At 72.7% G+C, this 54,929-nt stretch carries 54 protein-coding genes and 1 tRNA gene (1 of these 55 running past the window's edge); 25 read left to right on the plus strand and 30 right to left on the minus strand.

Going from position 1 to position 54,929, the window contains the following annotated elements:
- The first annotated feature begins 349 nt into the window (after positions 1-349).
- Both EDF32_RS13875 and EDF32_RS13880 read left to right on the plus strand, forming a co-directional pair.
- The gene (locus EDF32_RS13875; RefSeq protein WP_123309159.1) at positions 350-1,612 is read left to right on the plus strand and encodes an acyl-CoA dehydrogenase family protein; all 1,263 of its coding nucleotides are present in this window, start codon (positions 350-352) and stop codon (positions 1,610-1,612) included.
- Between the two features lie 88 nt (positions 1,613-1,700).
- Positions 1,701-2,927, plus strand: a complete 1,227-nt coding sequence (locus tag EDF32_RS13880) for an acetyl-CoA C-acyltransferase (protein WP_123309160.1) — start codon at positions 1,701-1,703, stop codon at positions 2,925-2,927.
- A gap of 171 nt (positions 2,928-3,098) precedes the next feature.
- On the opposite strand, the gene EDF32_RS13885 is transcribed toward EDF32_RS13880, so the two are convergent.
- The gene (locus EDF32_RS13885) at positions 3,099-4,430 is read right to left on the minus strand and encodes a uracil-xanthine permease family protein (protein ID WP_123309161.1); all 1,332 of its coding nucleotides are present in this window, start codon (positions 4,428-4,430) and stop codon (positions 3,099-3,101) included.
- Positions 4,431-4,494: 64 nt separating this feature from the next.
- Entirely contained in the window at positions 4,495-5,778 is a 1,284-nt protein-coding gene (locus EDF32_RS13890) for an Nramp family divalent metal transporter (protein WP_123309251.1), read from the minus strand.
- Positions 5,779-6,011: 233 nt separating this feature from the next.
- Between EDF32_RS13890 and EDF32_RS14490 the strand changes: the two genes are divergently transcribed.
- The gene (locus EDF32_RS14490; protein WP_148061613.1) at positions 6,012-6,263 is read left to right on the plus strand and encodes a hypothetical protein; all 252 of its coding nucleotides are present in this window, start codon (positions 6,012-6,014) and stop codon (positions 6,261-6,263) included.
- A 58-nt stretch (positions 6,264-6,321) separates the two neighbouring features.
- Here EDF32_RS14490 and EDF32_RS13900 read toward each other — a convergent pair whose 3' ends face one another.
- Entirely contained in the window at positions 6,322-6,795 is a 474-nt protein-coding gene (locus EDF32_RS13900; RefSeq protein WP_123309163.1) for an NUDIX domain-containing protein, read from the minus strand.
- A 39-nt stretch (positions 6,796-6,834) separates the two neighbouring features.
- Entirely contained in the window at positions 6,835-8,112 is a 1,278-nt protein-coding gene (locus EDF32_RS13905; protein ID WP_233565936.1) for an APC family permease, read from the minus strand.
- Positions 8,113-8,399: 287 nt separating this feature from the next.
- On the opposite strand from EDF32_RS13905, the gene EDF32_RS13910 reads away from it, so the two are divergent.
- Together EDF32_RS13910 and EDF32_RS13915 are read left to right on the plus strand one after the other, a co-directional pair.
- Positions 8,400-9,074 (plus strand): DUF433 domain-containing protein, encoded by a 675-nt coding sequence (locus tag EDF32_RS13910; RefSeq protein ID WP_158614108.1) that lies wholly within the window; start codon positions 8,400-8,402, stop codon positions 9,072-9,074.
- 4 nt (positions 9,075-9,078) lie between these two features.
- A complete protein-coding gene (locus tag EDF32_RS13915; RefSeq protein WP_123309166.1) occupies positions 9,079-9,501 on the plus strand; it encodes a hypothetical protein in 423 nt (140 codons plus the stop codon).
- Between the two features lie 117 nt (positions 9,502-9,618).
- On the opposite strand, the gene EDF32_RS13920 is transcribed toward EDF32_RS13915, so the two are convergent.
- The gene (locus EDF32_RS13920; RefSeq protein WP_123309167.1) at positions 9,619-10,053 is read right to left on the minus strand and encodes a VOC family protein; all 435 of its coding nucleotides are present in this window, start codon (positions 10,051-10,053) and stop codon (positions 9,619-9,621) included.
- A gap of 144 nt (positions 10,054-10,197) precedes the next feature.
- Here EDF32_RS13920 and EDF32_RS14630 point away from each other — a divergent pair, with 144 nt between their 5' ends.
- The 3 genes from EDF32_RS14630 (at position 10,198) to EDF32_RS13935 (ending at position 11,421) form a co-directional block, all read left to right on the plus strand.
- Positions 10,198-10,425, plus strand: coding sequence for a hypothetical protein (locus tag EDF32_RS14630; RefSeq protein ID WP_123309168.1), 228 nt, complete (start codon positions 10,198-10,200; stop codon positions 10,423-10,425).
- Positions 10,426-10,694: 269 nt separating this feature from the next.
- Complete coding sequence (locus EDF32_RS13930) at positions 10,695-11,117, plus strand: hypothetical protein (RefSeq protein WP_148061614.1); 423 nt, start codon at positions 10,695-10,697, stop codon at positions 11,115-11,117.
- 4 nt (positions 11,118-11,121) lie between these two features.
- Positions 11,122-11,421: a hypothetical protein gene (locus EDF32_RS13935; RefSeq protein WP_123309170.1), complete on the plus strand. Its 300-nt coding sequence runs from the start codon at positions 11,122-11,124 to the stop codon at positions 11,419-11,421.
- 111 nt (positions 11,422-11,532) lie between these two features.
- Here EDF32_RS13935 and EDF32_RS13940 read toward each other — a convergent pair whose 3' ends face one another.
- Positions 11,533-12,063, minus strand: coding sequence for a GNAT family N-acetyltransferase (locus EDF32_RS13940; RefSeq protein ID WP_123309171.1), 531 nt, complete (start codon positions 12,061-12,063; stop codon positions 11,533-11,535).
- Between the two features lie 1,277 nt (positions 12,064-13,340).
- Here EDF32_RS13940 and EDF32_RS14495 point away from each other — a divergent pair.
- The gene (locus EDF32_RS14495; protein WP_148061615.1) at positions 13,341-14,426 is read left to right on the plus strand and encodes a hypothetical protein; all 1,086 of its coding nucleotides are present in this window, start codon (positions 13,341-13,343) and stop codon (positions 14,424-14,426) included.
- A 253-nt stretch (positions 14,427-14,679) separates the two neighbouring features.
- Here the strand turns inward: EDF32_RS14495 and EDF32_RS14500 are convergent, their stop codons facing one another.
- From EDF32_RS14500 to EDF32_RS13960, 4 genes are all read right to left on the minus strand, one after another.
- Positions 14,680-15,633: a hypothetical protein gene (locus tag EDF32_RS14500; protein ID WP_148061616.1), complete on the minus strand. Its 954-nt coding sequence runs from the start codon at positions 15,631-15,633 to the stop codon at positions 14,680-14,682.
- A 98-nt stretch (positions 15,634-15,731) separates the two neighbouring features.
- Complete coding sequence (locus EDF32_RS13950) at positions 15,732-16,457, minus strand: hypothetical protein (protein WP_148061617.1); 726 nt, start codon at positions 16,455-16,457, stop codon at positions 15,732-15,734.
- 23 nt (positions 16,458-16,480) lie between these two features.
- Positions 16,481-18,448, minus strand: a complete 1,968-nt coding sequence (locus EDF32_RS13955) for an AAA family ATPase (RefSeq protein ID WP_158614109.1) — start codon at positions 18,446-18,448, stop codon at positions 16,481-16,483.
- A 367-nt stretch (positions 18,449-18,815) separates the two neighbouring features.
- Positions 18,816-18,902 (minus strand) — tRNA-Ser (locus EDF32_RS13960).
- An 82-nt stretch (positions 18,903-18,984) separates the two neighbouring features.
- Here EDF32_RS13960 and EDF32_RS13965 point away from each other — a divergent pair.
- Positions 18,985-19,869, plus strand: coding sequence for an NAD-dependent protein deacetylase (locus tag EDF32_RS13965; protein WP_370449998.1), 885 nt, complete (start codon positions 18,985-18,987; stop codon positions 19,867-19,869).
- Between the two features lie 141 nt (positions 19,870-20,010).
- Here EDF32_RS13965 and EDF32_RS13970 read toward each other — a convergent pair whose 3' ends face one another.
- From EDF32_RS13970 to EDF32_RS13980, 3 genes are all read right to left on the minus strand, one after another.
- Complete coding sequence (locus EDF32_RS13970; protein ID WP_199734948.1) at positions 20,011-20,844, minus strand: S-methyl-5'-thioadenosine phosphorylase; 834 nt, start codon at positions 20,842-20,844, stop codon at positions 20,011-20,013.
- 28 nt (positions 20,845-20,872) lie between these two features.
- Positions 20,873-21,151, minus strand: coding sequence for a hypothetical protein (locus EDF32_RS13975; RefSeq protein ID WP_123309175.1), 279 nt, complete (start codon positions 21,149-21,151; stop codon positions 20,873-20,875).
- A gap of 115 nt (positions 21,152-21,266) precedes the next feature.
- Complete coding sequence (locus EDF32_RS13980; protein WP_123309176.1) at positions 21,267-22,256, minus strand: transglutaminase-like domain-containing protein; 990 nt, start codon at positions 22,254-22,256, stop codon at positions 21,267-21,269.
- 133 nt (positions 22,257-22,389) lie between these two features.
- Here EDF32_RS13980 and EDF32_RS13985 point away from each other — a divergent pair, with 133 nt between their 5' ends.
- On the plus strand, positions 22,390-23,445 hold the full coding sequence (locus EDF32_RS13985; RefSeq protein ID WP_123309254.1) for an NAD(P)-dependent oxidoreductase: 1,056 nt from the start codon (positions 22,390-22,392) through the stop codon (positions 23,443-23,445).
- A gap of 176 nt (positions 23,446-23,621) precedes the next feature.
- Here the strand turns inward: EDF32_RS13985 and EDF32_RS13990 are convergent, their stop codons facing one another.
- Both EDF32_RS13990 and EDF32_RS13995 read right to left on the minus strand, forming a co-directional pair.
- Entirely contained in the window at positions 23,622-24,821 is a 1,200-nt protein-coding gene (locus tag EDF32_RS13990) for a HAMP domain-containing sensor histidine kinase (protein WP_123309177.1), read from the minus strand.
- Positions 24,818-25,582 (minus strand): response regulator transcription factor, encoded by a 765-nt coding sequence (locus tag EDF32_RS13995; protein WP_123309178.1) that lies wholly within the window; start codon positions 25,580-25,582, stop codon positions 24,818-24,820. Before EDF32_RS13995 ends, EDF32_RS13990 begins: the two co-directional genes overlap by 4 nt.
- Before the next feature lie 95 nt (positions 25,583-25,677).
- On the opposite strand from EDF32_RS13995, the gene EDF32_RS14000 reads away from it, so the two are divergent.
- From EDF32_RS14000 to EDF32_RS14010, 3 genes are read left to right on the plus strand one after another with little or no spacing between them, the layout of a single operon-like run.
- Positions 25,678-26,421, plus strand: coding sequence for a glycosyltransferase family 2 protein (locus EDF32_RS14000; RefSeq protein WP_370450000.1), 744 nt, complete (start codon positions 25,678-25,680; stop codon positions 26,419-26,421).
- Positions 26,418-27,119 (plus strand): DUF2064 domain-containing protein, encoded by a 702-nt coding sequence (locus EDF32_RS14005; RefSeq protein ID WP_123309179.1) that lies wholly within the window; start codon positions 26,418-26,420, stop codon positions 27,117-27,119. Before EDF32_RS14000 ends, EDF32_RS14005 begins: the two co-directional genes overlap by 4 nt.
- Complete coding sequence (locus EDF32_RS14010; RefSeq protein WP_233565938.1) at positions 27,116-27,847, plus strand: bifunctional 2-polyprenyl-6-hydroxyphenol methylase/3-demethylubiquinol 3-O-methyltransferase UbiG; 732 nt, start codon at positions 27,116-27,118, stop codon at positions 27,845-27,847. The genes EDF32_RS14005 and EDF32_RS14010 overlap by 4 nt, the downstream gene beginning before the upstream one ends.
- A gap of 18 nt (positions 27,848-27,865) precedes the next feature.
- On the opposite strand, the gene EDF32_RS14015 is transcribed toward EDF32_RS14010, so the two are convergent.
- The 5 genes from EDF32_RS14015 to EDF32_RS14035 all read right to left on the minus strand — a co-directional run bounded on the left by EDF32_RS14015 (position 27,866) and on the right by EDF32_RS14035 (position 32,707).
- The gene (locus tag EDF32_RS14015) at positions 27,866-28,858 is read right to left on the minus strand and encodes a TIGR03557 family F420-dependent LLM class oxidoreductase (RefSeq protein WP_123309180.1); all 993 of its coding nucleotides are present in this window, start codon (positions 28,856-28,858) and stop codon (positions 27,866-27,868) included.
- 66 nt (positions 28,859-28,924) lie between these two features.
- Positions 28,925-29,407, minus strand: coding sequence for a hypothetical protein (locus tag EDF32_RS14020; protein ID WP_123309181.1), 483 nt, complete (start codon positions 29,405-29,407; stop codon positions 28,925-28,927).
- The gene (locus EDF32_RS14025) at positions 29,404-30,747 is read right to left on the minus strand and encodes a molybdopterin-dependent oxidoreductase (protein ID WP_123309182.1); all 1,344 of its coding nucleotides are present in this window, start codon (positions 30,745-30,747) and stop codon (positions 29,404-29,406) included. The genes EDF32_RS14020 and EDF32_RS14025 overlap by 4 nt, the downstream gene beginning before the upstream one ends.
- Positions 30,748-30,848: 101 nt before the next feature.
- Positions 30,849-32,279: a hypothetical protein gene (locus tag EDF32_RS14030; protein ID WP_123309183.1), complete on the minus strand. Its 1,431-nt coding sequence runs from the start codon at positions 32,277-32,279 to the stop codon at positions 30,849-30,851.
- Positions 32,276-32,707 (minus strand): nucleoside deaminase, encoded by a 432-nt coding sequence (locus tag EDF32_RS14035; RefSeq protein WP_123309257.1) that lies wholly within the window; start codon positions 32,705-32,707, stop codon positions 32,276-32,278. Before EDF32_RS14035 ends, EDF32_RS14030 begins: the two co-directional genes overlap by 4 nt.
- A 220-nt stretch (positions 32,708-32,927) precedes the next feature.
- Here EDF32_RS14035 and upp point away from each other — a divergent pair, with 220 nt between their 5' ends.
- The 4 genes from upp to EDF32_RS14055 all read left to right on the plus strand — a co-directional run bounded on the left by upp (position 32,928) and on the right by EDF32_RS14055 (position 36,185).
- Positions 32,928-33,563 carry a uracil phosphoribosyltransferase gene (gene upp, locus EDF32_RS14040; protein ID WP_123309184.1) on the plus strand — a complete coding sequence of 212 codons (636 nt, stop codon included), beginning with the start codon at positions 32,928-32,930 and terminating at the stop codon, positions 33,561-33,563.
- Positions 33,564-33,800: 237 nt separating this feature from the next.
- Positions 33,801-34,286 (plus strand): winged helix-turn-helix domain-containing protein, encoded by a 486-nt coding sequence (locus tag EDF32_RS14045; protein WP_123309185.1) that lies wholly within the window; start codon positions 33,801-33,803, stop codon positions 34,284-34,286.
- Between the two features lie 124 nt (positions 34,287-34,410).
- Complete coding sequence (locus EDF32_RS14050) at positions 34,411-35,091, plus strand: SDR family oxidoreductase (RefSeq protein ID WP_123309186.1); 681 nt, start codon at positions 34,411-34,413, stop codon at positions 35,089-35,091.
- Positions 35,088-36,185, plus strand: a complete 1,098-nt coding sequence (locus tag EDF32_RS14055; protein WP_123309187.1) for a glutathione S-transferase family protein — start codon at positions 35,088-35,090, stop codon at positions 36,183-36,185. Before EDF32_RS14050 ends, EDF32_RS14055 begins: the two co-directional genes overlap by 4 nt.
- A gap of 31 nt (positions 36,186-36,216) precedes the next feature.
- On the opposite strand, the gene EDF32_RS14060 is transcribed toward EDF32_RS14055, so the two are convergent.
- A complete protein-coding gene (locus tag EDF32_RS14060) occupies positions 36,217-41,034 on the minus strand; it encodes a sigma-70 family RNA polymerase sigma factor (RefSeq protein WP_123309188.1) in 4,818 nt (1,605 codons plus the stop codon).
- 248 nt (positions 41,035-41,282) lie between these two features.
- Between EDF32_RS14060 and EDF32_RS14065 the strand changes: the two genes are divergently transcribed.
- A complete protein-coding gene (locus EDF32_RS14065; RefSeq protein ID WP_123309189.1) occupies positions 41,283-42,050 on the plus strand; it encodes a hypothetical protein in 768 nt (255 codons plus the stop codon).
- A 158-nt stretch (positions 42,051-42,208) separates the two neighbouring features.
- On the opposite strand, the gene EDF32_RS14070 is transcribed toward EDF32_RS14065, so the two are convergent.
- From EDF32_RS14070 to EDF32_RS14095, 6 genes are all read right to left on the minus strand, one after another.
- The gene (locus tag EDF32_RS14070) at positions 42,209-42,517 is read right to left on the minus strand and encodes a DUF1540 domain-containing protein (RefSeq protein ID WP_123309190.1); all 309 of its coding nucleotides are present in this window, start codon (positions 42,515-42,517) and stop codon (positions 42,209-42,211) included.
- Between the two features lie 133 nt (positions 42,518-42,650).
- Complete coding sequence (locus tag EDF32_RS14075) at positions 42,651-43,073, minus strand: heat shock protein transcriptional repressor HspR (protein ID WP_123309191.1); 423 nt, start codon at positions 43,071-43,073, stop codon at positions 42,651-42,653.
- A 42-nt stretch (positions 43,074-43,115) separates the two neighbouring features.
- A complete protein-coding gene (locus EDF32_RS14080; protein WP_123309192.1) occupies positions 43,116-44,132 on the minus strand; it encodes a DnaJ C-terminal domain-containing protein in 1,017 nt (338 codons plus the stop codon).
- 140 nt (positions 44,133-44,272) lie between these two features.
- A complete protein-coding gene (gene grpE / locus EDF32_RS14085; RefSeq protein ID WP_123309193.1) occupies positions 44,273-44,947 on the minus strand; it encodes a nucleotide exchange factor GrpE in 675 nt (224 codons plus the stop codon).
- Positions 44,944-46,818 (minus strand): molecular chaperone DnaK, encoded by a 1,875-nt coding sequence (gene dnaK, locus EDF32_RS14090; protein ID WP_123309194.1) that lies wholly within the window; start codon positions 46,816-46,818, stop codon positions 44,944-44,946. The genes grpE and dnaK overlap by 4 nt, the downstream gene beginning before the upstream one ends.
- Before the next feature lie 228 nt (positions 46,819-47,046).
- The gene (locus EDF32_RS14095; RefSeq protein ID WP_123309195.1) at positions 47,047-47,454 is read right to left on the minus strand and encodes a cupin domain-containing protein; all 408 of its coding nucleotides are present in this window, start codon (positions 47,452-47,454) and stop codon (positions 47,047-47,049) included.
- A gap of 61 nt (positions 47,455-47,515) precedes the next feature.
- On the opposite strand from EDF32_RS14095, the gene EDF32_RS14100 reads away from it, so the two are divergent.
- Positions 47,516-48,004, plus strand: coding sequence for a MarR family winged helix-turn-helix transcriptional regulator (locus EDF32_RS14100; RefSeq protein WP_199734949.1), 489 nt, complete (start codon positions 47,516-47,518; stop codon positions 48,002-48,004).
- Between the two features lie 31 nt (positions 48,005-48,035).
- On the opposite strand, the gene EDF32_RS15025 is transcribed toward EDF32_RS14100, so the two are convergent.
- The gene (locus tag EDF32_RS15025; protein ID WP_123309196.1) at positions 48,036-48,971 is read right to left on the minus strand and encodes a cold-shock protein; all 936 of its coding nucleotides are present in this window, start codon (positions 48,969-48,971) and stop codon (positions 48,036-48,038) included.
- Between the two features lie 178 nt (positions 48,972-49,149).
- Between EDF32_RS15025 and EDF32_RS14110 the strand changes: the two genes are divergently transcribed.
- Both EDF32_RS14110 and EDF32_RS14115 read left to right on the plus strand, forming a co-directional pair.
- Positions 49,150-49,719: an RNA polymerase sigma factor gene (locus tag EDF32_RS14110; protein ID WP_123309197.1), complete on the plus strand. Its 570-nt coding sequence runs from the start codon at positions 49,150-49,152 to the stop codon at positions 49,717-49,719.
- Positions 49,716-50,705: a CU044_5270 family protein gene (locus tag EDF32_RS14115; RefSeq protein ID WP_123309198.1), complete on the plus strand. Its 990-nt coding sequence runs from the start codon at positions 49,716-49,718 to the stop codon at positions 50,703-50,705. The genes EDF32_RS14110 and EDF32_RS14115 overlap by 4 nt, the downstream gene beginning before the upstream one ends.
- Positions 50,706-50,717: 12 nt before the next feature.
- Here EDF32_RS14115 and EDF32_RS14120 read toward each other — a convergent pair whose 3' ends face one another.
- Entirely contained in the window at positions 50,718-51,569 is an 852-nt protein-coding gene (locus EDF32_RS14120; protein ID WP_123309199.1) for a phytanoyl-CoA dioxygenase family protein, read from the minus strand.
- A gap of 65 nt (positions 51,570-51,634) precedes the next feature.
- Entirely contained in the window at positions 51,635-52,909 is a 1,275-nt protein-coding gene (locus EDF32_RS14125) for an amidohydrolase (RefSeq protein WP_123309200.1), read from the minus strand.
- Between the two features lie 89 nt (positions 52,910-52,998).
- Between EDF32_RS14125 and EDF32_RS14130 the strand changes: the two genes are divergently transcribed.
- The 3 genes from EDF32_RS14130 to EDF32_RS14140 form a co-directional block, all read left to right on the plus strand.
- A complete protein-coding gene (locus EDF32_RS14130; RefSeq protein WP_123309259.1) occupies positions 52,999-53,841 on the plus strand; it encodes an alpha/beta fold hydrolase in 843 nt (280 codons plus the stop codon).
- 114 nt (positions 53,842-53,955) lie between these two features.
- Positions 53,956-54,390 carry a VOC family protein gene (locus tag EDF32_RS14135; protein WP_123309201.1) on the plus strand — a complete coding sequence of 145 codons (435 nt, stop codon included), beginning with the start codon at positions 53,956-53,958 and terminating at the stop codon, positions 54,388-54,390.
- A gap of 5 nt (positions 54,391-54,395) precedes the next feature.
- Positions 54,396-54,929: the 5' portion of a helix-turn-helix domain-containing protein gene (locus EDF32_RS14140; RefSeq protein WP_123309202.1), read on the plus strand. 108 nt of this gene lie beyond the right edge of the window; the window shows 534 of its 642 coding nt (coding positions 1-534); it begins with the start codon at positions 54,396-54,398; its stop codon lies beyond the right edge, outside the window.

A 54,929-nucleotide genomic window follows, 5' to 3' on the forward strand; every position in this document is an offset into this window, starting at 1 on the left:
CGCTCGCGGTCGATGCACCCCGGAGCCACCCATGTCGACGCTCGCCCCCCCCCCCCCCCCCCACAACCCCCCCCCCCCCCCCCCACCCCCCCCCCCCCGGGCCCCCCCCCCCCCCCCCCCCCCCCCCCCCCCCCCCCCCCCCCCCCCCCCCCCCCCTTCTTTTCTCGCCCCCCCCGTTTTTTGTTTTTGTGGGGGCCCCCCCCCCACTTCTCGGCGGAAGGACGAGGGGCGCAGAGTCTCACCGACGAGAGACGCAGTATCTTGACGTGAGACTGGATGTCGCGGACGATGGAGGGACACGAAACCGTCACTGTCGACACGATCGGCACCCCGCGATCGGGAGAACCTCATGGCCACCGACACCTCGCACGCCACCGCCGCGGCACCCGCCCCGGACACCGACCCCACCGAGCAGCAGCGGCTGACCGAGCCCGACTACGCGCTGGGCACCCCCCTCGACGTCGACTACGCGGGCGCCTTCCACGCCGCGACGGACGCCGACCGGGCGCTGGCCGCACGCATCCGCACCTTCGTCCAGGACGAGGTCCTGCCCGTCATCGACGGCTACTGGGAGCGCGCCGAGGTCCCCTACCCGCTGGTCGCGCGCATGGGCGAGCTCGACTTCCTGCGCGACTCGGTCGACGTCGACGGCCACGAGCAGATCAGCCCGCTGGGCGCGGGCCTCGCCGCGATGGAGATGTCGCGCGGCGACGGCTCGATCGCCACGATCTGCGGCGTCCAGGGCGGCCTCGCCCTGCGCTCGATCCAGATGCTCGGCTCCGAGGAGCAGAAGGCCACCTGGTCCGAGGCGATCGCCCGCGGCGAGAAGCTCGCGGCGTTCGGCCTCACCGAGCCCACGCACGGCTCCGACTCCGTCTCGCTCGAGACGCGGGCGCGCACCGTCGACGGCGGGTTCGTCATCAACGGCGCCAAGAAGTGGATCGGCGCGGGCGCGAACAGCGACGTCACCGTCCTGTGGGCCCGCGGCGACGACGGCCAGGTGCACGGCTACCTCGTCCCGCAGGACTCCCCCGGCTACGACGCGACAGTCATCGAGGGCAAGATCTCGCTGCGCGCGATCCACCAGGCGCACATCACGCTGACCGACGTCTTCGTCCCCACCGAGAACATGCTGCCCGGCGGCCGCTCGTTCAAGGACACCGGCCGCGTGCTCGCGGCGACCCGCCTCGGGGTGGCGTGGTCCGCCGTCGGGCACGCGATCGCCTGCTACGAGTCCGCCGTGAGCTACGCGAAGACCCGCACGCAGTTCGGCCGGCCGCTCGCCCAGAGCCAGATGATCCAGGAGCGGCTCACCTCGATGCTGAGCACGCTCACCCAGATGCAGCTCCTCGCGGTGCGCATGACGGAGCGGGACGCGGCGGGCGAGCTCACGGGCCCGCAGGCGTCGCTGACCAAGTACACGTGCACCCGCGGCGCCCGCCAGATCGCCTCCGTCGCCCGCGACATGCTCGGCGGCAACGGCATCCTCCTGCAGAACCGCGTCGCGCGGCACTTCGCCGACATCGAGGCGCTGCACACCTACGAGGGCACGGAGAGCGTCCAGGCCCTCATCGTCGGCCGCGACATCACGGGCGTCTCCGCCTTCGTCTAGACCCACCGTGCCCGACGACGTCCCTCGCCTCGCGGGACGTCGTCGGGCCCGCACCCCGTACGTCCCGCGACGACCGGAAGGCCCCGACATGCCCAGCGCCGACACCTCTCCCATCCCCCGCGCCACCGACCCGGACGCGAACGTCCCCGTCCTGCTGCACGGCGCCCGCACCCCGTTCACGAGGTTCCGCGGCGCGCTCGCGTCGCTGAGCGCGACCGAGCTCGGCTCGCACGCGGTGCGCGGGGCGCTCGCGGCGGCGGGCGTCGACGCGGCTGACGTCGACACGGTGATCGTCGGTCAGGTCATCCAGGCCGGGGCCAAGCAGGGCCCCGCGCGCCAGACGTCGATCGGCGCGGGCATCGGCTGGGACGTCCCGACGGTCACCGTGAACAAGCTCTGCCTCTCGGGGCTGACCGCGATCATCGACGCCGCGCGCCTGGTGCGCACGGGCGAGGCGCAGGTCGTGGTCGCGGCCGGCCAGGAGTCGATGACGAACGCGCCGCACCTGGTGCTCGGCTCGCGCGCCGGGTACGCGTTCGGCGACGTGACGATGGCCGACTCGCTGACCTACGACGGCCTGCGCGACCCGTTCGACGGCCAGCTCATGGGCGAGGCGACCGACCGTGGCTGCGCGTCGCGCGACATCGGCCGCGAGGAGCAGGACGCGTTCGCGGCGCGCTCGCACCAGCGGGCCGCGGCGGCGCGCGAGGAGGGCCGGCTCGCCGACGAGATCGCCCCGGTCACGCTGCCGCAGCGGCGCGGCGAGCCCGTCGTGGTCGCGGACGACGAGGGCATCCGCCCCGGCACGACGGCCGAGACGCTGGCCGGGCTGCGCCCCGCGTTCGTCGAGGGCGGGACCATCACCGCCGGGTCGTCGTCACCGCTGTCCGACGGCGCGGCCGCGGTCGTCGTGGCCAGCAAGGCCTGGGCGCGCGAGCGCGGGCTGACGTGGCTCGCCGAGATCGGCGCCGCCGGGCAGACCGCCGGGCCGGACAGCTCGCTGCACAGCCAGCCGGCGCGCGCTGTGGCGCAGGCCATCGAGCGCGAGGGCGTCAAGGCCGACGAGCTCGACCTCGTCGAGATCAACGAGGCCTTCGCGGCGGTCGCGATCCAGTCGGTGCAGGACCTCGGCATCTCCCCCGACGTCGTCAACACCGACGGCGGCGCGATCGCGCTGGGGCACCCGGTCGGCGCGTCGGGCGCCCGGATCGCGCTGCACCTGGCGCTCGCGCTGCGGCGTCGCGGCGGTGGCGTCGGCGTGGCCGCGCTGTGCGGGGGCGGCGGCCAGGGCGACGCGCTGATCCTGCGCGCCTGAGCCCGGCGCGGGCCGGTCGGGCCGCCGCCCGGCGCCGAGTTCGATGCGGGCGCCGAGTTCGATGCGGGCGCGCGAGTTCGATGGCGGCGGGGTCGAACTCGCGCCGCCGCATCGACCTCGCGGCGTCCGAGACCGATGCAGGCCCGGTCGGCCGCACCTGAGCGGCCGGCGCTAGGCCGACGCCGACCCGGCCGCCGAGCCCTCCGGCTCCCGCGCGTCGGGCACCGAGGCCGGGCTCGCCGGCTCGACGCCGGTCCCGCGCCACCGGGCGACCGCCCGCATGCCGTGGAAGATCACGAGCGCGGCGGCCGTGCCGAGGGCGATGCCCTCGAACACGAGGTCGCCGACCTGGAAGGTGAAGTTCGCGATCCCGATCACGAGCGGCACGGCCGCGGTCGTGAGGTTCACCGGGTTGGAGAAGTCGACGCGGCTCTGCACCCAGATGCGCGCGCCGAGGACGCCGATCATCCCGTAGAGCATGGTCGCGGCCCCGCCGAGCACCCCGACGGGGATCGTGGCGATCAGCGCGCCGAACTTGGGGCACAGCGCCAGCACGAGGGCCGTGGCGCCCGCGACCCAGTAGGCCGCCGTGGAGTAGACGCGGGTGGCGGCCATGACGCCGATGTTCTCCGCGTACGTCGTCGTCCCGGAACCGCCGCCGACGCCCGCCAGGGTGGTCGCGACGCCGTCGGCGAGGATGGCGCGGCCGACGTACGGGTCGAGGTCGCGGCCCGTCATCGCGGCGACCGACTTCACGTGGCCGACGTTCTCGGCGATCAGGACGAGCACGACGGGGACGAAGAGGCCGATGACCGAGACGTCGAACCGGGGCGTGACGAACTCCGGCAGGCCGACCCAGGAGGCGTCGCTCACCACGGCAAAGTCGACCTCGCCGCGCAGCACGGCGACCGCGTAGCCGACGAGCACGCCCACGAGGATCGACAGCCGGCCGAGGATCCCCCTGAACAGCACCGTCGCGAGGATGATCGCCGCGAGCGTCACCGTCGCGGTGACGGGCGCGCCCTCGAAGTTCGTCCACGCGGCGGGCGCCAGGTTCAGCCCGATGAGCGCGACGATCGTGCCGGTGACGATCGGCGGCATGAGCAGGTCGATCCACCGGGACCCGGCCACGTGCACGACGACGCCGATCGCCGCCAGGACGAGGCCCGTGACGAGGATCCCGCCGACGGCGACCCCCTGGCCGCCCGACGCCGTCGCGGCACCGATCGGCGCGATGAACGCGAAGCTCGAGCCGAGGTAGCTGGGCAGCCGGTTGCGGGTGATCAGCAGGAAGCCGATCGTGCCGATCGCCGAGAAGAAGAGCGTCGTCGCCGGCGAGAACCCCGTCAGGAGCGGGACGAGGAACGTCGAGCCGAACATCGCGACCACGTGCTGCATGCCGATGCCGACGGTGCGCGGCCAGGTCAGCCGCTCGTCGGGCGCCACGACCGCGCCGGGCGCGAGCGTCCGGCCGTCACCGTGCAGGGTCCATCCCCGAGCCATCGCCGGTCCCCTCAGTCCTGGCCGCGCAGGGTCGCGGGCGACCCGAGCGTAGCGGCGCCCACCGTCACGATCCAGCGATCGTCAGCCAGAGCAGCGCGGCGTTCAGCGCCACGATCGCGCCGGCGACGCACCAGGCCGCCACCTGCGTCGTCGTGCCGTTGCGATCGACGCCCATCAGGGCGCGGTCGCTGGTCAGGCGGACCAGCGGCACCAGCGCGAACGGGATGCCGAAGCTCAGCACCACCTGGCTGATCACCAGCAGCCAGGTGGGCGAGATGCCGGTGGCGAGGAGCACGACGGCCGGGATCAGCGTGACCGCGCGGCGCACCAGCAGCGGGACCCGCACGCGCAGCAGCCCGGCCATGATCTCGGACGCCGCGTAGGCGCCGACGGACGTCGACGCGAGCCCCGAGGCCAGCAGCCCGACGGCGAACAGCACGCCGATCGCCGGCCCGAGCGCCGCCTCGATCGCGGCGTGGGCGCCCTCGATCGTGTCGGTGCCGCCGGCGCCCTGGAGCGTCGAGGCCGCGAGCAGCAGCATCGCGACGTTCACCCCGCCCGCGACGACGAGGGCGAGGACGACGTCCCACCGGGTCGCGCGCAGCACGCGCCGGCGGGTGGCGTGCGTCAGGCGCCCGTGCCGGTCGCGGGCGAGCGAGGAGTGCAGGTAGATCGCGTGCGGCATGACGGTCGCGCCGAGCATCGAGGCGGCCAGCAGCACGGACCCGGTGCCCTCGAACCGGGGTACGAGGCCCTCGAGGACGCCGGCCGGGTCGGGCGGCGCGAACAGCAGGCCCGCGCAGAAGCCGACCGCGAGGATCGCGAGCATCGAGGTGATGACGGTCTCGAAGGTGCGCTGCCCGCGCGTCTGCTGGACGGCGAGGATGAGCATCGAGACGCCGCCCGTGACCAGCCCGCCGACCACCAGCGGCACGCCGAACAGCAGGTTCAGGGCGATGGCGCCGCCGATCACCTCGGCGAGGTCGGTGGCCGCCGCGACCACCTCCGCCTGGGCCCAGAACGCGAGCCGCGAGCGGCGCCCGAGGCGCTCGCCCAGCAGCTCGGGCAGCGACCGGCCGGTCGCGAGGCCGAGCTTCGCGGACAGGTACTGCACGAGCACGGCCATGGCGTTCGCGGCCACGAGCACCCACACGAGCAGGTAGCCGTACTCCGCCCCCGCGGTGAGGTTCGCGGCGACGTTGCCGGGGTCCACGTAGGCGACGGCCGCGACGAACGCCGGGCCCAGCAGGCGCCACAGCCCGGGCCGACGGCGTCCGGGGTGGCCCTCGACCTGCGGCGCCGCTCGGTCAGGCGCCACACCGTCCGGTGTCGCGCCGCCCGGTGCCATGGGCCGCTCCGGGCCCGTGCGGACCGCCGCGTCGTCCGCCATCCCACCGTCCGATCAAAGTTCGGATACCCGAACTTTGAGTGTGCGGCATCGCGCCGTGCCAGGCAACGCTGGGTCGCGAGCGGACCGCCTCCGTACCCGACGACGTGCGGGTCGCCCCGCCCGCGCGCACCCTCGACGTACGCGGCAGGGCCGGTGCGCCGGCCGTCGTCGTCCACCGAGAGGAGCCGGACATGACCGAACCGTCCGCGGCGCAGGAGCCGCACGACACTCCCGACAGCACGGAGCCCGCGTCGCCGGGCGACCCGGGGTCGCCCGAGCCCGACGCGCCGACCACCCCGGCCTCGCCGGGCGACCCGGGTGCGCCCGGGCCGACGACGCCGTCCACCTCGCCCGCGTCGCCCGGAGACCCCGGGGCTCCTCCGGCTGCGCCCACCGAGCCGCCGGCGCGGCCGTCGTCGCCCGGGCCGTCGGACCCGACGTAGCAAGGTTTTCAAGCGGGCCGGGGCGGGGCGGGCCACCTCCCTGCCCCGGCCCGGCTCGCTAGCTCTCGAGCGCGGCCGCGAGGCGGTCGAGCAGCTCGGCCTGGGCGGCGACGACGAGCGCGCGCGCCTCGGCGAGCGGCAGCCACGCGACGCGGTCGACCTCGGGAAACTCCTGGAGGCGCCCCGAGCGCGGCGGCCAGGGCATCGCGAACGTGCCGGGCGTGAAGCCCGCGAGGTCGAGGTCCGCGCGCCGGGCCCAGGCGAGGACCGCCTTGCCGCCGCGCTGACGCACGGCGCCGAGGTCGACGTCGGGCACGCCCTCCGGCGCGGGCGGCGCCTCGATGCCGAGCTCCTCGCCGAACTCGCGCAGCGCGGCGTCGAACGGCTTCTCCCCCGGCTCGAGAAGACCCTTCGGGACCGTCCACGCCCCCACCTCCTTGCGGGCCCAGAGCGGCCCGCCCATGTGCGCGACGAGGACCTCGAGGCCGCCGTCGTGCTCGCGGTACAGCAGGAGGCCGGCGCTCGTCACCATGGGACGAGCCTGCAGGACCGGGTTCCGGGCTGCACCCGGTCAGACGCCCTGAGAGCGCCTGCTGCGCACGAGCATGATGACCAACCCCACGACGAGCCACACGGCGGCGACCTCCAGGGCGAGGTGGCTGGCCAGGACGAGCACGGCGACGACGATGGCCAGGCCGACGACGGGGACGACCGTGTGCAGCACGCGTCGGTCGGTGCGCCGGCCGACCACGTAGTAGCCGATCACGGCGACGTGCAGCAGCACGAACGCGGTCAGGGCGCCGACCGTGACCATCGAGGACAGCAGGTCGAGCCCGTCGGGCCTGACCGCGGCGGCGACGGAGATCAGGAGCGTCGCGACCGCCGAGACGAGGATCGCGGGGCGCGGGACGCCGGTGCGGCGGCTCACGGACCCGAGCCGGGCCGGCAGCTGGCCGTCGCGCGCCATCCCGTACATGAGGCGGCTCACCGCGGCCTGCGCGACGAGCGCGGAGAGCACGGGACCGATCGCCCGAGCCGTGGTGACGGTCGTGCCGAGCCACGACCCGATCGAGTCGCTGATCATCGTGTAGAAGATCGTGCCCTGGTCGTCGGGGTGCGCGGCCAGCTCCGTCGGGGTCGTCGTCGTCAGGAGCGCCCCCAGGTACGTTTGGAGGACGAAGAGGGCCCCGGCGAGGACGAGGCAGAAGATCAGGGCCCGCCCGATCTGCCGCGGGGAGCCGGTGCTCTCCTCGGCGAACGTGGCGATCGCGTCGAAGCCCAGGAAGGCGAGCGCGGCCACCGAGACGGCGCCGATCGTGCCGGCAAGAGTGAACCCGTCGACCCCGGTCAGCGGGGACAGCCACGGCCTGGCCGGGCCGTCGTGCACCAGAACGACGACCGCGCCGACGCAGAAGACCGCGAGCACCACGATCTCCACCGTCAGGGCGACGAAACCCACGGTCGCCGCGAGCTTGACGCCCCCCAGGTTCAGCCCGGTGATGAGGAGCACCGCTGCCGTCGTGAACGCCCAGACCGGCACCGCGGGAAACAGGGCGTGACTGGCGATGCCGGAGAACAGTGCGGCCAGGCTCGGGATGAACAGGTAGTCGAGACCGATCATCCACCCGGCCATGAAGCCCGGCCCCCTTCCCAGCCCCGCGGTCGCGTAGGCGGAGACCGACCCCGCCTTCGGGACCGCGACGGACATGCGCGCGTACGACCATGCGGTGAACGACATCGCCACGGTCGCGATGAGGAAGACGAGGGCGACCGCGCCGTTGCTGCGGGCGTCCAGCACGCCGAAGGTGCCCATCGGAGCGGTCGGGCCGATGAACAGCAGGCCGTACACGATGAGGTGCCGCAGGGACAGGCTCCGGTGGAGCTTCCCCTGGGGTGCGCCGGAGGCGGGAACGTCCTTCGTCGGGCGGGGCTCGGTAGACGCTGGACTCAGCTCCTCGGCGGCTCGTGACGGGAGTGCTGCGACGCCGTAACTGACTACGGCGTCGTCGCGAAGGACATGGTCGCGACGAGACCGAAATCGACGCCAAAGTGCAGGGTACGTCCCGAGCTGGACGCCGCCAGATGTCTCGGCGAGGGCTCCATCAACGTGCTCGAGCTGGTCGCTACGCTAGGGCCATGGCCGCCCAAGAGCTAGACATGCGCAGGCTGCCGCTGTACAGCGTCACGCAGGCTGCGCACATCGTCGTCACGCCGCCGAGCACGCTGCGAAACTGGGCTCGTGGCTCGGTCTCTAAGAACATCGACGGCGAACAGCGCGTCGTGGACGCCCTGATCACGACGACGGGTACCGGCAGGGGCCCTGTGATCCCGTTCGTCGGCCTGGGCGAAGCCTACGTACTTGCCGCATTTCGCGCCGCGGGTGTTCCCATGCAGCGCATCAGGCCCGCACTCGCGCGCTTGGACAAGGAGTTCGGGCTGCATCAGGCGCTCGCCAGCGAACGCCTGATGACCGACGGCGCTGAAGTCCTGTACCAGTACAGCGTCGAAGACACCCCGGAGCTCGGCGAGCTCGTGGTCGTCCGTAACGGGCAGGGTGTGTTCAACGAGGTCGTCAAGCGTTACCTGAAGACGATCACATACCGGGACGGCTTCATCGCCTCGATCGTGCTACCGCAGTTCGGGCCCCGGATCGTCGTCAGCCCGACACGGAACTTCGGCCAGCCGACCCACTCTGCGACAGGCGTACCGATCCGCGCTGTCCAGGACCGCCTCTCGGCCGGCGAGCCCGCGGACGACCTCGCTGCCGACTACGGCATCCCTGTCGACGACGTGGTCGCCCTCGCGGCATGACCTGATGGCAGGAGACTCGGCAGCGCGCTTCTTCGTCGACCGCGGGATGGGCGCTCGCCTCGTCCCTGACGGCCTGCGCGCCGCCGGGTGGCAGCTCACGACGATGACGGAGCGATACGGCATCAAGGTCTCCGAGGGACTCGCTGATGTCGACTGGATCCGCGAGGCGAGCGAACGCGGGGAGGCAATCCTGACGAAGGACGCCCGGATCGCTCGGGTTCCCGTCGAGGCCGCCGTCGTCGTGAACTGCGACGCCAAGGTGTTCGCGATGACGAGCAGTCGGATCACCGGCCCAGAGATGCTCGCCCGACTCCTGCACAACCAGATGGCCATCCATCGCTGGGCTCAGCGGACGCCACCACCCTTCGTTGCCGGCGTCGACGCGAGTCGGATCGCGCGCCTCAAGCTCGCAAGACTCGAGGTCTGACTCCGTCAAGCGTGGCCGTAGCCATCGCGCAGCGACGCCGTAGGCGTCCTTGATGCGGACAGGAGCCGGCCGGATGCTCGGCGGTCGGTGCAGGGCCGGACTGCGAGGCGGTGCAGGTCAGGCGAGACAGAACTCGTTACCTTCGATGTCCTGCATCACGATGCAGGACTCGTTCTCCTCGTCGGCGTACAGGGTGTAGGCGTGGGTCGCGCCCAGTGATTCCAGCCGTGCGCACTCGGCCTCGAGCGTGGCAAGGCGCTCGTCTCCCACGAGCCCGGTGCCGACACGAATGTCGAGGTGGACCCGGTTCTTGACGACCTTGCCTTCGGGCACTCGCGGGAAGTACAGGCGCGGCCCAGCGCCCGCGGGGTCGACGCAGGCGCACCACGAGCCCTGCTCTTCGGGTGGCAAGGTGCGCCGGTACGCCTCCCACGTGGCGAACTCCTCCGACGGTGAGGGAATGACATATCCCAGCGCCTCGCACCAGAACCGAGCGACACGCTCGGGCTGGGCGCAGTCGAAGGTGACTTGGTACTGCTTGACCGATGACATGGCACACAACTTACTGGCAAATGAGGGGTAAAGACTTCGGCCGAGAGCTGGAAGGCGCCATACCGATTGCGGGGCACAAGAGGCCGGCGCAGCTCCGGGTCAAGGGTGGCCGCAGGCCATTGCGCAGCGGCGCCGTAGGCGCCCTTGACGCGGGTCGCAGACGGCCGGACGCTCGGTGCTCGGCCTGGATGGACGAACTCTCGCGTCTCGATCGCCTGCCGCGACAACGCCGGACACATCGACGGCGGCGGAACCACGTACCCGAACGCCATCCCGGCCGGCGGTCAGTACCTGGTGTCAGACGCCTACCTCATCACGGCGGACGACGCGACGACGTGCGAGGCGTACGTGCAGCTCGCACCCGCCATATAGGCGACGACAGCGCGCGAGGTCCGCGTACACGTCGATCGTCGGGTCAGCGGCGCCGAGGACGCCCGCACGAACGTGGTTGGCTACTTGCATGCCTGTTCGCGGAACCCGTGCGTTCGGTTCTCGGTGACGCGTTGCGTGTGCCCGGAGAGGGTCCCCGGGCCGCTCATCGTGCGAGTATTCGGATTCACTGCGGTGGACGGGAACCGGTCATGGACGTGAAGCAGGGACGGTGGTCCGCCGTGGGGACGGGCGCCGTCATCGTCGCCGTCATGGCCGGAACGTGGTTGATGTGCGAGAACGACCGCACATGGCGCGACACCTTTCGCCTCGAAGACCTCGCCTACGCGCGCGACCGGATCGACGACTTCGAGACGTATCGCCCGGACGGAGTCTTCGAGTCCGGTACCGCCTGGGTCGCCCTCGTCGTAGCGTTCGTCGCCATGACGCTCGCGGCAGTCGCCGGTGTCTGCGCGGGCCGATGGCGTCGCACGTCCACGGCGATCAGTACCGCGTGCCTCATGATCCTCGTCGCCACGGGGGCTGTGCTGCCTTTCGGTCCGTTCATCCTGCTGATGTGCGCACTCCCCGCCACCCTCGCGGTGCGCAGCTTGTCCCGGTCGCCGAAGGAGCGCAGCGGCGCGGACGCCGGGTACGGCGCCTCTAACTGCGACGAGCCGTCGGTGCAAGACTGACGACGTGACCGCCGATGACCTCGCATCCGAGGCGACCGCCGATGCTGTTCAGCCCAACCCGAGCGAGTACCTGCCTGCGGGAGATGTCCTTGGCAGTCTGAAGCTGCTCCCGCTTCCGGAGGGCACGAGCCCGAGCGGCGTGCTGGCCTTCGTCAAGCTCGACGAGCCTGACGGCAGCGTCGGCTGGTCGGTGCGCGTCACCGAAGGTATGAACGACGAGGAGAACCTGGGACTGCTCGCTGGCTATGTCGAGCACTTGAAGCAGGTAGCGGCCGCGTCCTGGGACGACTCCGACCCGACGTGACCTGACTACTGGGCAGCTTGTCCCCCCAGCTCGATCTTGCGCGTGGGGATCGCAGCGCGAAGAGCAGTCGCCACCTGGAGCTAGGCGGGCGCGGGTCGTCAGGATCGAGCCTTATGCGTTCACCGGTCCAGAATCGTAGGGATAAAGCTCCATTCCCATCACTGTCCGGATCCCGCGCGATCCCGTGGTGTCGTCGTCGACGTGTCGCATGCCGATCTTCTCCGCGATGCGGCGCGACGCCACGTTGCCGGGGTGGATGATCGCGACGAGCTCCGACGCTCCGAGAACGTCCCGCGCGAAATCGCGGCAGGCTCTGGCTGCTTCGGTGGCGTAGCGCTGCCCCTGGCGGTCACGGCGGACGTGATAGCCGACCTCAAGCCTGGTCGAATCGTTGACCCGCTGCCAGGTCAGTCCGCAGTCACCGACGAACTCGCCGTCGTGGGTCTCGATCACCCAGAGACCATGACCGTGCTGCGTGTAGTTTCGCTGGTTCCAGTCGATCCAGGCCAGTGCCTCTTGCCTGGTCCTCGGCGCGGGGTAGAAGGCCATAACCTGAGCATCACCGAGCAGGGCAGTCATCGCATCGAGGTCGTCGCGGGTCATCTCACGGAAGCGGAGTCGGGATGTCGGGGCGGGAACCACTTCGGCACGCTACTGCACCCGCCGACGTCGCCAGGGACGCAAAACGGAGTGAAAGCGGAAGGCCAGGAACGACAAAGGGCCCCGCATCCGCACGATCGCGCGGTTCGGGGCCCTTCGTCGACGGCGGTAGCGGTGGGCTTGAATCGCGCAGCTTGATCGGGCTGGGCTGAACCACACAAACATGCCGCTGACCTGCACCGTCGCCAGGGTCAAGTTCGGACCTGGTTGCGCCCACTGGTCCTCAATCACACGTCAAAACGGAGTGAATCTGGCGACTGCTGGACTCCCTGACGCAGCCGCACCACAGGCTCGAGGCGGGCGGTTGTTAGGCGGCGAACTTCCCCAACCAACTACGGGCGCCATCCGCCGTGACCGCCCGCGACGTACGGACCGCTGCCGTTCAAGGCCGTGGAGGACGACGACGTCCAGACTGACAAGCAGCGCTGGCGCCAACTCGCTACCAGCGGACAGCTCGGAAACTGACTAGGCGGGAGCCCGTTCGCACCCGCAGTGCGAGGGCTCCACACGGCTCCGGCCCGGCTCGAACGGGCAGCCACCCTCACTAAGCTGCGGGCAGGACGCGACAGTACCGCCTTTGAGCGCGCCTTGGGCGGAGTACCGCCGAGAATAGCCGTGCGGGGTTCCACCGGCAAGGCCACTCGAGCAGAAGTGCGGGATGCCCTCTCAGCGCATGGGCGCGCTCCACGGAGGGCGGGGCCGCGCCGCGGAGCCGCGCTCTTGAGTCAGTATGGAAATTCCTCACGACTCCGGGGGACCCGCGCGAGATACGGCTACGCATGCATGTCGAGGACACGGAGCCACGGGGACTGGGCGAGATGTGAGATCCTACGACCTGCAACGGATCAGGTGGGAGAAGCGTGCCGACGAATCGCACACACGAAAAGCGCGAGAGGTCTAGGCGGTGGCTGGGACAGCCACAGCAACAGCAGCCGACTCAGGCAGTCCAACCGTCCTTCGATTCCCACTCTAGCCTCGAGTCGTCAAGTCAAGAGCCTGCGGAGGCGCAGAACGAATCGACCGCTGTCGGCAGACACTGGGCTCAGGTCTCATCGAGCTGGCGGACCCACCATTCTCCGCAGTACGCGTCGATGGTGGTGCCAACTGGGAATTCCGATGCACCGATACACCGGTGGTTTCACCTAAAGGAAGCCTACAGCAAGGACCTTCTCCCAAGCCTTCTAGCATTGCTACCGAATATTGTTACAAATGACCGCAGTTTGACTATCGTTGACCCATTTTCAGGAGTCGGAACGACGATGGTCTCAGCAATTGAGCAACTCCGCAGCGGTAAAATCTCGCGCCTGCGAGGCTACGGCCTCGAGGTTAACCCATTTCTCCAATTTGTGACGGCCACGAAGACCAGTTCGGCCCTGAACGGTGCGGCGCCGGCGATCACCACGCTAGCGTCATTGGTTGCGTGCGCGCAGAAGACGCGAGTCGCTCCGGAGGAGCTGCCCTCCCTGTCCACCTTCGGGAATGAACGGTTTTTCCCTAGAGAGCATGTCGAGCAACTTGTCGCCCTCCGACGGGCAATCGACGAAGCGGATATCGGAGACGCAGACCGCAACTGGGCGAGGCTGGCCCTGGCAATGACCGTAGAGCCTGCAAGTCGGCTTAGGAGGGACGGGCGGACTCTCCGATACGAGGACCGAGCCCCATTGGCACCATACGAGGTATTCGTGCGCGCACTAGAACGGATCGCCGAAGACGTGCCGGAACTCGCACTACCCTCCGGAGACGTGCAGATCCGACATGGCTCTGCCCTGAACCCTGGATGGGGCGTCGAGCCAGGCGCCGCAGACCTCGTACTCTTCAGTCCGCCCTATCCCAACAATATCGACTACACCGAGGTGTACAAGACAGAACTGTGGGCGCTCGGTTTTGTGGCGAATCAAGACGAGTTCCGTGAGCAGCGACAGAGAACCCTTCGCAGCCATCCTAGTGTGAAATTTCGCCGGGAGCTCAAGTATCCGAATGATGCGCGCGGTGGTGACGTCACCAAACTGATCGACCCAGTAATCGGAGAGATCCCGTCGGATTCCCGCTACGCGAAATCGCTCGAACGGATGATTGAGGGCTACGCGGACGACATGCTGACGGTGTTTGATGCGGCATACAAGGCACTTCGTCAGGGCGGATTCTGTGTCTACATCGTCGGGAATAGCGTGCACGGAACGTCCGAGGCACCCGTAATGATTGCCTCTGACGTCATGCTCGCGCGCCTCGGAGAGATCGCGGGATTCACCGTTGAGAGTATCAACATCGCGAGGACGTTACCTCGTCGACGAATCGACAGCGCGTTTGTACGAGAAAGTTTAGTCGTGCTGCGCAAGGAAGCCTAGAGGACGCCCCCTAGGCACAGGCCAGGCTCGTGCGCCAGTGTGCCGCGACCAGCAAACCTCGGCCCTCGAGCCTCAACTTCCACGGTCCGTCCTGACCCGGGCGGTCCCCTCCGTCCTGACGCAGCTCGTCGACCAGACGAGAGGCCGTGCGCGATGATGCACCTGCGAACGGCTCGATCCAGGAAATGTCCGGCGCCGAGATCACACCCACACAGGCACTATGCCACCGGAACCAAGACATGCGGGACGCCCTCTAGACGAAGACAGGCTCCATAAAGCACCGGAATGGCCGACCCATGTCCGCACGTTCAATGATCTCAGGTGGATATGATGGATCGCTCTGTGCGTAGTACAGCCCGTCGTCTCTGCTGATTGATGACTGACCCGGAGCTAGATTGCGCCGCCTTGCGTCGAAGACAAACAGGTACCCCATGACCGGGATATCGGACGTCGTCGAGTCTCTTAGGTCAAGATACTCGGCGAGTTGCCGCATACCCTCCACTGCTCGCGATTGCGAATACTTCGTCTTAAAGTGCGATTCGTCTCTTTGCCCCGAGGCGCCTAGCCACTTGATTTCGACGATTGCCGCGCGCCTATCACTCCACCACGTCACTTCGAGATCGACGGGCTTCGTTTCACTCTGATTCTGCTCTGGTCGTACAGTCGCGTCAGATAGCGCGTAGATCAGGGCCAGGTGGAGCGATCTCCTCATGAGGTGCTCGGGCTTCTCGCCGAGCGAAATTCGAGCATCGTCCCCCCACATTGCGGCCAGGTGCCCGCACTGTTCGGGGATGCGGTTCTGTCGAACGTATTGCTCAAGCGCGCTCTCGAGAGAGGAAAACGTTGGCGTAGCCATGCCGCAATCCCAAGGACTGTCGTTTACAACCCAGCTCACGCCATCGATCACTATCTCCTCGACTTGCCGATGAACATAGCGATAGATCAGGTGCGGCCCGTTGTACGACACGTCGGTCCGCATGGAGTTCCAAACGCGATATGTGGTCGGCCCCGAGCGAGCGACCGTCATTTGAGCAACCGCTGGCCCTCCGAGGTCGGCGAGGTTGTAGTGTGTAGCACCTCCCTCTTGTAGCGGCTCATTGTCATCGTCGATTGGTGCAAGGACAGCGAGACCTGAGGTGAGCATCTCGAAAGGCACGTGCTTGAGCACTTCCCGCGCGGTAGCGACCAACCTGACCAGCGCGTCCATCCCAGGTACTCCGAAACGATCGTGCGCCGCAGCCTCGTAACGCCTGTTGCTCAGTCTCATGAAAGCGGATACGAGATCCTCGGAATTCGCAGATATCATTATGGCTCCTCGCCCTCGGAGGCGACGTCTAGCGCGCGCTGTGCGCGATCCTGGAGAAATTGCACGTAAAGCGACGCGGGAACCAGAAGCTCCTCATGTTCGGGACCGAGAACCTCGAGGAGTGCGTGAAACTCCTCATATAGCCGATCAGCGGATGCCCGTGTGAGGAGCATCCTTGAACTGTCGAGTACCAAAGCTTGCGAGAGCTGTGGTTCAAAAGCAAGAGAGTTCACGACGGCAGATAGCGAGGTGAACAATGCGGTCGCGCCGGAAGCGTAAAGGAACTGCGTCCGACTGCCAAATGCGTGCAAGTCGCTAAGGAACCCTAGTTCCTCCGCGCCGGAGCGAGTAATCCGAAAACCGCTCGCATCCTGGTGTTGTGTGGGTGCGCGCAACGCCAGATGGCCCGACGCTATGAGCTCATCCAGCGCCGAATCAATTGCCGGACTATACGGCAGAGTTGGCGGGACCGCACTGAACGCGTAGCCCCATTCCGTCGCGGGCCGCCCCTTAAACACGGACATCAAGCATGCCAAATAGGCGAAACTGTGGAACTCCATGCGTCCGGCCGGACGTTGCTCGCCCAAGAGTCGAGCGAGGTGTAGCACATCGAAAATTGCCCCTGGCTGCCAATCCTGAAGCGATTGCCACGCGGAGTCCTCGATTCCGCTATCGACATAGGCAGTATCTGAGTCCAAATCTTCGCCGACGTTGAACAGGGTCATCTCGTCGCGATCTGGGTCCTCAGTCACTGCACGCCCGCCGTTTTGGGGCCTTGGTCCAGCGCGCTCTCGATCGCTGAGAAGGCATCGTTGAAGAGCCCCTCTTCTTCAGTCTGGACGTCCGTGAGCGTGGTCCATTCGGTCATTCGCACGAACTCCATTCGCTCCCGACCACAGCGCTCTGCCATTCGCCGCAACAACTGCGACGTGTTGACGTTCGCAGTCATGACGAGCTGGTCGCCGTCTGCGGTGAAGGACGCAAACATCTCGCCCGCTTTGGCCTCATACGCGATGTCAAGCGCACCTTCGGGCGTGTCGACTAGCAAGCAGGCAGGTCCTTCTCCGATCGTCATATGCTGAGCCAGGCTCATGCGAAGAGCAATATCGAGAAAGAACCGCTGACTCTCGGAGAGTTGTTCAGCGCGTCTGCGGTGAGTGCTGTTTACCGACAAAGCGAGGTGCGCCATCCCGTTCACGCCCGACCCCGCGTCCAGGGTCACCTGTAGCGGCAGGCCGATGAATTCCTCTGCAAGGCGACGGAACCGCGGCACAAATTCGGCTTCTGCAGCGTTCCACGCGGACTTAAGAGCGGCCTGAATCGGCTCGTAGGCGGCAATGGCTTCCGCTCGACGTTGGAGGTGCTCCTCCTTTCGCCCTAATAGAACGTCAACGGAACCTTCTAGTTGCCGGGCGCGCTCTCGCATCATTGCGATGTCGGGGGCGTCAATCTCGTTGACGGCGGAGGGGAGTTGGTACCGTTCTTGGAGTCCGGATGACGCAGTGATCGCTGCGGCGAGCTCGCGTTGCTTGGACCTCGTTTCCTGATCAAGCCGCTCGATTGTCCTGCTCAGTGACCCGGTTTTCTCTGTGAAAGATGCCATCTCCGCATCGAGCCTGACGAGCGCGCTCTGGCTGTCGCTCGGAGATGCCTGGGCGTCTGGCAACTTGGCCGCGCAAAGTGGGCAGTTCCCGTCTCGCAATTCCGCCTCGATTCGAGCCGGCACCTGCGCATGCTGTGTGCCGCAAATCCGACAGGCGTGATCACGCAAGATGTGATCAATTGCGGGATGTAATGTTGAGCCGGAGGTCGGTGACGCCTGCCCAATTCTTCGCATGAATGCGCGATCGTACTCTTGCCGAGTGCGCATCAAGCTCGCGCTCGATTCAGCGAACTCAAGTTGCGCGTCCACGAGCTGCGTTCTGAGAGCGTCGCGTTCGGCGGTAATGCGTTCCTTGTTGGCCTGGAGACTGCGATACTCGTCCACGACAGCACTGTCGACGCCGCCATGTTTGTTCAGCTGACCCAGCACCTGGTTCACTTCATTGCGAGCCAGCGTGGCTTGATACTGAGCATTGCGGGCTTGCGATCCGGCTGCGGCAGCGGCCTTTCTTAGCTCGTCGACCTGCTTGGCGAGGCTCGGGTCTAGTCCGAGTGCGAGATACAGAACGAGTTCGGTCGCTCGCGTGTCCCAAAACAGTAGGTGTCTGTGCTCGTCGAAAGAGAGCACGAAGTGTTGCATGAAGACGAACTGGGCGAATGTCTGAAGGCCGCTGTCCTCGAGGAGCTGCTCCTGGAAAAGAATGTTGCGTTGCTCGGCGTCGAGCGTTGCGTCATGAGGTAGGAGTGCATTCCCGTCGTTGTCGGTGACGCTAAGATGCTCGAGCTCATGAGGAGAGAAGAATCTGCGACGAATACGGTATTGGCTTGTGCCGATGGTGAACTTTAGCTCGACGCTCGAGCTTTCTCGGTCCAGTTCTGAGATTCGCCCGGTGAAGTAGCGCGTGCCATAGGCAGCGGCATCACGCTGATATTTTGGCAGTTGCTCGACGCGCACACCGGGCGGCGCGACCCCACCCGTAAGTCCGTAGTTCAACGCGGCGATGAACGTCGATTTCCCTAGCCCGTTTGCGCCGGCGAGGCAAAACACGTCCTTATCGATCGGGACTGTAACTGTCGGCTTCACGCGGTAGAGGCTGAAGGAGGTCAGCGTCACTTCGTGCAGCCGCGGTAGTCTCACCGTCCGCCTTGCCTGTACCACCTGATCACTCCTGAAGCCTCGTCGTCGATATGCTCGTAGTCGCACCAGCGCGCTCCGGCGCGATGGACAGGAGTCCCACAGCTTCGTCTCCACCGCGACCGTGTGGAGTCTACTTCGCGGCCGGTTGTGGACCAGGACCCGTGTGCGTGCGCATGTCGCCGTCGGGCGCTGCCGTCACGGTGCACTCGCGATCATCCCCGGCTTTGGATCGTCGTGCGTTCGCCGTCACAAGTACCGGACGGCGGCGATGGCCTGGAGGTCCGGGTACGACGAAGGGCCCCGCATCCGCATGATCCTGCGGTTCGGGGCCCTTCGGCGACGGCGGTAGCGGTGGGATTTGAACCCACGGTGGACTTTCACCCACACACGCTTTCGAGGCGTGCTCCTTAGGCCGCTCGGACACGCTACCCAGCCGGGCGAACCCAGCCCGACGAGGATACCCGGTCAGCAGGCCCGATCCGAAATCGGCGCCGCGGTCGTACGCTCGATCCGTGACCTGGACGCAGCAACCGATCCCCGCGACCCCCCGGGCCGACGCCTTGCCGGTGGTCGAGACCGGGACGGTGGACGACGCCGTCGGCGTCCTGCGCGGCCGCCGCATCGCGGTCCTGACGGGCGCTGGCATCTCCACCGACTCGGGCATCCCCGACTACCGCGGCCCCGACTCCCCGCCGCGCACGCCGATGACGTACCAGCAGTTCGTCGGTGACGCGGACTTCCGGCGCCACTACTGGGCGCGCAACCACGTCGGCTGGCAGCACGTGCGCCGCACCCACCCGAACGCCGGCCACCGGGCGCTCGTGCGGCTCGAGGAGCGCGGCGTCGTCACCGGCGTCATCACCCAGAACGTCGACCTCCTGCACGAGGACGCCGGCTCGCGCCACGTCATCGACCTGCACGGGCGCTACGACCGGGTGATCTGCCTGTCGTGCTCGCGCGTCGTCTCCCGCGAGCACCTCGCCCAGCGCCTCGACGCCCTCAACCCCGGCTTCGTGGAGTCCGTCGCCGGCAGCGTCGCGGACATCGAGATCGCGCCCGACGCGGACGCCGTCATCGAGACCACCTCGCACTTCCGGCCCGCGCCCTGCGAGTTCTGCGGCGGGGTGCTCAAGCCGGAGATCGTCTATTTCGGCGAGAACGTGCCGCGCGAGCGCGTCGAGCGCGCGTACGCGATGGTGGACGACGCCGACGCCCTCCTCGTCGCCGGGTCGTCGCTGACCGTGATGAGCGGCCTGCGCTTCGCCCGGCGCGCCGCGAAGGCCGGCAAGCCCGTCGTCATCGTCAACCGCGGCGCGACCCGCGGCGACCCCCTCGCGACGGTCAAGGTCGACGCCGGGGTCACCGAGACGCTCGAGGAGCTCGCCGCCCGCCTCTGACCGGGCGCAGCGGGCGGTCGGCACCACCGAGCACCCGCACATCACCGCCGAACGTCACGTTCGGCAGCCCGACGGCACGCGCGAGGTCGCCGAACGTGACGCTCGGCGCAGCCGGGCCGGGCGGCGCGGCGGTCGGAGCCGTCAGGGCAGCTCGAACGGCAGGGGCAGCCCGTCGACGGCGTGCCGGCACGCGCAGCCCGCGTCGTCCGGGAGCGCCGCCACGACGGACCCGAGCAGCGTGCCCACGTGCTCGACGTTCGCCGCGAACGCCTCGAGCACCGCCGCGTGGGAGACCGCCGACGCCGCGTCGACCCCCGCGTCCGAGTCCGTGACGAGCGCGAGAGACGTGAAGCACATCGCCAGCTCGCGGGCGATCTGCGCCTCGGGTGCACCGGTCATGCCGACGACCGTGCCGCCGTCGGCCGCGTTGCGCCGCGACTCCGCGCGCGTCGAGAAGCGCGGCCCCTGGATGACGACCATGGTGCCGCCGTCGACCACCTCGAGCGTCGCGGGCGCGTCCACGGCGACGGCGGTCGCCCGCCCGAGCGGGCAGTACGGGTCCGCGAACCCGACGTGCACGACCGGCCCGACGGCGTCGTACACCGTGTGCGCGCGGCCCCACGTGAGGTCGATCAGCTGGTCGGGGACGACGACGGACCCCGGCCCGAGCTGCGGGACGAGCCCGCCCACGGCCGAGGGGGCGAGGACGCGCCGCACGCCGAGCGCGCGCAGCGCCCACAGGTTCGCCCGGTAGTTGACGCGGTGCGGCGGCAGGCGGTGGTCGGCGCCGTGCCGGGGCAGGAAGACGACGGGCTTGCCGCCGAACGTGCCGCGCTGCGGGTTCTCGCTCGGGAAGCCGAACGGGGTCTCGACCTCGACGGACTCCGGGGAGTCGAGCAGGGAGTAGAGCCCGGAGCCGCCGATGATGCCGATCGGGGACTCGGGGGCGTCGGGCAGGTCGGTCGTCGCGGTCATGCGCGCGAGTCTCGCACCCGCCCTGCGCTCAGAGCGAGCCGAGGATCCGCGCCCGCGCCTTCTCCCGCTCCGCCTCGGTGATCCGGCCGCGCTCGGCGAGCTCGTCGATCTCTGCGAGCCGGTCCTCGGTGCTCTTCCCGGCGGACTCCCGCCCGCCGCGCGACGAGCGCAGCAGCAGGACGACGGCGGTCAGCACCACCGCGACCGCCCCGAGGGCGAGGACCGCGACGAGGCCCGTCCACACCACCTCGGCGCTCGACAGCTCGAAGGGCGAGTCGGCCTCGGCGAAGGCTCGGGTCAGCGGCATCGGGGCTCCTCGGGCTGCGCGACGCCGGGGCGTCCGGCGGTCGGGCGTGCTCGCGCAGGCTATCGCCCGGGTGCCGGGACGGCGCGGCGGCCGGGCCGCGCGCCCGGTGCACAGGTCAGGGGGCGGCACGCCACGTCGTCGTACGCCCTGCCAGGTCCGTCTGCCCGACCCGCCCCGACGGCGAGGCGGTCACCACGCCGGAGCCCGGGCGCAGTCGCGCGTCGCTCGCGTACCGCTCGGCGAGCGCCTCCTCGGCCTCGGCGGCCGCCGTCCCGCCCGTGGCGCCGTCCGTCGCGTCGGCCGCCACGAGGAGCGCCGCGACGTCGTCGGCCAGCGCGTCGAACTCCGCCTCGTAGGCCGGGTCGCCCGGGCCCGGCACGCCCGGGGCGAGGGCGCCGCCGTCGAACGCCGGGACCATCGGCCCCCACAGGTCCCACAGCAGGAGCTCGTCCTTCTGCCGGTGCGCCAGCTCGAGCAGCACGTAGTCGCGCACGAAACCCCGGCCGCCGAGCTCGGGCAGCCCCGGGGCGACGCCGTAGGTCGCCGGGTCGGCGTCCCCGGACCGCACGGCCCGCCACACCTCGGCGGCGGTCTCGAACGGCGCGCCCGGGCCCCGGGGGACGTCGTGCACGTCGAAGTCCCAGGGCGGCCCGGCCGCCAGCTCCGGGTCGGAGCGCACCCACCGGCGACCGTCCCACCACTCGGCGACGACGTGGTCGTGGTGGAACCCGGGCTCGAAGTACCCGGCGAACCCGACGCGCGAGCGCGCCGGCACCCCCTGCTCGCGCAGGACCCCCACCGCGAGAAGCGTGTGGTCCCGGCAGCAGCCCGCGACCTGGTCCGCCAGCCCGCGGGGCTCCGCGAGCGGGCCGGCCTGCCGCGCGGCCGCGACGCCGAGGATCTCGGCGAGCCAGCGCGTGTCGACGTCGTGCTCCTGATCAGCGGTCAGCGTCGGGTTCCCCGCCCGGTAGTGGACGACGGCGGTGCACGCCGCCGCGTGCACGCTCGCCGGGTCGGGGGGCACGGCGCGCAGCAGCGCGGCGTGCTCGCCCGGGTCGCTGTACGGGCTGTGGGTGGCGTAGTCCGCGAGCGTCAGCGCTGCCATGGGGCCATGGTGCGCGCCACGCGCGGCGGACGCCAGAGGCGGGCAGCCAGTACCCGGCCGTCAGCGGATCGTTCGGGGCGCCGGCGGCGGGATCCGCCTGCGGCCGCCCGCCGGTCTGTGCATGCTGGTCGCCATGCACACCCTCCTCACCGGCGGCGCCGGGTTCATCGGCGCCGCGACCACGCGCGCCCTGGTCCGCGCCGGCCACACCGTCACCGTCCTCGACAGCCTGCGCGAGGACGTCCACCCCTCCGGCACGACGCCCGACCTGCCCGACGGCGCCCGCCTCGCCCGCGCGGACGTCCGGGACCTCGGTGCGGTGACGTCCGCGCTCGAGGGGGCCGACGCCGTCGTCCACCTCGCCGCGAAGGTGGGCCTCGGCGTGAACATCGACGACATCGACGACTACGTCTCCTCCAACGACCTCGGGACCGCCGTCCTGCTCCGGGCCGCGGCCACGGCCCGCATGCCGCACGTCGTGTTCGCGAGCTCGATGGTCGTCTACGGCGAGGGGCGCTACGAGTGCGCCGGCCCGGGCTCGGGCGAGCACGGCGTCGTCGGCCCCGGCCCGCGGCGCATCGAGGACCTCGACGCCCGGATCTTCGACCCCCGCTGCCCGCGGTGCGACACCGTCCTGGTGCCGGGCCTCGTCGCGGAGGACGCGCCGCTCGACCCCCGCAACGTCTACGCGGCCACGAAGGTGCACGGCGAGCACCTGCTCGGCGCCTGGTCGCGCGAGACCGGGGCGAGCGCCACGGCGGTGCGGTTCCACAACGTCTACGGGCCGGGGATGCCGCGCGACACCCCGTACGCCGGGGTGGCGTCGCTGTTCCGGTCCGAGCTCGCGCACAGCCGGGCGCCGCGGGTGTTCGAGGACGGGGCGCAGCGCCGGGACTTCGTGCACGTGGACGACGTCGCCGCCGCCGTCGTGCGGGCCGCCGAGTCGCCCGCGGGGCCGGGGGTGACGCCGCTGAACGTGGGGTCGGGGACGGTGACGAGCGTCGGCGAGATGGCGCGCGTGCTCGCCGACGTCATGGACGGGCCCGAGCCCGTGGTGACCGGGCAGTACCGCGCCGGGGACGTGCGGCACGTGACGGCGTCGAGCGAGCGGGCGGCGCAGGTGCTGGGGTGGCGGGCGCAGGTGCCGCTGCGCGCGGGCCTCGAGGAGCTGGTGCGCTCGGGCGCCTGACCCCTCCCCCGGAGCTGTCAGACCTGAGCCCCGCTATAGCGGGGCCAGAGTCTGACAATTTGGGGGCGCGCGAGTTGTCAGACCTGAGCCCCGCCAGGGCGGGGCCAGAGTCTGACAAGTCCGGGGAGGGCGCGCGGGACGGCGTGCGAGGGGGCGCGAGAGAGCGGCGGGCCGGGTCAGGACGCCGGGACGCGGACCTCGACGCTGCAGCCCTCCGGCGTCGAGCCCACGTCGACGCTCCCGCCGTGCTGCTCCACGACGCGGTCGACGATCGCGAGGCCCAGCCCGCTCGACCCGGGCCGCTCCCCCGCCCGGAACCCCGGCTCGAGGACCCGCTCGCGCACGTGCTCGGGGATCCCCCCGCAGGTGTCCTGCACGACGATCCGCACGACGCCGCCGGCCCGCGTGACCGCCACCCGCACGTGCCCGCCGGCGCCGCTCGAGCGCACCGCGTTGGTCACGAGGTTGTCCAGCAGCCGGCCCAGGCCGTCCGCGTCCCCGGGGACGACGACGCCGTCCTCCACTCGCGACTCCAGCAGCACCCCCGCGTCGGTCGCCACGGGCACGGCGTGGGCGACGACGTCGCGCACCACGGCGGCCAGGTCCACCCGCTCGCCCGCGGGCGCCGGCGACGATCCGGCGACCGGCGCCGCGCCCGGCCCGGCGCCCGGGCCCCCGGCCGCGACTCCCGGCGCCGCGGCCGGCAGCCGCGCGGCGGCGCCCTTCGAGCGCCCGGCGCCGTCCGGCCGGGACAGCTCGGCGAGGTCGTCGATCATCCGCGCCATGCGCCCGACGGCGGACTCGATCCCGTCGAGCGCCGTTCCCGGCTCGGGGAACACGCCGTCGCGCAGCCCCTGCGACGCGGCCTGGATCCCGGCGAGCGGCGAGCGCAGGTCGTGGCTGACGAACGCGACGACCTGCCGGCGCGCCTCCTCGGCGGCCCGCTCCCGCTCGCGCGCCGTGGCGAGCCGCGCGCGGGTCTCCACGAGCTCGGCGGACAGGTGCGCGAGCTCCGCGGTCGTCGGCTCCTCCTGCACGGAGGTGTGGCCGTCGTCGACGAGGCCGCGGGCGTCGTCGGCCACCCGCTTGAGCTCGGAGCCCAGCGTCCGCCCGAGCAGCACCGCCAGCACCACGGCGAGGACGGAGGAGACGGCCAGCACGAACCAGACGACCCCGGCGTCGTGCGACGAGAGGAACATCTGGTTGACGTTGACGGCGACGGCCACGACGACGGCGCCGAACGGGACCAGCGCGGCGACGACGAGCGCCGCGGAGAGCGACCGGCGCCGGGCGCGGCGCACCAGCATCCCGCCGGCCACGCCGATGCCGACGGCCGCCGCGACGGTCACGACCGCCATGAACTGGAGGTCGGTCACGAGGCGAGCCCCTCGTGCGCGGCACCGGCGGGGTCCGCCGCCCCCGCGGTCCCGTCGGCCCCGCCCGGGCCGGCGAGCCGGTAGCCCGCGCCGCGCACGTTGAGGACGAGCGTGGGCTCGGCCGGGTCGGCCTCGAGCTTCGCGCGCAGCCGCCGCACGTGCACCATCACCGTCGAGTCGTCGCCGAAGTCCCAGCCCCACACGCGGCGCAGCAGCTCGCGCCGGCTGAACGCCTGGCCCGGGTGCAGCGCGAGGAACTGCAGCAGCGCGAACTCCCGGGGGGCGAGCTCGACGCGCACCTCGCCGCCGTCGCGCGCGACGACCGCCGAGCGGTCCGCGGCGTCGACGGTGAGCGGCCCGACGACGATCCTCGAGGGCGCCGCCCCGACCGTCCCGGGGCCGCGGCGCAGCAGCGCCTCGACCCGCAGCACGAGCTCGCGGGCGTCGAACGGCTTGGCGAGGTAGTCGTCGGCGCCGACCTCCAGCCCCACGATCCGGTCGTCCACCGAGCCGAGCCCGGACAGCAGGACGACGGGCGTGCCGTCCCCGTCCTCGCGGTGGCGCCGCAGGAGCTCGAGCCCCGAGCGCCCGGGCAGGCGCACGTCGAGCACGACGGCGTCCGGCCGCCACGTGCGCCACAGGCGCTCGGCCTCGTCCGCGTCGACGGCGTGCCGCGACTCGTGGCCCGCGGCGCTCACGTGCGCGGCGACTGCGGTGGCGACGAGCGCGTCGTCGTCCACGACGAGAACCTTGGCGGGCATGCGCCCAGGATATCCGGGCGCCGTCAGCGAACCGTCAGCGCCCGACGTGCGGGAACGTCGGGCGAGGGCGCCCGGCGCCTCGTACCGTCGGGAGGGTGACGAACGACGCTGCACCCCTCCCCCCGCCGCTCGCCGAGCGCCGGTCCACCGCCGCCGCCGCCGAGCCGCACCGGCCCCGCCTGCCCCCGCCCGCCGCGGTGGACGTCGTCCTGCCCTGCCTCGACGAGGCCGAGGGGCTCGCCTGGCTCCTGCCGCGCATGCCCGCCGGCACGCGCGCCGTCGTCGTGGACAACGGCTCGACGGACGGCTCCGCCGACGTCGCCCGCGCGCACGGGGCAACGGTCGTGCGGGCCGAGCGCAAGGGTTTCGGCGCCGCGGCCCACGCCGGGCTCGAGGCCGCGACGGCCGACGTCGTCGCCTTCATGGACGCCGACGCGAGCCTCGACCCCGCCGACCTGCCCCTCGTGCTGGACCCGGTCCTGGCGGGCGACGCCGAGCTCGTGCTCGGCCGCCGGGACGCCCGCCGCGGCGCCTGGCCGTGGCACCTGCGCTTCGCCAACCACGAGCTCGCCCGCCGCACGCGGCGGCGCACCGGGGTCCCGCTGCACGACCTCGGCCCCATGCGCGCCGCCCGCCGCGACGCGCTGCTCGGCCTGGACCTGCGCGACCGCCGCTCCGGGTACCCGCTCGAGATGGTCGTCGCCGCCGCCGACGCCGGCTGGCGGGTCGCGGAGGTCGACGTCCCCTACGTCCAGCGCAAGGGACGCTCGAAGGTGACGGGCACGCCGCTCGGCGCGTGGCGCGCCGTGAGCGACATGTCGAAGGTGCTGGCCCGATGAGCGCGCCCGAGCTCGAGCCCGCGCGCACGATCGTCGTCCTCGCGAAGGAGCCGCTGCCCGGCCGCGCAAAGACCCGCCTGCAGGCGCAGTTCTCCCCGGAGCAGGCGGCCGCCCTCGCGCGCGCCGCGCTCGAGGACACGCTCGCCGCGGTCGCCGCGGTGCCCGACGTCGACCGGGTCCTCGTGCTCGACGGCGTCCCGGGCGACTGGGTGCCCGAGGGGTTCACCGTGGTCCCGCAGATCGAGGGCGGCCTGGACCGCCGCCTCGCCGGCGCGTTCTCCCGCGTGGCGGAGGGCCACGAGGGCCCGATCCTCCTGGTCGGGATGGACACCCCGCAGCTCGGCTCGCCCGCCTCGGGCGTCGACCTCGCCGCGGTGGACTTCCGGCGCGCGGACGCGGTGATCGGGATGGCCGAGGACGGCGGGTTCTGGGCGATCGGCCTGCCCCGCGGCAGCCACGAGTTCTACGAGAGCGTGTTCGCGGGCGTGCCGATGTCGCTCGAGACGACCGGCGCGGTCCAGCTCTCGCGCCTGCAGGACTTCGCTCTGCGCGTCCGGTCGCTGCCCGTCCTGCGGGACGTCGACCTGCCCGACGACGCCCGCGCCGTCGCGCGGGCCGCGCCCGGCTCTCGGTTCGCGGCGGCGTGGGCGGACGCGACGGGCGAAGCGCTCCCCGCGGCCGTCGGGGACGACCGGTGACCGCGGCCGACGACGTCGCCGACCGGGCCGGCGACCTCGAGACCGATCCGTCCCCCGCCCAGGCGCACGCCGGGGGGCCGACGTCGCCGCCCGCCCGCCGCGTGCACCCGATCTCCCTGTACGAGGAGGCCCTCACGGGCGCGCCGGTCCTCGCCGTCGGCGCCGCGGAGGCCCGCCCGCTCGACGTCTCGACGTGGTCCGCGCCGCCGAGCGCGGTCGACGAGATGATCCTCGCCCGCTGCGAGGGGCCGGTGCTCGACATCGGCTGCGGCCCGGGGCGGCTCGCCGCCGCGCTGGGCCGGCGGGGTGTGCCGTGCCTGGGCATCGACGTCTCCCCGCGGGCCGTGCACGAGGCCCGCTCGCGCGGGGCGATGGCGCTGCGCCGCGCCGTCGAGCGCCCGCTGCCCGGCGAGGGACGGTGGGGCACCGCGCTGCTCGCGGACGGGAACGTCGGCATCGGCGGCGACCCGGCCGCGCTGCTCGCGCGGTGCCGCGAGCTGGTGGTACCGGGCGGCCTGGTCGTCGTCGAGGCGGACCCGGAGCCGGACGTGGACGAGGTGAGCCCCGTCGTCCTGCGCGCCGCGGACGGCCGCGAGAGCCACCCGATGCCCTGGGCCCGGGTCGGGGTGACGGCGCTCGCGCGGCTCGCCCGCGGCGTCGGCCTGGAGCCCGAGGAGGAGTGGATCCTCGGCGGGCGCACGATCATGGCGCTGCGCCGGCCGCGGTAGCGCCGCGCCGAACAGCGCTCAGTCGCCCGACGGCGCCGCCGCGCGCAGGCGCTCGAGGAGCGGGCCGGCGGCCTCGTCGAGGAAGCGCTGCTGCCCCTCGTCGCCGACCTGCACGAGCGCGATGTCGGTGAACCCGGCCTCCCAGTAGGCGGAGACCGCCTCGACGATCGCGTCGAGATCCGGCCCGCAGGGAATCTGCTCGGCCACGTCCTCGGGCCGCACGTACGCGCTGGCGGCGTCGAACGCCTCCGTCGTCGGCAGATCGGCGTTCACGCGCCAGCCGCCGCCGAACCAGCGGAACTGCTCGTGCGCGCGGGCGACGGCCGCGTCACGGTCCCGGTCCCAGCACACCGGGATCTGCCCGACCTTGCGCGAGGCGGGGAGCTCGGCCGCGTCGCGGACGGCGTCCCAGCGCTCCACGATGCCCTCCTCCGGCTGGACCGCCACGAGGTGGTCGGCGAGCGGGGCGAACCGCTCGATGGACTGCGCGCCCGAGACCGCCACGCCGATCTCCACCGGGACGGCCGGCAGGTCCCACAGGCGGGCGGAGTCGACACGGAAGTGCGTGCCCTCGTACGTCAGGCGCTCGCCCGCGAACAGCTCGCGCAGGATCTCGAGAGCTTCCTCGAGCATGTCGTGCCGCTCCCCGACCGCGGGCCACCGCTCGCCGACGACGTGCTCGTTGAGGTTCTCGCCGGCGCCGAGCCCGAGGGTGAACCTGCCGTCGCTGAGCAGGCCGAGCGTCGCGGCCTTCTGCGCGACGACGGCGGGGTGGTAGCGCACGGACGGGCAGGTCACGTAGGTCATCAGGCCCACGCGCTCGGTCGCGTGCGCGACGGCGCCGAGCACGGACCACGCGTACGGGGCGTGCCCCTGGCTGTCGAGCCACGGGAAGTAGTGGTCGCTGGAGACCTCGAAGTCGAAGCCCACGCGCTCCGCCGCCACGGCGTAGTCGACGAGCGCCTTGGGGCCGGACTGCTCGGTCATGAGGGTGTACCCGAATCTGGTCATGGATCCATGGTCGCGACGCCCACCGCCACTCGCACGCCGGTGCGCCGGTCCCGCCTCGGTCCCGCCTCAGTCCCGCAGAGCGCTCCGGCGCCGCGCCGCGACGGCCCACCACGCCCCCAGCAGCACGCCCACGACGAGGACCCCGAGCGCGACCGCGAGCGCCGCGAGCGGGTCCTGCGGGACCACCGAGGCGTTGCGCCGGTGCGCGGACCCGGCGAGGAGCGCGACCGCGAAGATCGCCAGCACGCCGAGCGCGAGCATCCCGCCGCGCAGCGCGGGCCGCCACGGGGCCGGCACCCGCGGCAGGACGAGGGCGCCGACGACGATCGCGACGGGCGCGAGCACCGCGTCGTGCAGCACGATCCCTCCGGCGAGCCACACGAGGGCGCTCGGCCACTGGCTCGACGGGACGCGCGTCACCGCGACGTACGCACCCCAGGCGATCATCGCCACGCCGCCCAGCGCGAGCAGCGCGCGCCCGACGGCGACGCCCCGGCTCCCCGAGCGCGGCACGGTGTCGTAGCGGCCGGAGCGGCCGGGGGCGCTCACGCCTGCACCACCGACATCCGCGCGACCCACTTGGTCTGCAGCACGCCCGGGCGGTTCGGGGCGATGATCCGCGCGGGGAAGCCGTGGTCGACGTCGAGGTCCTCGCCCTCGAGGCGCAGGGCGAGGAGGGTGTCGCCGTGGGCGACGTGCTCGGCGGGCAGCACCGACCGGCCGTACGAGCCCACCTCCTGCAGGCTGACGACGCTGAGGTCGCGCGCCGTCGCCGGGCCGGACGCCCCACCGCCGGACGACGCGTCGTCGGTCACCAGCGCCACGAGGTCGCGCACCCGCACCCCCTGCCAGCGCGCCGAGGCGCTCCACCCCTCGACGCACGCGATCGGCAGCACCGCCTCGTGCTGCGGCATGGCCAGCAGGTCGTCGCGCGACAGGCTCCGCGTGCCCGCCGGGCCCTCGAGCTCGAGCCGCCAGGCGGGGTCGACGGCGGTCTCGGTCACGTGCGCCTCGGCGGCGGTCTTGTTGATCGGCAGCCCCTGCGGACCGACGCGCGGGTCGCGGGGCGAGAGCACGGACACCGCTGCCAGCGGGCGCACCGTCTGGCCCACGGTCAGCGCGGTCAGCCCGACGACGGTCACCGCGACCGCGGCGAGGAACCCCCGCCGCGTGGCCGCGGCCTCGGGGTCGCGGCCGGCGGGGACGGGAGCGAGGTCGCCGTCGGGCACCGAGTGGAGGGTGCCGTCCGTGATGCGGCCGGGCGACAGCGGGGCGCCGTCGGCGATCTCGCCGTCGACGACGCGCGCGCGCAGCGCCGTGACGATGATCGGCAGCTTCACTCCCACGTGCAGCAGCAGGGAGCCGACGACGACCCACGCGGTCGCGTAGTGCACGCCCACGAACCCGAACTGCCAGGGGTACCACTGGAAGGTGTTGAAGAGCCCGGTGAGCAGCTGGAACATCGACGCCGCGACGAGCAGCGCGATCGAGGCGCGCTCGAGCGCGTGCACGACGCCGCGCACGGGCGGGCGCTCGAACAGCGCCGGGTAGACCGTGTAGAGCTTCGCGACCAGCAGCGGGATGCACGCGATGCCGGTGGCGACGTGGACGCCCTGGGTCAGCCGGTAGCCCCACACCGGCGTGGTCAGCACGGGCAGCCACGGCAGCGGGTTCTGCAGGAAGTGCGAGACCAGCCCGGTGACGAACACGAGCAGGAAGGCGATGCCGAGGAACAGCCCGACGCGCGCGGTCACGCGCGGGTCGTGCACGGCCGAGCGGAACTCCTCGGGCGCCGGCGGCCGCAGCCGGGCGAGGGCACCCGGGCGCGACGTCGCGGCGGCGCCCGCGGGCCCGTCCGCGTCCTCGGCCCTGCCACCCGTCCGGCTCATCCTTCGATCCTAGGAAGGTCCGGGCGTCTGGGCCGTGCGGGGCCGCTGACGATCGGCTGACGGACGCGGCGCGCCTGCGGGCACGGCCGGCCGGACGGAGGTCACCAGCTCGTGTGCACGCGCGTCTCCACGAGGAGCGCGACCGCGGCCTGGGCGACGAGCCACCACCGCAGCGCCCCGCTCCAGCCGACCCGGCCGGGCTCGCGCCCCGGCGCCCGCACGGCGAGCGCCGCCGCGGCCGGCGCCACCCAGCACGCGACCGGCAGCCAGATGCGCTCCACCTCGCCCTTCTCGAACCCGCCGAGGGCCCCGAGCGCGGCGGTCGCGAGCGCGAGCCCGGCGAGCCACCGCGTCGCGGGGTCGAGCCGGCGGACGCGGGTCAGTCCGCCGACGCCGGCGGGGCCCACCAGCACGCCCAGGAGCACCGCGTCGGCGACGAGGAAGTACCCGTACGGCCGCGCGTCGGCGATGCCGCGCGTGAACGCCTCGTGCGTGGCCGCCAGCCCGTCCCACACCCAGTACCCGGCCACGCCCCAGGCGACGACGCTCGCGAGGACGACGGCACCGGCGAGCAGCGTGGGGCGCCAGCGCCGCGAGACCAGCGGGACGGCGAGCACCACGACCGCCATGTGCGCCAGCCCCCAGGACAGGAACGGCGCCTCGCCGAGGACCAGGCCCGCCGCCACGGCGAGCGACCAGCGGGCGGCGGGGGACGTCGTCGTGCTCGCGAGGGCGAGCAGCGCGACGCCCCAGGCGAGGACGCCCGCGTAGAAGGCGTCGGCCGACGTCGCCACCCACAGCGCCGCGGGGGCCAGCACGACGGCGGGCAGGGCGAGCCGTGCGGTCCGCTCCCCCGCGCCGGCGGCGCCGGCCGTGTCTGCCCTGCCGGCCGCGCCGGCCGTGTCTGCCCTGCCGCCGAGCGCGCGCAGCGTGGTCGCGACGGCGACCACCGTGCTGGTCCCCGCGAGGATCACCAGGGCCGCCTCCCAGCCGGCGCCACCGAGGCCGAGGCGGTCCATCCCGGCGAGCAGGAGGGTGAACGCCGGCGGGTGCCCGCGCACGTGGACCGGGTAGGCGACCGGGTCGGACTGCAGGGTGGCCAGGAACCCGCCGGGGTCGGCGGCGGCCCCCGGGACGGCCGCCAGGTAGTCCTGCCGGTGCTCGAGCGGGTGCGTCAGGTCCCCCCAGCGGGCCGACGCGCCGAGCGCCACCGTCCACACGAGGGCGGTCGCCCAGGCGACGAGCAGCAGCGGCCGCCAGGCGAGGCGCGCCGCGAGGCGGGGGCCGAACGTCACCACCAGGGCCGCGACGCCTGCCGCGACGAACGTGCCGGGACCGACGTCGACCTGCAGCCTGCCCGTGAACGGCGCGGCGTCACCGGAGAGCATGATCTCGCCGTCGCGCGCGAGCCGGCCGCCCCACCACCACAGCAGCGGGACCGCCGCCGCCCACGCGAGCGCGGCGAGCACGGGCCAGGGGCGCGGCGCGCGGGTCCCGGGCGCCGGGGCGCCCGTCGTCGTCGGGCGCGTCACCGCTGCGTCTCGAAGAACTCGCGGAGCAGCGCGCCGCACTCGGCCTCGCGCACGCCCCCGACGACCTCCGGCCGGTGGGTGCTGCGCCGGTCGCGGACGACGTCCCACACCGACCCCGTCGCGCCGGCCTTGGGGTCCCACGCGCCCAGCACCACGCGGGCGACGCGGGCGAGCGCGATCGCCCCGGCGCACATCACGCAGGGCTCGAGCGTCACGACGAGGGTGCAGCCCTCCAGCCGCCAGCCGCCCAGCGTCGCCGCGGCCTGGCGGACGGCGAGGACCTCGGCGTGGGCGGTCGGGTCCTGCGCCTCCTCGCGGCGGTTGCGCCCGACGCCGAGCAACGTCCCCCGGGGCGAGACGACGAGGGCGCCGACGGGGACGTCGTCGGACGCCAGCGCGTGCGTCGCCTCGTGCAGCGCCATGCCCATGAGCGCGTCGTAGACCTGCGCCCGCTGGGCGGCGTGCACGGGCGGGAAGGTGTCGTCCGCCCAGGGCAGCGCGAGCCCGGGGGCCTGCCCCGGCTCGGAGGCCTGCCGGGCACCGTCGTCGTCCACCCCCCCAGGTTGTCAGACTCCGGCCCCGCCAGGGCGGGGCGGGAGTCTGACAGGTCGCTGACGGGCCGGGCCCGAGCACCGGTAGCCTGGGCGCATGCGCGTCCACGCCGTCGACCACCCCCTGGTCGCCCACAAGCTGACCATCCTGCGCGACGAGCGGACGCCGTCCCCGACGTTCCGGCTGCTCGTCGACGAGCTCGTCACCCTGCTCGCCTACGAGGCGACCCGCGAGGTGCGCACCGAGCCGCGGGAGATCACGACGCCGATCGGCCCCACCACGGGGCAGAAGATCGCCGAGCCGCGCCCGCTCGTCGTGCCGATCCTGCGCGCCGGCCTCGGCATGCTCGACGGCCTGACCCGCCTGCTCCCGACGGCCGAGGTCGGGTTCCTCGGCATGCAGCGCGACGAGACGACGCTCGAGGCCGTCACCTACGCGAACCGGCTCCCGGAGGACCTGTCCGGGCGGCACTGCTTCCTCGTCGACCCGATGCTCGCCACGGGCGGCACGCTCGTCGCGGCGATCGACTACCTGTTCGAGCGCGGCGCGCGCCACGTGACGTGCGTGTGCATCCTCGCGGCCCCCGAGGGCATCGAGGTCGTCAACCAGGCCGTCGGCGAGCGCGTCGACGTCGAGCTCGTGGTCGCCGCGATCGACGAGCGCCTCGACGAGAACGCGTACATCGTGCCGGGCCTCGGTGACGCGGGCGACCGCCTGTACGGCGTCGTCTGACCCCTCCGTCTCACCATCCGGGAAGTTCCCGGTCCGCCCCTTGGCGCGCACCGCGCCGTGATGGCATCCTCGTCCTGTGACCACGCTGCCGCGCACCTCTGACGCCGTTCCCGGCGCCGTGCTCGGCATGCCCGTGTGCATGTGTTGTCAGGCCTGAAGCCCCCGCCCTGACGACCCAGCCGACCCCGTCGGCGCCGCTGAGCCCTCGCTCGCGGTCGATGCACCCCGGAGCCACCCATGTCGACGCTCGCCCCCCGCCGCCCCTCGCACTCCCGCCCCCGCGCCGCCCATCCCGCCCGCCCGGTCGCGCCGCGCCCGGCGCCCACGCCCACGCCCACGCCCACGCCCACGCCCACGCAGCAGCGGGCCGCCGACGCCGCCTTCCTCGAGCTCCTCGCGCGCCTGTCGCCGGTGCCCCGCCTCGAGCTCGACGCGCAACGCCGGACGGTGTACGTCGACGGCACCGCGCACGCCCTGACCTCCCGCGAGTCGCACCTGCTCGCCCACCTCGTCGAGCACCGCGAGCGGGCCGTGCCGCGGGCCGAGCTGCTCGCCACGGTGTGGCGGGACGAGGACCTCGGCGCCGGGACGCGCACGATCGACGTCCACGTGCGCCGCATCCGCGAGAAGCTCGGGGTCGCCGCGATCCGCACGGCGCGCGGCGTCGGCTACGGGATCGACCCGCTGCTCGACGTGGCGGTGCGCGAGCCCCTCGCCTCCTGAGCCGGCGCCTCCTGAGCCGGCCGGTCCTGAGCCGGCCTCCCGGGCGGGGGGCGGCCCGGTGGCCCGCGTCACGCCCGGCGCCTCCGTCGAGCGGACGGCGCCGTCACCGGGTTACGTTCGGCTCATGAGAGTTGTCGTCGCCGGGAGCCACGGGAAGATCGGTCGGCTCCTCGTCCAGGCGCTGATCGAGCGGGGCGACTCGGTCGTCGGGCTCGTCCGCTCGGCCTCGCAGATCCTCGACCTGACGGACCTGGGCGCCGAGGTCGCGCTCATCGACCTGGAGCAGGACGACGACGTCACGGTGAGCTTCGCGCTGCAGCGCGCCGACGCCGTGGTCTTCGCCGCGGGAGCCGGGCCCGGCAGCGGCGCGGAGCGCAAGGACACCGTCGACCGGGCGGGCGCCGTCCTGCTGGCCGACGCCGCCGAGCGCGCCGGCGTCCGGCGCTACGTGCTCGTCTCGTCGATGGGCGTCGACGAGGTGCGCGCGGACAACGTCCCCGAGGACACAGATCCCGTGCTCCTCGCCTACCTGCGCGCGAAGGCCGCCGCCGAGTCCGACCTCCTGCCCCGCCCGCTCGACCTGACGATCGTGCGGCCGGGCCACCTGACGGACGACCTCGGCACGGGCCGGGTCTCCCTCGGCGCCGACGTGGGTCGCGGCGAGGTGACACGCACGGACGTGGCTGCCGTGCTCGCCGAGATCCTGCACGAGCCCCGCACCGCCGGCCTGACCCTCGGCCTGACCGGCGGGCACGCGCGGATCGACGACGCGGTCTACCAGTCGATCCCCGAGGACGAGCGATGAGCGACCAGCCCGCCACCGGCGCGGGCACCAACCCCGTACCCAAGGGCTGGAAGCGCAGCGGCCCCCGCTTCACCGACCGGATCGCGTCGTCGAGCACCTCGGCGCCCGGCGAGGGCCCGGACGACGAGGGCCGCTGGCCCGTCGAGCCCGGGCGCTACCGCCTCGTGGCGAGCCTCGCGTGCCCGTGGGCGCACCGCTCGATCATCGACCGGCGTCTCCTCGGGCTCGAGGACGCGATCTCCCTCGGGATCGTCGACCCGATCCAGGACCACCGCAGCTGGCGGTTCACGCTCGACCCGGACGGCGTCGACCCCGTGCTGGGCTCGCACTTCCTCGCCGAGCACTACCTCGCCCGCGACCCGGAGGACGACGGCGGCGTCAGCGTCCCGGCCCTCGTCGACGTCCCCTCCCGCGCGCTGGTGACGAACGACTACCCGCAGATCACGCTCGACCTGTCGACCGAGTGGACCGAGCACCACCGCGACGGCGCCCCCGACCTGTACCCGCAGGCGTGGCGCGACGAGATCGACGACGTCGCCCAGAAGGTCTTCACCGACGTGAACAACGGCGTCTACCGGGCAGGCTTCGCCGACGGCCAGCTCGCGTACGACGCCGCCTACGGGAACCTGTTCGAGCGCCTCGACTGGCTCACGGACCGCCTCGAGGACCGGCGCTACCTCGTGGGCGACCACATCACCGAGGCCGACGTGCGGCTGTTCACGACCCTCGTCCGGTTCGACGCCGTCTACCACGGCCACTTCAAGTGCAACCGCAACAAGATCACCGAGGACCGGGTGCTGTGGGCCTACGCCCGCGACCTGTTCCAGACACCGGGGTTCGGCGACACCGTGAACTTCCACCACATCAAGCACCACTACTACCGGGTGCACAGCCAGCTGAACCCGAGCGGCATCGTCCCCGACGGCCCTGACGAGTCCCGTTGGCAGACTCCGCACGGGCGCGAGGCGCTCGGCGGATCACCCTTCGGGGACGGCACGCCGCCCGTCGCCGCGACGGACCTCGCGTCCTCTCACCTCGCACCCCTGGCCCAGCCGGTGGACGGCGAGCCGACGGCGGCCGCCCCGCCCGACTGAGCGGCCCGGGGGGTCTGGGGGCCGGAGCGGCTCAGCCGATCCAGCCCCGCAGCCAGTCGCGCAGGTCGGCCGTCGGGTCGTGGCGCGAGCCCCGGTCGTCGCCCGAAGGGGTCGGGGTCGGCGTCGCGGTGGGCTTGTCGTCCGGCTTCGGCGCCGGCTTCGCGTCCGGGGCGGCCGACGGCGTCTCGGCCGACTTCGCGGGCGGCGTCGCGGTGTCCGAGCCCGCCTTGTCCGACGAGCCGCCCTTGCCCGACGAGCCGCTGCCGCCGGAGGGCGAGTCCTTGCCGGACGGAGTCGGCGTCCCGGCGGAACCGCCCGTGCCGGAGGACGCGTCCTTGCCCGCGCCCTGGTCCGGCCCGTCCGAGCCGGAGGCCTTGTCCCCGGAAGCCTCATCTCCGGGAGCCTTGTCTCCGGGAGTCTTGTCGGCAGACCCCTTGTCCCCCGGATCCTTGTCGTCGGAGCTCTTGGCGCCCGTGGGCGCGTCGCCCGCGGCCTTGTCCGGAGCGGGCGACGGGGAGCCCGTCGTGGGTGCCGGGTCGGCGCTCGACGGCGGGGCGTCGGTCGCGGGCGCGGAGCGCTGCGCGTCGAGCGCGCCGCCCGCCGCACCGGTGCACGCCTCGGCGCGGGTCCACGGCGAGAACTTCCAGCCCTGGAGCGCCCGCCAGAGGTCGCTGGGGCTACCGACGCCGTAGGTCTTCCAGCGCGAGACGTAGTTCGCGCCGTCGTCGGAGACGGCCGCGCCCGACGGATAGGTCAGCACCGTGCGCCAGGTCGACGCCTTCCACTCCGGCAGGCAGCGCGCGGTGAAGGGCGCCGCCTCGACGGTCTGCGACCAGTCGCCGGCGGTCACGGTGAAGCTGCGGCCCGTCGTCGGGACCCGCACGTCGACGGTCGCGCTCTCGGCCGCCGCGACCGTCCTGCGCACGGGCTGGTCGAGACCGGGGCCGGTGACCTCGTAGGTGATCGCGACGCCCGGTGCGCTCTTGTTGCCCAGCGTGACGGCACCGGCCATCACCGACCGGCTCGTGTCGGCGTCGAAGGACGAGGTCCCCGGCGTGAACGCGGCGGCGGGCACGGGCGTGCAGTCCCACGCCCCGACGACGACCTTGAGGTCGAGACCGCCGCCACCGAAGCCCGTGCGGTTGAGGCGGAAGGAGACGCTCCTCGAGTCGCTCTTCACCAGGTCCGTCGGGATGGTGAACGTCCCGGTGGAGGGACGCCCCTGCGCGTCCGCCGCGGGGTAGAGGCGCGCCGCGGTGCCGGACTGCACGTACGAGGCGCCGGGCAGAGCCATGAACATGCGGGTGTCCATCCCCAGGTCGGAGACGTTCCTCAGGGATCCGACGTAGGCGATCCGGCCGTCGACGCACTGCGGGACGACCATCGGCTGGTTCGGGCCGTCCGCGGACTCGACGCGCCAGTCGCACCGCTGGACCATGTCCCGCGTGATCGTCGTCGACGTCACGTCGCCGTGCGCGTCGATCTCGATGGACTCGGCGGTCAGGCCGATCGGGATCGTCAGCCTCGCGGAGCCTCCCGCCTCGACCGTGACCGGGTCGAGCTTCTTGTTCGTGAAGCTGAACGTGGTCGGGAACGTCGACCGGGTGTTGTCGAGGACGAGCGTGACGGCCGCCTTCCGGGAGTCCGGCACCCAGGTGCACTGCCCTTCCTCGAGCGAGACCTTCGGCTCGATCGCTGCCTTGACCACGTCCGAGGTCGTGATGGTGTGCTGGCCGCCGCGGTCCTCGTCGGCGTGGCCGGTGTTCTCGACCCAGCGGTAGGAGAAGGCAGGCTGACCCTCGTAGCTCTTCTGCTCGGTGTCGTAGTCGAACCGGCGTCCCTCGCCCGCCGGGACCACGACCGGGTCCTCGCCGGACCCCGTCATCGCGACCTCGAGGTCCGCGCGCGTCTTGTTGACGAACGTCCCGTCGAGGCCGACGGTCCCGTCCGCCTCGTCGGTCGCGTCGACGACGGGCGCCTCGACCTGCGGGGTGAAAGCGTCGCACCGCGGGAAGGCGCCGGCGTCGTACGTGCGCTCGACGGTCCGGGTGACGGGGTCGGACGACGGGCCGGCCTCCAGGGTGGTGCTCAGGGCGACGCGCGCGTCGCCGGCGTCGTACCCGAGACCGTCGTCCACCGTGACGGTCCGTGCGGCACCGGCCGGTACCACCGCCGTGCCGTCGGTGCTGAGGCCCGTGCCGCTCAGCGTCACGCGCACGTCGGTCGGGATGTCGTTGGTCGCGTCGAGGACGACGAGCGCCTCCGCCGTCGCGACGGTCGTCGCGTCGGCGCTGCAGACCGGCTCGACGGTCGCGCCCGCCAGGCCGCTCCACGGCTCGTCGACGTCCAGCGCGGCCGACGCGGCCGCCTCGAGCGGCTTCTCGCCCCGGTCCGCCGCCGTCGCGCGCACCGCAGCCTGCTCCGTCCCGCCGTCCAGCGCGCCGTCGGTGAAGACCTGCAGCGGCAGCGCCGTGTCCTTGCCGGCCGGCAGGTCGGTGCGCGCCGCGTCGGGGAGGCAGGTGACGTCGGTGGTGCCCGAGCACTGCCAGCCGGCAGGCGCGGCCGCGTACGTCACGCCGTCGGGCAGCGAGACCTCGACCTGCAGGTCCTGGGCACCGAGGTCACCCGTGTTGGACACCGTGACCGGGAGCGTGGCCGTGCCCGGGTTCGCGACGTCCTGGACGTCCCCGGCCCGGGTCCGCAGCTCCGCCCCGTAGTAGGCGACCGACGTCGGGTCGAACTGGCGCGCGACCTCCGGGAGGTCCGCGCCGGACGCCTTCGCCCCGAACGCGTATGTGCCGCCCGACTGGGCCCGCACCGGCACGCTGACGCGCTTCGACTCTCCCGGGGCGAGCGTGCCGACCGTGCACTGCACGGTGCGCTCGACGCCGATGTCGCTCGAGTCGGGCCGGCCGCAGCTGATCTGCTCCGCGCTCAGCACCCGCGGGACGGAGGCGCCGCGCGCGACCATCGTGGCACCGTCCGGGGACTCCACCCCGGGGGGCAGGACGACGGCGACCGTGACGTCGTCGGCGCTGGTCCCGCCGACGTTGGAGGCGCTGACGACCAGCGGCTCGGTCTTGCGGGCGGCGAGCTGGAGCGTGCCGTCGATGCTCAGGGTGATCTGTGCGGGCGCGGGGGCCGGCGGCGTGTCGGTCCCGGGGTCCGGCGGCGTGTCGGTCCCAGGGTCCGTCTCCGGTTCCGTCCCGCCGCCCGTCCCGGGGTCCGTGTCGGGCGCCGGGTCGGCGCCGTCGGGGACCGTGCCGGAGGTGTCGGGGGCGGGGAGCGGCTGCGCGTCCGACGGCGGCAGGGCGGCCGTGCCTCCCGGGTCGGTGAACGGGGTGTCCGCCAGGGGCGCGGCGTCGGCCAGGGGCTGCTCGCTCGGGAGCGGCTGCGCCGGCAGCGGGTCGGCCGGGATGTTGCCGGGAGACATCGGGTCGAGCGCGTCCGGCAGGTCGCCGTCCCCTGCGGGCCCGTCCGGGCTCACCGCGTCGGGGGCGTTACCGTCGGGCAGCGCCGCGGGGCCCTCGGACGACGTCGCGACCGGCACGCCGGTGCCGGTGAACGTGGTGACGGCGATGCCGATGCCGGCGACCGCGACGGCGCCCAGCGCGACGGCGGCGACCGCCATCGGGGCGGAGCCGACGAGGGAGGCGATCCCCGTCGCACCGGCGGCGGCACCCGCCCCGCCGAGCGCGGCCAGACCGGCCACTCCGGTCGCGGCGAAGGTCCCGCCCGCGACGGCCCCGGCGCCGAGCCCCGCGCCCGCCGCCGCAGCGCCGGCCCCGGCCACGGCTGCACCGCTCGCGGCAGCTCCACCCGCGGCGGCGCCGCCGACAGCGGCTGCCGAGCCTCCGGCGGCACCGGCGGCGCCGGCCGCAGCGCCGGCAGCGGCGCCCGTCCCGGCCGCGCCTGCACCCGCCCCGGCCACGCCCGCACCGGTGCCCGCGGCGCCGGCGGCGCCGCCCGCCGCTCCGACGACACCCGAGCCGCCCGACAGCCCGCCCGCGAGCACCGCGCCGGCGATCGAGCCACCGACCGGCAGCGGCACGCCCATGAGGCCGATCGCGCCGAGACCGAGCACCAGGGGCCCGACGACGCCGCGCATGCCCTGGGACACGTCGCCCAGCTCCAGCACGAGCGCGCCGCACTCGCCGCAGCTCTCGAGGTGCGCCTCGACGACGACCGTCTCGCGGCGGGCGAGGCCTCCCCGGACGTAGGAGCCGAGCAGCGCGTTGGTCCGGCGGCAGTCGTCGGAGACCGTGCTCGACAGGTGCTGCTGCAGGTAGGCCTGGCGCAGGCCCTCCCGCGCGCGGTACGCGAGCGCCGAGACACCGTTGGCGGTGAGGCCGAGCATGGGGGCGATCTGCGCCGGCGCCATGTTCTCGACCTCGGCGTACCAGAGGACGGCGCGCCACCGCTCGGGCAGGCCCTCGAAGGCCCGCGCCACCGTGGAGCGCTCGAAACCCGCGAGCGTCGGCTCCTCGGTCGAGGCCATCGGCCCGAACGCGTCCTCGAACATCGACATGTCGTCCGTCGGCGCCGCTCGGCGCGAGCCCTTCGCGACGTCGTACGCCTGACGCCGGACGACGGTGAAGAGGTAGGCGCGGAAGGCGACGTCCGGTCCCTTGCCACTGCGCAGGATCGTCATCACCTTCGCGAAGGCGTCGGCGACGACGTCCTCGGCGTCGGCCGGGCGGGAGACGTACTGCCGCGCGACGGTCAGCGCGGCGGCGGCGTGGCGGGCGTAGAGCTCACCGAAGGCCTCGGAGCTCCCGGTCCGGGCACAGCTGATGAGCTCGGCGTCGCTGGACGCCGACTCAGGCTGGTTCGCCTCGACCTTGCTCATACGCTCCGCCCCCGACACCCACGGAAACGGTGCACGTCCGTGTCGATTCTGCTGGGCTGAATAGTAGCCACCGGCACCGACATGCGACCAGAGAATCCACGGTTCTCACGTCACGATCGGATACCGACACTCCAGCATGCTCCGGTCCCGTGGCAGGATGGCTCGGTCTGAGCCACTTGTCCGATTACTTCACCCGGCGGAACGGAGGAACGCGCGTCAGGATCACGGGTTCGACGCGTCTCTTCACCATGGACCTCCGTACCGGGCACCGTACGGCGGACGCCGCGAGCGTTCGCGCGCGCTGGCGCGCCCATTCGCTGGGATCCATCTGGCTGCGCCCGGGCGACTGGTACCACCCTGCCGTCGAGGCGATCACCGAGGCCCTGACCGAGGGCCGCAGCACGGTCCCGGCGGCCGAACGTCTGGGCGAGGCCCGCGGCGAGGCGGGCGTCGGCATCGGCGAGGCGATCGACGACCTCGTGTGCCTCTACCGCGCGGTCGGCACCGACCCCGACGTGCCGACGCTGCGCGCCCTGTCGACCGGGTGGACGGCCGGTGCGGAGGCCCAACCGGTGGCTCCGGCGGTCCTGGACCCGACGTCCGGGCTGGTGACCCCGCAGTACCTCGACGTGCGGCTCGCCGAGACCTACGCGGAGGGCGAGCGCTCGGGGCTGCGCGCGGACCGGACGCACTGCCTCGTGATGCTCGACATCGCCGTCGAGCACGTCACGCGCGAGATGCTGGTCGTACGGGAGGCCGCGGTCGGCCACATCCTCACGGAGGCGTTCGGGGCCGGGCGCCCGGTCGCGGCCCTGGGCCGCGGGACCTACGCGGCGCTCTCGGAGCGCGGCGACGTCGCCGCGGACCGCGTCGCCGCCGTCCGGCGCCTCATCGACTCCGCGGGCCCGGGGCTCGGGATGGGCGTGGCGATGCGCCGGCCGCCGCGCGTGTGGATCGAGTCGCTCCCCCGCGACCACCGCGGGGTCTCGCGGCTGCTGCGCCAGCTCCGCCGCTGAGCCGCCCGCCCGCACCACCCGCCCGCACTCGCACCCGCCTCCGCACCCGCCGAGAAGTCGAAATATGCCCCTGATCCGGTCGGATCAGGGGCATATTTCGACTTCTCGGCGGAGTGCCTTCCGGGCGTCGAGCATCAGGCGCCAGGCGGTCGCGAACGTCAGGCGGTCGCGAACGTCAGACAGTCCGCGTGGTCCGCCGCCGTCGCACCGGCGCCGACGCGGATCGACGGCGCGCCGCACTCGAGGTGGTCGTTGTGCACGCACTCCCCGCGCTGGCAGGCGCCGACGTGGGCGACGACCTTGTCGAGGCCGCCCTTCGCAGAGAGCGGGATGAACGTGGCGCACGAGGCGTCGCCCGTCCCTCCCGCGATCGTCACGGCGCCGGCGTGACAGCCGTGCTCGTGGTTGTACCCGCAGCCGTCGATGGAGCACTCGGAGACCTGAGGCAGGTCGGTCAGGGCGGTCATGGTTCCTCCTGGGCGTCGGTCGATTTCTCGAGAATACGACCGTGAATGCCTTTCCGTATAGCCAGGAAAGCCTTACCCAACACCGATTTTCGGCCACCAATTATGCAACACGACTATTGCGTAAACTGCCGCGTCAGTCCCGGGGCGGTACCGGCGGGCGCCACAGCACCAGGGACGACGCCGTCGTCTCGCGCCGCACCCGGCGCCCGCGCGGGACCATGACCACGTCGCCGCCCGCGCCGGCCGTGAACACGCGCCCACCGGTCTCGACGCGCGAGTACAGGGCTTCGAGCCGCCCGCTGAGGTGCTCCACCTGCCGCTCGAGCTCGAGGATCCGCTTGATGCCGGCGAGGTTGATGCCCTCCTCCTGGCTGAGCCGCTGGATGTGCAGCAGCCGCGCGACGTCGCGGCGCGAGTACCGGCGCCCGCGGCCCCGCGCGCGGCGCGGCGCAACGAGGCCGAGCCGGTCGTACTGGCGCAGCGTCTGCGGGTGCATGCCGGCCAGCAGCGCGGCCTCCGAGATCACGAAGACCGGTGCGTCGTCGTCGGTCACCATCGCCGTCCCCTCTCGTTCCCGCCCGGTCGTGCCCGCCGGTGGTTACCGGGCCGCGTCCCGCACGAACTCCTCGCGGACGTCCTTGTCGGCCGTCGCCTCGGCGAAGGCCTCGACGGCCTTCTTGGCCTCGCGCGAGAGCTTCTGCGGGACCGCCACCTGGACCGTCACCAGGAGGTCGCCCGTATGCTTCGGCGTCGCGATGCCGCGGCCCTTGACGCGCAGCACCTTGCCCGACGTCGTCCCGGACGGGATCTTCACCCGGACGGAACCGCCGTCGAACATCGGCACGTGGACCGTGGCGCCGAGGGCCGCCTCGGCGAAGCTCACCGGCAGGTCGACCCGCAGGTTCGGCCCGTCGGCGCGGAACACCGGGTGCGGCGTCACGCGCACGGTGACCTCGAGGTCCCCGGGCGGGCCGCCGGCGAGACCCGGGCCGCCCTTGCCGCGCAGGCGGATCTTCTGGCCGTCGTGCACGCCGGGCGGGAACTTCGCGTTGACCGTGCGCCCGTTGACGCTGAGCGAGACGGTCGAGCCCTCGACCGCCTGCCGGAACGGCAGCGTGGTCGTGGCCCGGACGTCCTGGCCGCGCTGGGCGGGGTTCGGGCGGAACCCGGTGGGGCCGGCGCCGCGCGCGCCGCCGCCGCCGCCGCCGCCGAACATCCCTCCGAGGATGTCCTCGAAGCCGCCCGCGCCGCCGGGGGCGCCCGTCGTGTAGCGGGCGCGCTGCCCGCCGCCGGCGCCGCCGCCGAACATCGAGCCGAACAGGTCCTCGAACCCGCCCGCGCCCGCGCCGCCGGGGCCGCTCGCGAACCGCGGCCCGCCGCCCGCCATCTGGCGGATGGCGTCGTACTGCTGGCGCTGCTCGGCGTCGGAGAGGACGGAGTACGCCTCGCCGATCGACTTGAACTTCTCCTCCGCGGCGGCGTTCCCGGGGTTGTGGTCCGGGTGCCACTGGCGGGCGAGCTTGCGGTAGGCCTTCTTGATCGCGGCGGCGTCGGCGTCCTTGGGGACGCCGAGCGCGGCGTAGAAGTCCTTCTCGATCCAGTCCTGACCCGTCACAGCGCCTCCCTCCTGTCGTTGGTCTGTGGTGCCCCGCCGCGCCGAGCACGGGGTTCGCGCCGGATCAGCGGGGCTGATCCGGCGGCGACCCCGTGCTCGGCGGGCGGGTAACGCGTGGTCGTGCGAGCTCTCCGGTCCGGCTACTCCGGGCCGACGACGCCGACGCGCGCCGCGCGCACGACCTTGTCGCCGATCCGGTAGCCGGGCTCCACGACGAGCTCGACGGTCGACGACGTCGCCTCGGCGTCCGTGCGGTGCATGAGCGCCTCGTGGACGTTCGGGTCGAACTCCTCGCCGACCTCCCCGAACCGCTCGATGCCGAACTTCGCGAGCGCGCCCTCGAGCTTCTCGCTGATCGCCACGAAGGGTCCGGTGAGCTCGCCGTGCGTGCGTGCCCGCTCGATGTCGTCGAGCACGGGCAGCAGCGCCGTGAGCACGTCCTGCGTGCCGCGGGTGCGCGCCGTCTCGTTGTCGCGCACGGCACGGTTGCGGTAGTTGGTGAAGCTCGCGCGCTCGCGCTGGAGCGCGTCGAGGTGCTGGGCGGCCTCCGCCTTCGCCGCGATCACCGCGGCGTCCTCGGCGGCCGCACCCTCCGGCTCGAAGTCGAGCGCCTCGAGAGGATCGCCCGGCTCCCCCGCGGCGGGGGCGTCGTCGGCCCCCGCCGCCGGGGCACCCTCGCCCGAGGCGGGCCCGCTCTCGCGGGCCTGCCCGGACTCGGGGTCGACCTTGCGCTTGTCCGTGAAGTGGAACGGGGCGTCCGAGGAGTCCTCGGGACCCTGCTCCCCCTCGCGGGGCGTGCTGTCGTCCGCCGTCACTTGCGGTCGTCCTCGTCGTCGACGATCTCAGCGTCCACCACGTCCTCGTCGTTCGTGGACGACGACGGGGCGTCGCCGGCGGGCGCGTCACCGGCCGGAGCCTCGGCCGAGGCGGCCTGCTCCTGCGCATAGAGCGCCTCGCCGATCTTCTGCGCCGAGGCGAGCAGCTTCTCGTGCGCCGACTTCACGGCCTCGTCGTCCTCGCCCTCGAGCGCGGACTTGACCCCGGCGACGTCGGCCTGGACCTCGGTGACGACCTCGTCGGAGAGCTTCTCCTTGTTGTCGTTGATGAGCTTCTCGGTCGAGTAGGCGAACGACTCGGCCTGGTTGCGGGTCTCGGCCGCCTCGCGGCGGGCCTTGTCCTCGGCCGCGTGCTCCTCGGCCTCCTTGACCATCCGGTCGATGTCCTCCTTGGGGAGGGCCGAGCCGCCGGTGATCGTCATCGACTGCTCCTGGCCCGTGCCGCGGTCCTTCGCGGAGACGTGCACGATGCCGTTGGCGTCGATGTCGAAGGTGACCTCGATCTGCGGCAGGCCGCGCGGCGCCGGCGCGATGCCGGTGAGCTCGAACGTGCCGAGCGGCTTGTTGTCGCGGGCGAACTCGCGCTCGCCCTGGAAGACCTGGATCAGCACGGACGGCTGGTTGTCCTCGGCCGTCGAGAAGACCTCGCTGCGCTTGGTCGGGATGGCGGTGTTGCGCTCGATGAGCTTGGTCATCACGCCGCCCTTGGTCTCGATGCCGAGGGAGAGCGGGGTGACGTCGATGAGCAGGACGTCCTTGCGGTCGCCGGAGATGACGCCGGCCTGCAGGGCGGCGCCGACGGCGACGACCTCGTCCGGGTTGACGCCCTTGTTGGGCTCCTTGCCGCCGGTGAGCTCCTTGACGACGTCGGACACGACCGGCATGCGGGTCGAGCCGCCGACGAGGACGACGTGGTCGATGTCGCCGACCGAGATGCCCGCGTCACGGATGACGGCGTGGAACGGCGCCTTGGTCCGGTCGATCAGGTCCTGCGTCATCTGCTGGAACTGCGCGCGGGTCAGCTTCTCGTCCAGGTGGACGGGGCCGTTCTCGCTCATCGACAGGTACTGCATCGAGATGTTGGTGCTCGTCGCGGACGAGAGCTCCTTCTTGGCCTGCTCGGCGGCCTCGCGCAGACGCTGCAGCGCGATCTTGTCCTTCGAGAGGTCGACGCCCGAGGAGTTCTTCACCTGCTTGATGAGGTGCTCGACGATGCGCTGGTCCCAGTCGTCGCCGCCGAGGCGGTTGTCGCCGGAGGTGGCGCGGACCTGGATGGTCGAGAAGTCGTCCTCGTCCTTGCCCACCTCGAGCAGGGACACGTCGAACGTGCCGCCGCCGAGGTCGAAGACGAGGATGAGCTCGTCCTCCTTGCCGCGCTCGAGCCCGTAGGCCAGGGCGGCCGCCGTCGGCTCGTTGACGATGCGGGTCACGTTGAGGCCGGCGATCTGCCCGGCATCCTTCGTGGCCTGGCGCTCGGCGTCGTTGAAGTACGCCGGGACGGTGATGACGGCGTCCGTGACGGGCTCACCGAGGTACTCCTCGGCGTCGCGCTTCAGCTTGCCGAGGATGCGCGCGGAGATCTCCTGCGCCGAGTACTTCTTGTCGTCGATCTCGACGTCCCAGTCCGTGCCCATGTGGCGCTTGACCGAGGAGATGGTGCGGTCGACGTTCGTGACCGCCTGACGCTTGGCGACCTCGCCGACGAGGACCTCGCCGGTCTTGGAGAACGCGACGACCGACGGGGTCGTCCGCGCGCCCTCGGCGTTCGCGATGACGGTGGGCTCGCCACCCTCGAGGGTCGAGACCACCGAGTTGGTGGTCCCCAGGTCGATGCCGACTGCTCGTGCCATGTTCGTATCCTCCGTCGTTCGGGTGCAGTGCCCTGGTCCGGGAGCTCGTGGCCGACGCCGGTGAGCTCGTCCGGCCGGGCCGGTTGAGTCTGCTTCACTCAAGTTACGTCCGCGGCCAACGGGATGCAAGCCGTGGGGGCGTGAACTTGAGTCCACCCGGCTCAACCTGGATGGCGTCGGCGATATTCCCTTCCCGAGCAGGAGCCGAGGACGCGGCAAGGAGGCCGGTCAGGCCGCCCACGGCGGCGTCGCGGCGGCGGTGCTGCCGTCCATGGTGGCGGAGAAGCCGGCCTGGATCGCGACGTGCAGGGCCGCCTGCTGGTCGCCCGTGTTGCGCAGCCGGATGGGCGAGCCCGCGGGCACGACGGCGACGTCACCGGCCTCGAGCTCTGCACCGCCGGGCACCACCCGGACCCGACCCTCGAGGACGGCAAAGACCTCGTCCCGGTCGAGCGTGTGCGCCTCCGGGCTCTCCACGCCGACATCGACGGTCAGCCGCCAGAAGCAGACCTGACCCGAGCCGAGACGGGGGGCGGCGAGCGAGCGGAACCGCACACCCGGAAGGTCGAAGGTCTCGGCCTCGGCACCGCGGGTCACGACGACGGTGGGCTCCGGCACGGTGTGGTCTTCCTGCATGGGGTGCTCCTCAGAACTAGACAAGCGCACTTGAACAAGTGCGCTTGGCTATCCTGCCGGTATGACCTTTCGTGCGCAAGGCCTGCCCGCACCGGAGACGTCCGATCTCGGCATCCTCGTGCTGCTCGCCTATCAGGGCTTCACCCGCCGGCTCCACGCCGACGTCGCCGCGAAGGGCTTCGGCGATCTCGGCGGGTCTGACGGCATCGTGATGCGGATCGTCGGCGCGCAGCCGCGGACCGTCAGCGAGCTCGCGGCACTGCTGGAGGTGACACCGCAGGCTGCGGCGCAGCTCGTCGACGGCATGGAACGGCGCGGGTACGTGGTGCGCCGCCAGGACCCGCGCGACGGACGCGCCCGCCTTGTCGGGCTGAGCGACCGCGGACGCGACCTGATCGACGCCGCGCGGGCCTTCCACCGCCGCTCCGAGGCGCTCCTGGTCGACGAGCTGGGCCGGGAGACGATCGACCAGTTCCGGTCGGTCCTCGGCGCGATGGCAGAGGGTGCGCCCGCGGGGATAGACCGGGAGCTGCGCAGCCTCTACCTGTGACCGCGTGGCCCGCCAGACCACATCGCCTCGCTCACAGGAGCTCGACGCCGTCCGCCTGCGGCCCCCGGTCGCTCTGGCGGATCGTGAACCGGACCCGGTCGCCCTCCTCCAGGGCCTCGGCGCCCCGCACGACAGAGACGTGCACGAACAGGTCCGCGCCCCCGGCGTCGGGCGTGATGAAGCCGAAGCCGCGCTCCTCGTCGTAGCGTGCGACGGTGCCCTCGCCCCCGCGCACCGGCCCGTCGGACGACCGTCGCCGGCCCGACCGGCCCTGGTCCGCTCCCCCGCGCCCACCGCCGGAGCCGCGCACCACCTGCACGTTGCGGGCGTTCGGGCCCTTGTCGCCGTCGACGACGTCGTACGTCACGCGCGCACCCTCGGCGAGCTCGGTCAGCCCCGGACCGAGCGCCTTGACGTGGACGAACACGTCCGCGCCGCCCGCGTCGGGGGCGATGAACCCGAAGCCCTTGGCGTCCTCGAACCAGGACACGGTGCCGTCAGCGCCGTCCGAGGCCGCAGCACCCCGGTCGGCCTGGGCCCCGAGCGGCAGCAGGTGGTCCGCCTGCAGGCCCTTCTCCCCGTCGACGACGAGGAACGCGACCCGCTGGCCCTCCGAGATCACGCCGCCGCCGACGATGGCCGAGCTGTGCACGAAGGTCTCCGCGCGACCGTCGTCGGGCGTGACGAAGCCGTACCCCTTGGTCGGCTCGTACCAGGTGACGGTGCCGAGCACTCCCAGGGGCGCGTCGGCGGCCCGGTCGCCCGTGACACGGACGCGGCGCGCCTGCGGGCCACGGTCGCCCTCGCCCACCTCGAACTCGACGACCTGCCCCTCACGGAGCTGCTTCGGTCCGTCGTCGCCGACGATCTCGGACGCGTGCACGAACAGGTCCTCGGCCTCGTTCCCGAGGTCGATGAAGCCGAACCCTCGGTCGGCGTCGAACCATCGGACAGTTCCCTGGGACACCTGGGACTCCTCATCTCGGCGGACAGTGCTTTCCTCCAGTGTCCCCGACGGAGCCGGAGGGCTGCGGCACCTGCCCTTGCCCCTCGGGTACGGGTTCGACATCCTGAGCGCCTGGAGCCCGGGTGTTGCACTCCGGGGCTCCGCGACCAGGTAGAGGCATGAGACCAAGGACCAGCACGTGAGGCCGCACCCCGCCGGCGGGGCCGATGCCGATGCGGCGTTCAGCGACTTCTTCCGCGCGACCTATCCGGACGTCCTCGCCTTCCTGCGTCGTCGCGTGGAGGCGCACGACGCGGAGGACCTGGCCGCCGAGGTGTTCGCGATCGCGTGGGACACGTGGGACCGCGCCCCGCGCGAGCGGCGACCGTGGGTGTTCGGCGTCGCGCGCAACGTGGCGGCCGGCAGCCTCCGGGCCCGCGGGCGCCGGCAGCGGCTCGAGCTGCGTGCCGCGACCGCGACGCTCCCCTCCGCGGACGAGACCCCCACGGTCGGGCTCGACCTGCGCCTCGCGTGGTCGCGGCTGAGCGACGGCGACCGGGAGGCCCTCGCGCTCGTCGCGTGGGACGGGCTGACCGGCCGTGAGGCCGCCCAGGTGCTGGGCTGCACCCGCGCGGCGTTCTCCGTCCGCCTCACCCGTGCCCGACGGCGCCTGCGCGCCATGGTCGACGACGTCGACACCGCGGGCGCGGCGGTCCCGTCGTCCGCCCGCTTCCCCGGAACCATGCTCGCTGAAGGAGACCGGCCATGACCCGCCTGCTCGACGACCCCACCCTGGCTCGCCTGTCCCAGACCGACCCCCACCCGACGACGCCGCTGAGCGGCGCCGAGGGCGCCCGCGCCGAGGCGCTCCTGCTGCGCCTCACGACGACGCCCCGCACCCCGGGGCGGGACCGCACGCGGGTGTCCACCAAGGTCAGGGTCCGCATCGCCGCCGCCGGGGTGGCGGCGGTCGCCGTCGTCGGCGCGAGCGTGCTGGCCGTCGGTCCGGCGTCCGCCACCGACGTGCTGATGCAGGCCGCCGACGGCGCCGCCGCGCAGCCCGCGGCGACGTCGGGAGAGTACTGGTACGTGCGCTCGACCGTCCGGGACGGCTCCCAGCTCCCGTACGAGCGGGAGATCTGGAAGTCCAAGGACGAGACCGTGCTGCGCGACGGCGCCTCGGCCGCGCTGGCCGCCGCCGAGGCGGGCGCCGACGAGCTCGATCCCGCGCTGATCCGCACCGAGCGGATCTCCGACTCCACCGAGGGCGGGACTCGGCCGACGACGTTCGGCGACGAGACGAGCCTCACCTGGGACGAGCTCGACGCCCTGCCGACGGACCCCGCCAAGCTGCGGAAGGTCCTCGACGAGCGGCTCGCCGACTACGACGTCGATCCCGACTACAAGCTGTGGAACGAGATCACGGCGCTGCTCTCCGAGAGCCCGGCCACGCCCGAGCTGCGGCGCGCGCTGTGGGAGGTCGCCGCGACCGTCCCCGGGGTCGAGCTCCTGGGCACGACGGCCGACTCCGCCGGGCACGACGGGACCGCGATCGAGCTCGACCTGACCGCCCGCCGCCTGCCGCGCTACACCGTCGTCGTCGATCCCACGGACGGGACGCTGCTCGAGTCGCGCATCGAGTCCGGCGGCCAGCAGCTCGTCGACACCCTGGTCGACCAGGGGCCGACCGACACGGTTCCCGAGGTGCAGCCGCCGCTGTGCGGCCCGGGTTCCGTCCCCGAGACCTCGTGCTGAGGCGAGGCGCTGTCAGGCCTCGCCCATCATGAGACCTTCGATGGAGTGCTTCTGGGTGATCGGCGTCAGCGTGTCGACGACCGGGCACACCAGGTGCCTGCGGACCCGCCCGGGAAGGGTCTCGTAGAACTCGCGGGTCACGGCCATGTCATGGTGCTCGGCGTTGCCGGCACCAGGCGCGTCCACGCCCAGCACGAGCACGGGTCGGGACTTCTCCGAGTGGTTCTCCGTCCCGCGGTGGATCGTCAGGGCGGACCGCACCGACACGTCGCCGCGTCGCGGGTACTTGCGCTGGGACATCTCCTCGTAGCGCGCGTACTCCGACCTCGGCGGGAACATCTCGTGCTCGAACCCCTCGGGCAGCTCCCACTGGGTCGTCGGGGCGATCTGGAACGGACCCATGTCCTCCTCGGTGTCCACCGCGGTGGCGTTGAAGGCCAGCGAGGTCAGCCGCCGGTCCACGCGCGTCTCCTGGGGCATCGGGAAGTCCCGGTGCCACGGCTGGTTCTTCGCGCCGGGCCCCGGGATGTCGAAGCCGAGCTCGACGATCTCGTAGTCCGGGCCGAGCACCGACTCGCAGACCCCGCGCACCCACGGGTGATCGACGAGCTCGAGCCAGCCGCGCATCTGCTCCGGGTGCATCTCGACGTAGTACCTCTTCGGGCCTCGACCCACGGCACCGTTGGGCCGGGTGAGCGCCTCGGCGAACGCCGCGTCGATGTCCTCCCGCAGCGTGTCGCCCCACTCGGGAGAGAACGCTCCCTTCAGGGCGGAGATGCCCTGCGAGTGCAGGGCGTCGACGGTCTCCTGGACGGCGGGCTCGAAGCTCGCCTCCGATGCTCGGTCGAGCGACAGATCGGTCATGGCATCTCCTTCGATGGTGGCTCGTGCGGGTGAGGCGCCGAGCCGGGGTGGTCTGACATCCACGCTCAGCGCAGCCGGTCGGTCGCGGCGGCGACGAGGAGCTCGACCCCGAGGTCGAGGGTCGGCTGCGGCACCGGGGCGAAGAACGGGGAGTGGTTGGGGGCGACCCCCGCGGGCAGCGAGCCCATGCCGGCGGCGGCGGAGAGGTCGAACCCCGCGAACGGCGCGGGGTCCCACCCGCCGAGGTTCCAGTAGACGAGGGGCACGCCGGCCGCGGTCGCGAGCTCGCCGACGTCCTCGCTCCCCGCGACCGGCGGCAACGACACGACCGTCGGCGCACCTCCCGCGGCCTCGATGACCTGACGGTGCCCCTCGAGCACCCGCTCGAGGACCGTGCGGGTGCGGGCGGAGGCGTCCGGGTCGTTGACCATCGCGCTGAACGTGGCGATCGGCTCGATCTCCGGCGCCTGGGGAGCGCCCGACGCGGCACACTCGGCCTCGACGATCCGGCGGATCGCGGCGAGCACCCGGGCGCGGACGTCCTCCGTGAACGAGCGGACGTTGACCAGCAGCTCCGCGCGGTCCGGGATGATGTTGGCCTGCGTGCCGGCGCGCAGCGAGCCGACGGTGACGACCGCGGACTCGGTGGCACCCACCTCGCGCGCGACGACGCCCTGCAGGCGCATCACCACGGCGGCGGCCAGCACGACCGGATCGACGGTCGCCTCCGGGCTCGACCCGTGCCCACCGCGGCCGTGCAGGACGACGCGGAGCGAGTCCGCCGCGGCCATCGCCGTGCCCGGCGTGAGGTTCACCGAGCCGACCGGCAGCGGCATGACGTGCTGGCCGAGGACGACGTCGGGCGGCCCGCCGATGCGGTCGAACAGGCCGTCGGCCAGCATGGCTCGGGCCCCGCTGCCCAGCTCCTCGGCGGGCTGGAAGCAGGCGATCAGGGTCCCGTGCCAGTCGTCGCGGCGCTCCGCGAGCCGGGCGCAGGCGCCCAGCAGGCAGGTGACGTGGACGTCGTGCCCGCACGCGTGCATCACGCCGGACTCCACGCCGTCGACCGTGGTGCTGTCCGTCGACGCGTAGTGCAGGTCCGTGCGCTCGGTGACCGGCAGCCCGTCCATGTCCGCGCGGAGCAGCACGCGTGGGCCCGCGCCGCGGGTCAGCACGCCGACGACGCCGGTGCCGCCGATCCCCTCGTGCACCTCGAAGCCGAGGCCGCGCAGCGCCTCGGCGACGATGCCGGCCGTCCGGTGCTCGGCATAGCCGAGCTCGGGGTGGCGGTGCAGGTCGGTGTACAGGTCCAGCAGCCCGGAGCCGGTGAGTGAGGTCATGCCGCCATCCTGACCCCTCGATGTGGCGGGCGCCCGGCAAGGCCGACGACGACGGGCGGGCCGCGGTCCCGCGCGGCTACGGTGCTGCGATGACCACCGTGACCGTGAACGGGACCGCCGTCGGCGTCGAGTCCTTCGGTGACGACGACGCACCGCTGGTCCTGCTCGTCGGCGCACCGACGATGCTCTCCTGGCCCGACCGGCTCTGCGAGCGCCTCGCCGCCGGCGGGCGCCGCGTGGTGCGCTACGACCTGCGCGACAGCGGCGGGTCGACGACCGCGGACCCCGACGCGCCCGGCTACACGCTGCGCGACCTCGCCGCGGACGCGGCGGCCCTCGTCGACGCGCTCGGCGGCGGGCCCGCGCACCTCGCGGGGATCGGCGTCGGCGGGATGGTCGCGCAGGTGGCGGCCCTCGACCATCCGCGCGCGTTCTCGGCGCTCACGCTGGTCGGCACCCGCGCGGTCGCGCCCGGACCGCCCGACGACGACCTCCCCGACCACGACCGGGCCACGACGGCCCGGTTGTTCGCCCGTCCGGCGCCCGACTGGGCCGACCGCGAGGCGGTGGCGCGCCATGCCGCGGCGGGAGCGCAGATCCTCGGCGACGACCCCGCCGCCGCGCGCGAGGTCGCCGGGCGCATCTGGGACCGCACACCCGGGACCGCGCCGGCCGTCCAGCGGGCCAACCAGGTCGGAACGGTGTTCGCCCGGCTCGACTGCGCGCCCCGCTGGCGCGAGCGACTGCCGGAGATCGGGCTGCCCACGCTCGTCGTCCACGGCCGCCACGACCCGTTCTTCCCCGTCGGGAACGGCGAGGCGCTCGCCCGCGAGATCCCCGGGGCGCGGTGGCTCGTCCTTGAGCGGGCGGCCAGGGCGATCCCGGACGCGGCGGTCGACGAGGTCGCCGCCGCGATGCTCGCGCTCGGGTGACCGGCGCTGACGCACAGGGGGCGGGCGTCGTCGGGCACGGCAGCTCTTGACGGGGCACTTGTTTTTTGCAAGTGTGGTTTCCGTCGCACCCGCCCCCTACCCACGGAGACCACGATGACCGCCATGTTCGTCAACCTGCCGGTGACCGATCTGGAGCGCGCGAAGGCGTTCTACACGTCGCTCGGGTTCACCATCAACCCGCAGTTCACGGACCACAACGCCGCGTGCGTCGTGGTCGAGGAGGACCACTCGTACTTCATGATCCTGGTGCGCGAGTTCTTCCAGACCTTCACCGACCTGCCGATCGGCGACCCGCGCGTGGCGCCGTCGGTGTCCACCGCGATCTTCCTCGACAGTCGCGACGTGGTCGACGCGACAGCAGCGGCCGGTCTCGCCGCGGGAGGTGCGGAGCCACGCCCGGCGGCGGACTACGGCTTCATGTACCAGCGTCAGCTCACCGACCCCGACGGCAACCTCCTCGAGCTCGGCTGGATGGACCCCGTCGCCGCAGCAGAGGGCCCCGAGGCCTACGCGGCCCAGCAGGCCTGAGGCCCATGGCCGCACGCGACTACGGGCAGTACTGCGGGGTCACGCAGGCGCTCGAGCTGATCGGTGAGCGCTGGGCCCTGCTCATCGTGCGCGACCTGCTCGTCGGGCCGCGCCGCTACGGAGAGCTCGCCGCGGGCCTGCCCCGCATCCCGAGCAACATCCTGGCGGCGCGGCTCAAGGAGCTGCAGGCGGCCGGCGTCATCCGCCGGGCGCCGCGCTCCCGCATCGTCGTCTACGAGCTGACGCCCTACGGGCGCGAGCTCGAGCCCGTCGTGCTCGCGCTCGGCGCCTGGGGCTTCAAGGCGATGGGCGACCCGCGCGAGGAACAGGTCGTCACGCCCGACTCGATGACCATGGCCCTGCGCACCGCGTTCCGGCCGCAGGTCGCGGCAGGCCTGCCGGTGACCGCCTACGCGGCACGCCTCGGCCCCGCCGAGCTCCTCGTCCGGGTGGACGGCGCCACCCTGGATGTGGCGCGCGGGGACGGACCGGCGGACCTCGCGTTCGCGGCCGGCCCGGGCATCCGTCGGGTCATCTCG

It is taken from the genome of Cellulomonas sp. PhB143 (assembly GCF_003752595.1).
In the GTDB taxonomy this organism is placed as follows: Bacteria; Actinomycetota; Actinomycetes; order Actinomycetales; family Cellulomonadaceae; genus Paraoerskovia.

What these genes read in the sequence shown, in the direction of transcription:
- EDF32_RS14490 (WP_148061613.1), top strand. Translation starts at nt 6,012, where the DNA reads ATGACCGAACCGTCCGCGGCGCAGGAGCCGCACGACACTCCCGACAGC.
- EDF32_RS13885 (WP_123309161.1), bottom strand. Translation starts at nt 4,430, where the DNA reads ATGGCTCGGGGATGGACCCTGCACGGTGACGGCCGGACGCTCGCGCCC.
- EDF32_RS13985 (WP_123309254.1), top strand. Translation starts at nt 22,390, where the DNA reads ATGCACACCCTCCTCACCGGCGGCGCCGGGTTCATCGGCGCCGCGACC.
- EDF32_RS13980 (WP_123309176.1), bottom strand. Translation starts at nt 22,256, where the DNA reads ATGGCAGCGCTGACGCTCGCGGACTACGCCACCCACAGCCCGTACAGC.
- EDF32_RS14060 (WP_123309188.1), bottom strand. Translation starts at nt 41,034, where the DNA reads ATGAGCAAGGTCGAGGCGAACCAGCCTGAGTCGGCGTCCAGCGACGCC.
- EDF32_RS13890 (WP_123309251.1), bottom strand. Translation starts at nt 5,778, where the DNA reads ATGGCACCGGGCGGCGCGACACCGGACGGTGTGGCGCCTGACCGAGCG.
- EDF32_RS13950 (WP_148061617.1), bottom strand. Translation starts at nt 16,457, where the DNA reads ATGACCCTGTTCAACGTCGGCGAAGATTTGGACTCAGATACTGCCTAT.
- EDF32_RS14095 (WP_123309195.1), bottom strand. Translation starts at nt 47,454, where the DNA reads ATGCAGGAAGACCACACCGTGCCGGAGCCCACCGTCGTCGTGACCCGC.
- EDF32_RS13880 (WP_123309160.1), top strand. Translation starts at nt 1,701, where the DNA reads ATGCCCAGCGCCGACACCTCTCCCATCCCCCGCGCCACCGACCCGGAC.
- EDF32_RS14005 (WP_123309179.1), top strand. Translation starts at nt 26,418, where the DNA reads ATGAGCGCGCCCGAGCTCGAGCCCGCGCGCACGATCGTCGTCCTCGCG.
- EDF32_RS14135 (WP_123309201.1), top strand. Translation starts at nt 53,956, where the DNA reads ATGACCGCCATGTTCGTCAACCTGCCGGTGACCGATCTGGAGCGCGCG.
- EDF32_RS14500 (WP_148061616.1), bottom strand. Translation starts at nt 15,633, where the DNA reads ATGGACGCGCTGGTCAGGTTGGTCGCTACCGCGCGGGAAGTGCTCAAG.
- EDF32_RS13995 (WP_123309178.1), bottom strand. Translation starts at nt 25,582, where the DNA reads ATGCCCGCCAAGGTTCTCGTCGTGGACGACGACGCGCTCGTCGCCACC.
- EDF32_RS14100 (WP_199734949.1), top strand. Translation starts at nt 47,516, where the DNA reads ATGACCTTTCGTGCGCAAGGCCTGCCCGCACCGGAGACGTCCGATCTC.
- EDF32_RS14075 (WP_123309191.1), bottom strand. Translation starts at nt 43,073, where the DNA reads ATGGTGACCGACGACGACGCACCGGTCTTCGTGATCTCGGAGGCCGCG.
- EDF32_RS14125 (WP_123309200.1), bottom strand. Translation starts at nt 52,909, where the DNA reads ATGACCTCACTCACCGGCTCCGGGCTGCTGGACCTGTACACCGACCTG.
- EDF32_RS14130 (WP_123309259.1), top strand. Translation starts at nt 52,999, where the DNA reads ATGACCACCGTGACCGTGAACGGGACCGCCGTCGGCGTCGAGTCCTTC.
- upp (WP_123309184.1), top strand. Translation starts at nt 32,928, where the DNA reads ATGCGCGTCCACGCCGTCGACCACCCCCTGGTCGCCCACAAGCTGACC.
- EDF32_RS13975 (WP_123309175.1), bottom strand. Translation starts at nt 21,151, where the DNA reads ATGCCGCTGACCCGAGCCTTCGCCGAGGCCGACTCGCCCTTCGAGCTG.
- EDF32_RS14025 (WP_123309182.1), bottom strand. Translation starts at nt 30,747, where the DNA reads ATGAGCCGGACGGGTGGCAGGGCCGAGGACGCGGACGGGCCCGCGGGC.
- EDF32_RS13930 (WP_148061614.1), top strand. Translation starts at nt 10,695, where the DNA reads ATGGCCGGAACGTGGTTGATGTGCGAGAACGACCGCACATGGCGCGAC.
- EDF32_RS14050 (WP_123309186.1), top strand. Translation starts at nt 34,411, where the DNA reads ATGAGAGTTGTCGTCGCCGGGAGCCACGGGAAGATCGGTCGGCTCCTC.
- dnaK (WP_123309194.1), bottom strand. Translation starts at nt 46,818, where the DNA reads ATGGCACGAGCAGTCGGCATCGACCTGGGGACCACCAACTCGGTGGTC.
- EDF32_RS13910 (WP_158614108.1), top strand. Translation starts at nt 8,400, where the DNA reads ATGGCCGCCCAAGAGCTAGACATGCGCAGGCTGCCGCTGTACAGCGTC.
- EDF32_RS14120 (WP_123309199.1), bottom strand. Translation starts at nt 51,569, where the DNA reads ATGACCGATCTGTCGCTCGACCGAGCATCGGAGGCGAGCTTCGAGCCC.
- EDF32_RS14055 (WP_123309187.1), top strand. Translation starts at nt 35,088, where the DNA reads ATGAGCGACCAGCCCGCCACCGGCGCGGGCACCAACCCCGTACCCAAG.
- EDF32_RS13875 (WP_123309159.1), top strand. Translation starts at nt 350, where the DNA reads ATGGCCACCGACACCTCGCACGCCACCGCCGCGGCACCCGCCCCGGAC.
- EDF32_RS14015 (WP_123309180.1), bottom strand. Translation starts at nt 28,858, where the DNA reads ATGACCAGATTCGGGTACACCCTCATGACCGAGCAGTCCGGCCCCAAG.
- EDF32_RS13900 (WP_123309163.1), bottom strand. Translation starts at nt 6,795, where the DNA reads ATGGTGACGAGCGCCGGCCTCCTGCTGTACCGCGAGCACGACGGCGGC.
- EDF32_RS13915 (WP_123309166.1), top strand. Translation starts at nt 9,079, where the DNA reads ATGGCAGGAGACTCGGCAGCGCGCTTCTTCGTCGACCGCGGGATGGGC.
- EDF32_RS14070 (WP_123309190.1), bottom strand. Translation starts at nt 42,517, where the DNA reads ATGACCGCCCTGACCGACCTGCCTCAGGTCTCCGAGTGCTCCATCGAC.
- EDF32_RS14065 (WP_123309189.1), top strand. Translation starts at nt 41,283, where the DNA reads ATGGACCTCCGTACCGGGCACCGTACGGCGGACGCCGCGAGCGTTCGC.
- EDF32_RS14495 (WP_148061615.1), top strand. Translation starts at nt 13,341, where the DNA reads ATGGTCTCAGCAATTGAGCAACTCCGCAGCGGTAAAATCTCGCGCCTG.
- EDF32_RS14115 (WP_123309198.1), top strand. Translation starts at nt 49,716, where the DNA reads ATGACCCGCCTGCTCGACGACCCCACCCTGGCTCGCCTGTCCCAGACC.
- EDF32_RS14045 (WP_123309185.1), top strand. Translation starts at nt 33,801, where the DNA reads ATGTCGACGCTCGCCCCCCGCCGCCCCTCGCACTCCCGCCCCCGCGCC.
- EDF32_RS13970 (WP_199734948.1), bottom strand. Translation starts at nt 20,844, where the DNA reads ATGACCGCGACGACCGACCTGCCCGACGCCCCCGAGTCCCCGATCGGC.
- EDF32_RS13920 (WP_123309167.1), bottom strand. Translation starts at nt 10,053, where the DNA reads ATGTCATCGGTCAAGCAGTACCAAGTCACCTTCGACTGCGCCCAGCCC.
- EDF32_RS14035 (WP_123309257.1), bottom strand. Translation starts at nt 32,707, where the DNA reads ATGGGCATGGCGCTGCACGAGGCGACGCACGCGCTGGCGTCCGACGAC.